The 57,671-nt window shown below is 45.4% G+C and carries 41 protein-coding genes, 1 tRNA gene and 1 pseudogene (1 of these 43 running past the window's edge); 24 read left to right on the forward strand and 19 right to left on the reverse strand.

The genetic code is table 11. The features are described 5' to 3' along the window. Positions 1-595: 595 nt before the first annotated feature. Entirely contained in the window at positions 596-2,038 is a 1,443-nt protein-coding gene (locus tag KTG12_RS11360) for an MFS transporter (protein ID WP_005635633.1), read from the reverse strand. 154 nt (positions 2,039-2,192) lie between these two features. Between KTG12_RS11360 and KTG12_RS11365 the strand changes: the two genes are divergently transcribed. Continuing rightward, positions 2,193-4,145, forward strand: a complete 1,953-nt coding sequence (locus tag KTG12_RS11365; RefSeq protein WP_046452261.1) for a GDSL-type esterase/lipase family protein — start codon at positions 2,193-2,195, stop codon at positions 4,143-4,145. A gap of 584 nt (positions 4,146-4,729) precedes the next feature. Here the strand turns inward: KTG12_RS11365 and KTG12_RS11370 are convergent. Further along, positions 4,730-5,926, reverse strand: a complete 1,197-nt coding sequence (locus KTG12_RS11370) for a DUF4272 domain-containing protein (RefSeq protein ID WP_119215838.1) — start codon at positions 5,924-5,926, stop codon at positions 4,730-4,732. A gap of 143 nt (positions 5,927-6,069) precedes the next feature. Between KTG12_RS11370 and KTG12_RS11375 the strand changes: the two genes are divergently transcribed. Together KTG12_RS11375 and KTG12_RS11380 are read left to right on the forward strand one after the other, a co-directional pair. After that, positions 6,070-6,639: a hypothetical protein gene (locus tag KTG12_RS11375; RefSeq protein ID WP_022321631.1), complete on the forward strand. Its 570-nt coding sequence runs from the start codon at positions 6,070-6,072 to the stop codon at positions 6,637-6,639. A gap of 12 nt (positions 6,640-6,651) precedes the next feature. Continuing rightward, positions 6,652-7,633 (forward strand): annotated as a pseudogene (locus tag KTG12_RS11380) (MFS transporter). A gap of 63 nt (positions 7,634-7,696) precedes the next feature. On the opposite strand, the gene KTG12_RS11385 reads toward KTG12_RS11380, so the two are convergent. The 3 genes from KTG12_RS11385 to KTG12_RS11395 all read right to left on the reverse strand — a co-directional run bounded on the left by KTG12_RS11385 (position 7,697) and on the right by KTG12_RS11395 (position 10,885). Continuing rightward, positions 7,697-7,770 (reverse strand) — tRNA-Ile (locus KTG12_RS11385). Between the two features lie 77 nt (positions 7,771-7,847). Continuing rightward, a protein-coding gene (prfB, locus tag KTG12_RS11390; RefSeq protein WP_121955699.1) for a peptide chain release factor 2 occupies positions 7,848-8,973 on the reverse strand; the annotation gives its coding sequence in 2 pieces (ribosomal slippage) (positions 7,848-8,909 and positions 8,911-8,973; 1,125 coding nt in all). Between the two features lie 76 nt (positions 8,974-9,049). Next, the gene (locus tag KTG12_RS11395) at positions 9,050-10,885 is read right to left on the reverse strand and encodes a long-chain fatty acid--CoA ligase (RefSeq protein ID WP_005651458.1); all 1,836 of its coding nucleotides are present in this window, start codon (positions 10,883-10,885) and stop codon (positions 9,050-9,052) included. A 187-nt stretch (positions 10,886-11,072) separates the two neighbouring features. Here KTG12_RS11395 and KTG12_RS11400 point away from each other — a divergent pair, with 187 nt between their 5' ends. The 3 genes from KTG12_RS11400 to KTG12_RS11410 are packed head-to-tail and all read left to right on the forward strand — an operon-like array spanning position 11,073 to position 13,255. Next, on the forward strand, positions 11,073-11,399 hold the full coding sequence (locus tag KTG12_RS11400; protein ID WP_005635619.1) for a PadR family transcriptional regulator: 327 nt from the start codon (positions 11,073-11,075) through the stop codon (positions 11,397-11,399). A gap of 12 nt (positions 11,400-11,411) precedes the next feature. Then, on the forward strand, positions 11,412-12,503 hold the full coding sequence (locus KTG12_RS11405; RefSeq protein WP_005635615.1) for a PspC domain-containing protein: 1,092 nt from the start codon (positions 11,412-11,414) through the stop codon (positions 12,501-12,503). A 20-nt stretch (positions 12,504-12,523) separates the two neighbouring features. After that, positions 12,524-13,255 carry a head GIN domain-containing protein gene (locus tag KTG12_RS11410; protein WP_022321628.1) on the forward strand — a complete coding sequence of 244 codons (732 nt, stop codon included), beginning with the start codon at positions 12,524-12,526 and terminating at the stop codon, positions 13,253-13,255. Positions 13,256-13,476: 221 nt separating this feature from the next. On the opposite strand, the gene KTG12_RS11415 is transcribed toward KTG12_RS11410, so the two are convergent. The 3 genes from KTG12_RS11415 to KTG12_RS11425 form a co-directional block, all read right to left on the reverse strand. Further along, the gene (locus tag KTG12_RS11415) at positions 13,477-13,872 is read right to left on the reverse strand and encodes an HIT family protein (protein WP_005635611.1); all 396 of its coding nucleotides are present in this window, start codon (positions 13,870-13,872) and stop codon (positions 13,477-13,479) included. 12 nt (positions 13,873-13,884) lie between these two features. After that, the gene (gene greA, locus KTG12_RS11420) at positions 13,885-14,355 is read right to left on the reverse strand and encodes a transcription elongation factor GreA (protein ID WP_005635609.1); all 471 of its coding nucleotides are present in this window, start codon (positions 14,353-14,355) and stop codon (positions 13,885-13,887) included. A 220-nt stretch (positions 14,356-14,575) separates the two neighbouring features. Next, positions 14,576-15,733, reverse strand: coding sequence for a TlpA disulfide reductase family protein (locus KTG12_RS11425; protein ID WP_173022578.1), 1,158 nt, complete (start codon positions 15,731-15,733; stop codon positions 14,576-14,578). 198 nt (positions 15,734-15,931) lie between these two features. On the opposite strand from KTG12_RS11425, the gene pnp reads away from it, so the two are divergent. Beyond that, positions 15,932-18,163: a polyribonucleotide nucleotidyltransferase gene (gene pnp / locus KTG12_RS11430; RefSeq protein ID WP_022321626.1), complete on the forward strand. Its 2,232-nt coding sequence runs from the start codon at positions 15,932-15,934 to the stop codon at positions 18,161-18,163. A 514-nt stretch (positions 18,164-18,677) separates the two neighbouring features. On the opposite strand, the gene KTG12_RS11435 is transcribed toward pnp, so the two are convergent. Continuing rightward, positions 18,678-20,318 carry a fumarate hydratase gene (locus KTG12_RS11435; RefSeq protein ID WP_046452256.1) on the reverse strand — a complete coding sequence of 547 codons (1,641 nt, stop codon included), beginning with the start codon at positions 20,316-20,318 and terminating at the stop codon, positions 18,678-18,680. 170 nt (positions 20,319-20,488) lie between these two features. Between KTG12_RS11435 and KTG12_RS11440 the strand changes: the two genes are divergently transcribed. The 8 genes from KTG12_RS11440 to cobC are packed head-to-tail and all read left to right on the forward strand — an operon-like array spanning position 20,489 to position 27,005. Continuing rightward, the gene (locus tag KTG12_RS11440) at positions 20,489-21,175 is read left to right on the forward strand and encodes a response regulator transcription factor (RefSeq protein WP_046452255.1); all 687 of its coding nucleotides are present in this window, start codon (positions 20,489-20,491) and stop codon (positions 21,173-21,175) included. A 12-nt stretch (positions 21,176-21,187) separates the two neighbouring features. Next, positions 21,188-22,474 carry a cell wall metabolism sensor histidine kinase WalK gene (locus tag KTG12_RS11445; protein WP_022322467.1) on the forward strand — a complete coding sequence of 429 codons (1,287 nt, stop codon included), beginning with the start codon at positions 21,188-21,190 and terminating at the stop codon, positions 22,472-22,474. A 56-nt stretch (positions 22,475-22,530) separates the two neighbouring features. After that, entirely contained in the window at positions 22,531-23,484 is a 954-nt protein-coding gene (gene cbiB / locus KTG12_RS11450; RefSeq protein ID WP_022322468.1) for an adenosylcobinamide-phosphate synthase CbiB, read from the forward strand. A 15-nt stretch (positions 23,485-23,499) separates the two neighbouring features. Further along, on the forward strand, positions 23,500-24,105 hold the full coding sequence (locus KTG12_RS11455; RefSeq protein ID WP_022322469.1) for a S4 domain-containing protein: 606 nt from the start codon (positions 23,500-23,502) through the stop codon (positions 24,103-24,105). Positions 24,106-24,109: 4 nt separating this feature from the next. After that, positions 24,110-24,625 (forward strand): bifunctional adenosylcobinamide kinase/adenosylcobinamide-phosphate guanylyltransferase, encoded by a 516-nt coding sequence (locus KTG12_RS11460; RefSeq protein WP_022322470.1) that lies wholly within the window; start codon positions 24,110-24,112, stop codon positions 24,623-24,625. Positions 24,626-24,640: 15 nt separating this feature from the next. Next, positions 24,641-25,678: a nicotinate-nucleotide--dimethylbenzimidazole phosphoribosyltransferase gene (cobT, locus tag KTG12_RS11465; protein WP_155144077.1), complete on the forward strand. Its 1,038-nt coding sequence runs from the start codon at positions 24,641-24,643 to the stop codon at positions 25,676-25,678. A 28-nt stretch (positions 25,679-25,706) separates the two neighbouring features. Then, entirely contained in the window at positions 25,707-26,459 is a 753-nt protein-coding gene (locus tag KTG12_RS11470; protein ID WP_005635588.1) for an adenosylcobinamide-GDP ribazoletransferase, read from the forward strand. A 12-nt stretch (positions 26,460-26,471) separates the two neighbouring features. Then, positions 26,472-27,005, forward strand: coding sequence for an alpha-ribazole phosphatase (gene cobC / locus KTG12_RS11475; RefSeq protein ID WP_122204560.1), 534 nt, complete (start codon positions 26,472-26,474; stop codon positions 27,003-27,005). Between the two features lie 203 nt (positions 27,006-27,208). Here the strand turns inward: cobC and KTG12_RS11480 are convergent, their stop codons facing one another. Continuing rightward, entirely contained in the window at positions 27,209-28,051 is an 843-nt protein-coding gene (locus KTG12_RS11480; protein WP_005635584.1) for a PepSY-like domain-containing protein, read from the reverse strand. A gap of 28 nt (positions 28,052-28,079) precedes the next feature. After that, the gene (locus KTG12_RS11485) at positions 28,080-28,517 is read right to left on the reverse strand and encodes a PepSY-like domain-containing protein (RefSeq protein WP_138273045.1); all 438 of its coding nucleotides are present in this window, start codon (positions 28,515-28,517) and stop codon (positions 28,080-28,082) included. Between the two features lie 127 nt (positions 28,518-28,644). Between KTG12_RS11485 and KTG12_RS11490 the strand changes: the two genes are divergently transcribed. From KTG12_RS11490 to KTG12_RS11505, 4 genes are all read left to right on the forward strand, one after another. Next, positions 28,645-30,303 (forward strand): trypsin-like peptidase domain-containing protein, encoded by a 1,659-nt coding sequence (locus KTG12_RS11490; RefSeq protein ID WP_138273046.1) that lies wholly within the window; start codon positions 28,645-28,647, stop codon positions 30,301-30,303. A gap of 243 nt (positions 30,304-30,546) precedes the next feature. Then, on the forward strand, positions 30,547-32,238 hold the full coding sequence (locus tag KTG12_RS11495) for a tetratricopeptide repeat protein (RefSeq protein WP_046452252.1): 1,692 nt from the start codon (positions 30,547-30,549) through the stop codon (positions 32,236-32,238). A 309-nt stretch (positions 32,239-32,547) separates the two neighbouring features. Next, the gene (locus KTG12_RS11500; protein WP_138273047.1) at positions 32,548-34,869 is read left to right on the forward strand and encodes a GH92 family glycosyl hydrolase; all 2,322 of its coding nucleotides are present in this window, start codon (positions 32,548-32,550) and stop codon (positions 34,867-34,869) included. A gap of 14 nt (positions 34,870-34,883) precedes the next feature. Then, entirely contained in the window at positions 34,884-36,536 is a 1,653-nt protein-coding gene (locus KTG12_RS11505) for a hypothetical protein (RefSeq protein WP_138273048.1), read from the forward strand. A 408-nt stretch (positions 36,537-36,944) separates the two neighbouring features. Here the strand turns inward: KTG12_RS11505 and KTG12_RS11510 are convergent, their stop codons facing one another. Genes KTG12_RS11510 through KTG12_RS11525 form a run of 4 tightly spaced genes read right to left on the reverse strand, consistent with a single transcriptional unit; the run spans position 36,945 to position 43,655 of the window. Next, positions 36,945-38,414, reverse strand: a complete 1,470-nt coding sequence (locus KTG12_RS11510; RefSeq protein ID WP_138273049.1) for a glycoside hydrolase family 28 protein — start codon at positions 38,412-38,414, stop codon at positions 36,945-36,947. 50 nt (positions 38,415-38,464) lie between these two features. Next, positions 38,465-41,347, reverse strand: coding sequence for a glycosyl hydrolase (locus tag KTG12_RS11515; protein WP_122204555.1), 2,883 nt, complete (start codon positions 41,345-41,347; stop codon positions 38,465-38,467). Positions 41,348-41,363: 16 nt separating this feature from the next. Then, positions 41,364-42,116 (reverse strand): glycosyl hydrolase family 28 protein, encoded by a 753-nt coding sequence (locus KTG12_RS11520; protein ID WP_022322476.1) that lies wholly within the window; start codon positions 42,114-42,116, stop codon positions 41,364-41,366. 57 nt (positions 42,117-42,173) lie between these two features. Beyond that, positions 42,174-43,655, reverse strand: a complete 1,482-nt coding sequence (locus KTG12_RS11525; protein ID WP_022322477.1) for a glycoside hydrolase family 28 protein — start codon at positions 43,653-43,655, stop codon at positions 42,174-42,176. Between the two features lie 162 nt (positions 43,656-43,817). On the opposite strand from KTG12_RS11525, the gene KTG12_RS11530 reads away from it, so the two are divergent. Both KTG12_RS11530 and KTG12_RS11535 read left to right on the forward strand, forming a co-directional pair. Continuing rightward, complete coding sequence (locus tag KTG12_RS11530) at positions 43,818-45,245, forward strand: PD40 domain-containing protein (protein ID WP_022322478.1); 1,428 nt, start codon at positions 43,818-43,820, stop codon at positions 45,243-45,245. Positions 45,246-45,258: 13 nt separating this feature from the next. Next, a complete protein-coding gene (locus tag KTG12_RS11535; RefSeq protein ID WP_022322479.1) occupies positions 45,259-46,944 on the forward strand; it encodes a DUF6057 family protein in 1,686 nt (561 codons plus the stop codon). Positions 46,945-47,015: 71 nt separating this feature from the next. Here KTG12_RS11535 and KTG12_RS11540 read toward each other — a convergent pair whose 3' ends face one another. Together KTG12_RS11540 and KTG12_RS11545 are read right to left on the reverse strand one after the other, a co-directional pair. Next, on the reverse strand, positions 47,016-48,857 hold the full coding sequence (locus KTG12_RS11540) for a RagB/SusD family nutrient uptake outer membrane protein (protein ID WP_022322480.1): 1,842 nt from the start codon (positions 48,855-48,857) through the stop codon (positions 47,016-47,018). 13 nt (positions 48,858-48,870) lie between these two features. Beyond that, positions 48,871-52,029, reverse strand: coding sequence for a TonB-dependent receptor (locus KTG12_RS11545; protein ID WP_005635561.1), 3,159 nt, complete (start codon positions 52,027-52,029; stop codon positions 48,871-48,873). 197 nt (positions 52,030-52,226) lie between these two features. Here KTG12_RS11545 and KTG12_RS11550 point away from each other — a divergent pair, with 197 nt between their 5' ends. Continuing rightward, positions 52,227-53,147, forward strand: coding sequence for an AraC family transcriptional regulator (locus tag KTG12_RS11550; protein WP_022322483.1), 921 nt, complete (start codon positions 52,227-52,229; stop codon positions 53,145-53,147). 13 nt (positions 53,148-53,160) lie between these two features. Here KTG12_RS11550 and KTG12_RS11555 read toward each other — a convergent pair whose 3' ends face one another. Both KTG12_RS11555 and typA read right to left on the reverse strand, forming a co-directional pair. Further along, complete coding sequence (locus tag KTG12_RS11555) at positions 53,161-54,771, reverse strand: dipeptidase (RefSeq protein WP_055284921.1); 1,611 nt, start codon at positions 54,769-54,771, stop codon at positions 53,161-53,163. 251 nt (positions 54,772-55,022) lie between these two features. Then, entirely contained in the window at positions 55,023-56,819 is a 1,797-nt protein-coding gene (typA, locus tag KTG12_RS11560; protein WP_005645586.1) for a translational GTPase TypA, read from the reverse strand. Between the two features lie 171 nt (positions 56,820-56,990). On the opposite strand from typA, the gene rpsO reads away from it, so the two are divergent. Both rpsO and KTG12_RS11570 read left to right on the forward strand, forming a co-directional pair. Further along, a complete protein-coding gene (gene rpsO, locus KTG12_RS11565; RefSeq protein WP_005635554.1) occupies positions 56,991-57,260 on the forward strand; it encodes a 30S ribosomal protein S15 in 270 nt (89 codons plus the stop codon). A 157-nt stretch (positions 57,261-57,417) separates the two neighbouring features. Next, a protein-coding gene (locus KTG12_RS11570) for a helix-turn-helix domain-containing protein (protein ID WP_005645580.1) crosses the window boundary here: on the forward strand, positions 57,418-57,671 show its start. The gene runs 331 nt beyond the window's last position; 254 of the gene's 585 nt are visible here — the first part of the coding sequence; it begins with the start codon at positions 57,418-57,420; its stop codon lies beyond the right edge, outside the window.

Below are 57,671 nucleotides of genomic sequence, written 5' to 3' on the forward strand. Positions count from 1 at the left end.
TATTCCTACTACGTCTCTTGTACTACTTGTTGATATGTAATGCTTTCAAAGAACTTGCGCTATCGTTTCGATTGCGGCTGCAAAGGTAAGAACTTTTTTTTAACTGACAAACTTTTCAAGGAAAATTTTGAAAGTTTTTTTCCAAAGCCCCCGGATGGTCGGATATTCGCTTAGCCTAGCTAACCTCATCCTCGCTATCACTGAAACTACCTCATCATCATGTTAACTGCCGACCTTCTCGCTCGAATGCGGGTGCAAAAGTAATTCTTCTAATACAAACTTCCAAATGATTTGAAAACTTTTTTATACGTTCCGCTCTGGATACAAATACTCTATCTTCAAGGTACGTAAGAAAAAATATTGGGATATTATCATGATAAAAAGGAAAAAGTTCCTTTCACCTTCGCCCGAAAAAGTGTGATTTAAGTGATCGCAAAGATTTTCTTTCCGGAGCAAAATCAATCAAACACTGGTCAACCAGTCATTCTTGAACGTATTCGGAAAAGCAGCCGCTCTCCTATAGTAAAAAAGGAGAATGCATCCATACAGGCACATCCTCCTTCTTCTCTTATAAACTATATACTCTCTATGTCAACTATTCAAGAACGATCACCTTATATTTCGGGACCAAAATCTTCATGATAGTCCAACCGATCAAATAAGCGACGGCACATACGCAGAAGATAATGAAATAGCCGGCAGGCTTGCCAGTGAAGCCCATAAATGTCATCTGAGTAGCATCTGCATAAACAAACAGATTCCCGGCCACCTTCTGCAAGATCATGGAACCGACACCACCGGCCATACCTCCGATACCCGTAACGGTTGCAATAGCCGATTTCGGAAACATGTCACCGACAGTAGAGAAAATATTGGCAGACCATGACTGGTGAGCTGCACCACCGATACCAATCATGATAACCGGAAACCACGGAGAAATCGTACCCAACGGCTGCGCCAACAGTACCAACAAAGGAAAGAAAGCAAAAATCAACATCGCTTTCATACGAGCGGCATATGGGTTCATTCCACTTCGGTTAATAAAAATCGTCGGCAGTTTACCTCCGTAAATAGACAACATCGTGATGGCATACAAAGTAAAGATCAACCCCATGCCCAACGGATCGGAGGTCTTGATACCGAACTGCGTATTCAGATAAGAAGGAGTCCAAAAAAGGAAAAACCACCAAACCCCGTCCGTCATGAATTTACCGACAACAAAGGCCCAAGTCTGTTTGAACGTGAAACATTGCAAGAAACCGATCTTCTTCTCGTGTTCTTCTTCAACGACGACAACGTCTTTTTCGTTTTTATCCTGTTCAATATACTCCAACTCGGCTTTATTCACATGTTTGCTCTTGTCCGGGGTCGTGTACATGAATACCCACAAACCCATCCAGACAAAACCGAGCGCACCGATCACGATAAAAGCCATTTCCCAGCCCCAAGCTTTTGCCAACAAGGGAATAGAGATAGGAGCGACCAAAGCCCCAATAGAAGCACCGGCATTGAAGATCGAAGTCGCATAAGCACGGTCTTTCTTTGGAAAGTATTCAGCCGTAACCTTGATAGCAGCGGGGAAGTTACCTGCTTCACCCAATGCCAGAATACAACGGGCAGCCAGAAAGAAATACATACTCACGGTTGCCAATATCACAACAACATCTCCTGTCGCTGCAATCAATTCGGCTGCACTATTCATTCCGACATAATGTTCGGTTGCAATACCACAACCGGCATGGAGACAGGCTCCGAACGACCAAACACCGATAGCCCAAAGATATCCTTTCTTCGTACCCATCCAGTCGATAAAACGGCCGGCAAACAGCATACAGATTGCATACACAATTGAGAAAACTGATGTTATCGTACCGTAATGGGATTCATCCCAATGGAACTCCGGTTTGATAAATTCATCCCAGGTCAAAGAAAGAACCTGGCGATCGAGGTAATTCACTGTTGTTGCAAAAAATAACATCGCACAGATTGTCCATCTGTAATTTGTCATTTTCTCACTTGCTTTTTGAAATGTGTTCATGATATTAATATTCGTTTTTCATAATACGGGGCAAATATAAGGCATTTTTTTTGTTCTACACAAGTTTGTGTGTGCGAATACACGAAGTATTTTTATTTCTTTCACATCCCACCTCCGATTCTTAGAGGTTTGATTTGCATAAAATAAGCATTTTATGTACGTTTGTTTCTCCAATGTAAACTTTATAAATACCATGATTATTATGAAAAAGATTATTTATTTGGTACTTCTGGCCCTGATAACCGGTCTGGTCGCCCAAGCCCATGAAAAAACAGGCGAATGGAACGGATGCGACCGCTACGATTTCACCTTCAAGGATCGCCAGGCAACCATTGTCGTACCTAAAAAAGCAGCCAAAGGAAATCCGTGGATCTGGCGTCCGGCGTTCTTCGATGCTTTTCCAAGTGTGGACAAAGCGTTACTGGAAAAAGGGTTCCACATTGTTTATTACGATGTAACTCATCTATATGGAAGTCCAAGGGCAGTTTCTCTGGGCACCGAATTCTATGAGAATATGACGGATCTTTATAATCTTTCCGAAAAAGTCACGCTGGAAGGATTCAGCCGCGGCGGTTTGTTCGTCTTCAACTGGGCGGCTCAAAATACAGAGAAAGTGGCTTGTATATATGTAGACGCTCCTGTTTGCGACGTGTTTAGCTGGCCGGGAAGAAAAAACACGGCTTTGTGGAATGATCTGTTGAAGGAATGGAACCTGACAGATGCAGGAATGGAACATTTCAAAGGGAACCCGATCGACAACCTCGCCCCGATTGCAGCCGCAGGTATACCGATCATCAGTGTATGCGGCGACAGCGATCAGACCGTCCCCTACAAGGAAAACATGGATGTCGTACGTTCACGCTACCTTGCGGCAGGAGGTCCGGTGGAAGTTATCCTAAAGAAAGGGTGCGACCATCATCCACATAGTTTGGACAATCCGGAACCGGTAGTAGACTTCATCCTTCGCCAGCAGCCGGAGTACGAAAAGTATATACATTACAATGTACGTGGCAGCTTGCAAAACTCGTTCCGTAAATTCGAGAAAGAACGCCGGGCGCGGGTTGCCTTCCTGGGAGGTTCCATCACGGAAATGGACGGATGGCGCAATATGATAGAGCGACAACTACAGCAACGTTTCCCTTATACACAGTTCGAATGGGTAGAAGCAGGCATCGGTTCGACCGGGACGACTCCGGGTTCCTTCCGCCTGCAACATGACATCCTTTCGAAAGGGAAAGTCGACCTTCTTTTTGTCGAAGCCGCCGTAAACGACGACACGAACGGATTCAGCGCCCTCGAACAGATACGCGGCATGGAAGGGGAAGTGCGCCATGCTTTGGAAAGCAACCCGGAAATGGATATCGTCATGTTGCATTTCATCTATGACCCGTTTATCCCGATGATCGCCCGCCGCCAGATGCCGGATGTTATCCTGAATCACGAACGGGTGGCGAATCACTATCTTATTCCTTCGATTAATCTCTGCCAGGAGATCGGCGAACGGATGCAAAACGGCGAATTTACCTGGGACGAGTTCGGCGGCACTCATCCGAAACCTTTCGGCCATAAGTTTTATGCTGCCGCTATCGGCCATCTTTTCGACGAGATGTGGAAAGGAGTTTCGCCGGAAGGGACAATTGCGGCACACGACATTCCGGCCAAGCCGCTGGATGCCTACAGTTATTATAACGGAGACTTCATCGCTCTCGAAAAAGCCCACTTGAACAAAGGTTGGAAATTAGTAGACAACTGGCATCCCGACAACAAGGCCGGCAAGCGGAACGGCTTTGTCGATGTTCCTATGTTAGAAGCTACACGTCCAGGAGACCGACTAACACTGGATTTCCGGGGGAAAGCGATCGGTATTTTCTGCGTCAGCGGACCTTCTGCCGGAATCTTGGAATATAGTGTCGACGGCGCCCCGTTCAAAGAACTGGATACTTTCACTGAATGGAGCCACAATCTTTATATTCCCTGGGTCTACATGCTGGAAACGGAACTGAAAGACACGGATCACAAACTGGTTCTCCGCATATCAAAAAAGAAGAACCCCGCCTCACAGGGAACGGAATGCCAGATACGAAATTTCGTGGTAAACGGCAGATAAAGATTCTCCATTCGGCAAAAAGAAGACCTTCTTCTTACATAAGTTTTCGAAAAGGACTATCATACTATCATAATTCGAATATATCTATTGAATATCAATAAGTATAGGAATGATAGTAGCAAATTTGACTATCATGCTACTATCATTCCACAATCATAGTTGTCTGCCACTTTGGGATTTTTCCAAAAGAAACGGACTAATTTAACTAAAAACAGGCAGATCTATTCACAAATACCCTCGTTTTAACAAGATTCCACCCCCATCTGTACGGTCGCAGGACCTGGATATGAAAGGTGGTGAGACCCGGATGTCAAGAGAGACAAGTAGGTAATTACTTTAAAATAAGTCATATGCTTTCGAAAAAAATGTGCTTGTTTTATGATAGCATGATTATAGGAAAAGCAACTTTCATACCATCTATCATTCTACGCTCATTGATTTTTAATGAATTGACAACAAATCATGATAGTATAAAGGTAGTTTTCACAAAAGAAATCTGCATAGAGACAAAGGGATATTTGCCATCAAGAGCAAAGACTGATATCTTCATCCAAGACATTTTCAAAATCGTGATAGATCTAGCATCATGTATTCGGTTGGATATCATCCCAGTCTGCACCGCCATTCGCTCCGATAATCCAATTAAAAGCATAATGCCGTTCCATGACAACGTCCCCATTCAGCGAAGCAGGAGCTTCTTTTCCATGAACTCGTGCTTCCACACAAGCCCAATCATACCGAAGTGTAATATCGGCAGCATCCAATATTTCGGACTGCGAACGAGAGAAACCTTTCGAAAGCAATCCACCGATACCTTTATGTTGCCAGAAAATAGCAGCCAAAACAGGGACATCAATAATCTCAGACGGATAAGGCAAATCATCCACAACACCTGCCGCCCAAAGCAAAACACCGGCACATTCATAGCGCCATCCGAACAGAATACATTCCTGTTCTTCCGGATCAGGATTATCGATATAAGCAGCTTCGGCCGGTGACAGGTAAGATTCCACCTCGTACAACTGTTCCATCTTATTAAAATAGAACAAGGCTTCTTCCCGTCCCGAACCTCCCGAAAGCATGACTTCCGAATAGACAGCAACAGCAAACAACGCGGCGGCACGTTGCACCATCTCCTTCCGGCTTCTCAAACGGGCTTCACTTTCCAATGCTTCACTACGCAAATATTCCATATAAGGGACATGTTTCTCTTCGAGCAACGCAATCGAACGCAAACGTCTTTCCACATCAGCCTGAGCTTCTTCCTGGTAGTTCCCGTCCAATAAATCGGCATTCCCGACCGGGATAAATTCGGTCAACTGACTTTCGCCTTTGGCAGAGAAGAGGAGCTTCCCTTCACCGGTAAAGATCTGCATGCTCGGATAGAGCAGAAAACCGTTCACGTCTCCGGCAATCTCGAATAAACGGTTCAGGATATAGTTCGTCCGGTCTTCATTGTCGTTCAGATCGAAAGTGATCCCAGTCACACAGTTGAACACACGTATCTGGAGCAAGACATTTTCTTTTAGTCCAACCAATGGCGTCTTCACCTGCGAGAAATAATTGGCCATACCAGATATATGGGAAGCAATAAAGTCCGGCTTGCTCATCCGGTGCTTGATCGAGAAGATGACATGTGTTCCATCCGGCAAAGTCAAGTCGATCGTTTCGTCTTCACAAACAAATTCTTTGGTCATCTCTTTAAAACGTTCCCGGATTGCTTCCACGATACGGTTAGAATCTCCGATGACCGTGTACAAAGTAACATTCGCTTTTTCCATTTTTTACTTTTTTATATCCGAGCCACCGGATGGTTATAGCATTTTACAAAAATAGCAAATTATAAACATCCGCAAAGAAAATACTGCAACCCTTTTTCCTCTCCATCTTTTCATCATATTAGAAACAAACACCAGATATTATTATGAACAAGTTACTTTCGACTATTCTATCCGCCGTCTTATTGATGGACGGATTGTGCCAATCTTCCTGCAGCGATAATGACGACATCAAGCTGACAGGCATAGACGGGCGGCCCAGTGTCCTTCTTTCAAACGGGCTAGTTACCGCTTCATTCATTTACTCTGGCAACCAGTTTGCCGGGATCCAATATCCGGATGGGCAAGCGACTCATTTCAGTTATGAGGAAGGGGAATTATCCGGCATATTCTACACGCCTCCCAAAGATATGGCTGACGGACATGCCTGGGTACATTTTAACAAAATCGGGGACAAAACCTACGAAGTCAGCCGTGGAGGTGAACCGTCAATGGACATAGATTACCGAGAAGAGGTGACACTCGATACAAACGGCTTGCCCGTCAGAGTAACCTTCACCGGAATTTTCCAACAAGGGACGAACCAAGAAAAACAGATCGAGGAGGGCGACCGGAAATCCGATATTGAAAAGCTACCGATAATAACCAAAGAAACGGATATTTTAAACAATCGTACTTGCCCGTTTGAATGTACTTTTGCATGTTTTATCAGATAAAAAAGAAAAAAGATGATTAACATACAAAGTAAGAATGGAAACTCCAAGTTTTTTCTCCTTACCCTGTTAGGGATGTTGACGGCATTCGGGCCTTTTGTCACAGACATGTATCTCCCCAGCCTGCCTTCGATGGGAGAATATTTCAAGACAACACCTTCATTGGTACAATTAGGTTTGACAGCCAGTATGATCGGACTGACGGCAGGACAAATCTTTTTCGGCCCGCTAAGTGATAAGTATGGGCGTCGCTCTCCATTGTTAGCAGCCATGTATCTTTTTATCATTTCCACGATAGGTTGCATCTTTGCTCCCACTATCGAGATATTTGCAATACTGCGCTTGCTACAAGGGATTGTAGGTGCCGGCGGTATCGTAATCTCCCGTTCCGTCGCGACAGATATGTTCACCGGTAAAGAGTTGGCAAAGACACTTGCGATAATCGGAGCAATCAACGGAGTCGCTCCTGTAGCCGCTCCGATCATCGGAGGAGGCTTAACAGAAGGGATTGACTGGAAAGGGATCTTCTGGGTATTACTGGCATTAGGAATTATCCTGCTATTGGGATGCCGGCTTATCCGTCAGATTCCGCCGACCGGAAAACAACACGCTCGCCAGTAGCATAGGCATGCTTGTCCTTTCCATTATCGTATGTATAGCCATGAACCTAAATTGCAATTTCTGGATTTACGAGGGATTGCTAATCACCTTACTATTCATGATGGGCTTCTCTTTCACCTCGACTACCGCCTTGGCTATGGAATGTGAACGTGAACATGCCGGCACAGCTTCGGCTTTATCGGGTGCAGTCGGCTTTGGGTTCGGAGGACTGGTATCTCCTTTAGTCGGATTGGACGATACGATGGTCACGACGGGTATTGTCTTCATGGCATGCGCAACTTGCTCTTTGGGTTGCATACTTTGGGCAAGGAAGATCAACGCGTTCCGGGAAGTATCTCCCATCATGCGGAAAAGGGCAACATTCGCACCGGCATAAGATGGAAATCGGCAAGTACTTAAAAACACAAAAGGTTTACACTCAATGTGTAAACCTTTTGTGTGGTCCCACTTGGGCTTGAACCAAGGACTCCCTGATTATGAGTCAGGTGCTCTAACCAACTGAGCTATAGGACCTGTTCAAAGCGTAGCTCTGAAATCGGGTGCAATATTACGATTTATAATCGAGATATGCAAATGTTAAAGTAGAAATCTTACTTTTCTGCAGATTCCTCAGCACCGAACTCCATCAGGTAAGCCTTGATGAAATCATCAATTTTACCATCCATCACACCGTTGACATCGGATGTCTGGAAATTGGTACGATGGTCTTTTACACGACGATCATCAAACACATAGCTACGGATCTGGGAACCCCATTCGATCTTTTTCTTTCCGGCTTCCACCTTTGCCTGCTCTTCCATACGATGTTGCAATTCCTTATCGTACAAGATTGAACGCAACTGACGCATCGCATTCTCCCGATTCTTAGGCTGGTCGCGGGTTTCCGTATTCTCGATCAGGATCTCTTCTTCTTCGCCCGTGTAAGGATCTTTAAATTGATAACGCAGACGCACTCCGGATTCCACCTTGTTCACGTTCTGCCCACCGGCACCTCCCGAACGGAACGTGTCCCAAGAGATGGCAGCCTGATCGATTTTCACCTCGATCGTGTCGTCGACCAGCGGGGTGACAAAAACAGAAGCAAATGAAGTCATTCGCTTGCCTTGCGCATTATAAGGAGACACACGTACCAGACGATGCACACCGTTTTCACCCTTCAAATATCCGTAAGCATAGTCGCCTTCGATGTTGAGAGTCGCCGTTTTAATACCGGCCTCATCCCCTTCCTGATAGTTGGCTACGGAAATCTTATATCCATTCGCCTCCGCCCAACGCGTATACATACGGAGCAACATGGAAGCCCAGTCCTGGCTTTCCGTACCGCCGGCACCGGAGTTGATCTTCAGCACACAACTCATCTGGTCGGCTTCCTGACGCAACATATTGCGGAACTCCAGGCTTTCCACCAACTGGATGGCATTGCCATAAGCCTCGTCAACTTCTTCTTCGCTGACGATTCCTTCTTTTACATAATCATAAGCCAACTGCAATTCTTCTGCTGCAGCATGAACCTCGTTATAAAGTTCGATCCACTTTTTCAGTTCTTTTACTTTCTTCATCTGGACTTCCGCCCGTTTGGCATCTTCCCAGAAACCAGGATCATGAGTGCGTAACTCTTCTTCTTCTAACTGGATGGTCTTACCATCTATGTCAAAGATACCCCCTCAGCGCTTGCTCGCGCTCCAACACATTGTGTAGTTGGTCTGATGTGATCATAAAAATTCTTGTTTTTAAATTTGTCCCGCAAAGATACTCAATTTTCCTGACTATCAAAATGTCACAGCTACCCCATCTAAACCGGATTACTACCCCACATATTCGAAGCTTCTTCGTACATCTTTTCGATCGGATCTGCGTATTTCTTCAGAATGACGGAACGACGGAGCTTAAGTGTATCCGTCAGTTCAGCCCCCATCGTAAAAGGTTCGGACAGCAAGGTGAAGCGCTTGATCTTCTCATAAGAAGCCAAGTTCTTCTGGTTTTCCTCAATATGTGTCTCGATCAGGCGAAGGATTTCCTTATTTCGGACAAGTTCTTTCCGGCTACCGACAGCCAGCCCCTTTTCTTCGGCATACTTTTCCAATAATGGATAAGCGGGAACAATCAACGCGCTGACAAACTTACGCTGGTCACCGATAACAGCAATCTGTTCGATATACTGATCGCCGCTCATAACCATTTCAATCGCTTGCGGAGCGATGTATTTGCCGTTCGATGTCTTATATAAGTCCTTGATACGTTCAGTAAAGAACAACGTGTTCCCTTCCATCCTTCCGGCATCTCCTGTACGAAAATAACCATCTTCTGTAAACGCCTTTTCATTTTCGGCTGGCTTATTATAATAACCGGACATCACAGTCTTGCCTTTTACCAGAATTTCGCTATTCTCCGGATCAATCCGTACCTGTACATCTGGCATGACTTCTCCGATCGAACCGAACTGAAATCCGATTTCAGGATAGAAGCAGACGGTCGCTGTCGTCTCGCTCAAACCGTAACCATACACAATAGGGATATTGACAGACTGCAAAAATTCATTGACCGTATCCGAGAGCGGCGCACCGGCCACCGGGAAAAAACGACCACGTTCGATCCCCAACACCCGTTTCAGCAAATTGAAAACAGTCTTATTATACATTTCGAACTTCAATTTCAACCCGAAAGGAGCCGGAATGCTCTTATTTTTATATTCCAGGTTATACTTGCGCCCGGTCTCGATAGCATCCAAAAAGATTTTCTTCATGGTGGAAGATGACGAGTTGATCTTTTCATGCACGCCGGCATATACCTTCTCCCAGAACCGAGGGACGTTGCACATCAATGTAGGGTGTACCTCCGGTAATGTCTTCTGAATCATTTTAGGATCCTGGTTGATCGCAATCGTCACTCCCTTATGCAGGCAATAGTAAGACCACGCTTTTTCAAAAATATGAGTCAGTGGCAAGAAACACATAGAAAGGTCTTTATCCGTCACCATCGGGAGGCGGATGTCATGGATACGCATGGCTTCCAAATAATTGGAATGATGGAGCATGACACCTTTGGATTCTCCTGTCGTCCCGGAAGTATATATTATGGTAGCCAAGTCTTCCGGCACCGCTTCGTTCGTACGGATCTTTACCGTTGTCTCGGCATGCGCATTATCGCCCAGCCGCAAAAAATCGTCAAAATAAATCGAAGTCTTGTCTTCCGGGTTCAACTTGACAGCCGGATCAAACACCACCAGGCGCTTCAGGTATTGAGATTCTTTCTGCACCTTAAATGCATTATTGTACTGCAACTGCTCGCCGACAAACAAAGTATGTATATGAGCATCATTGATTATATACTCGATCTGCCCCGGAGAATTCGTTGCATACATCGGAATAGAAACCACACGGTTCGCATATGCCCCAAAATCCGTATAAAAGCATTGCGGCATATTCTGTGAATAAACCCCGATATTATCCTGTACTTCTATCCCGAATTCGGCCATTGCCTTGGCCGTAAGCATAACTTTTTCAGAAAATTCCTTCCAAGATATTTTTAACCATTTCCCGGTTGCATTATCACGATATTTCAATGCGGTACGGGAGCCATATTTTTCTGCCTGTCGATGAACCAACTCGGCATAATGGTAGTAAATCATAATTCTTTGTTTTGAATTGATGTTGCAAAAGTACGGTTTTCTATTCTATTTGTCACGAGATTAGCCCCTTTTTTACACAAAAGTGCCGGATTTGTGCAATATTAATGTTAAATTAGGATAAACATAGTAGTATGTATTGCATAGTACACAGGCAATGCATATATTTGTAGCGTAAAACAAAATAAAAATGAATGCAGAGAACGTAAAATCACAAATGAGAAAGGGAACATTGGAATATTGTATTCTATTGCTTCTCAAAAAAGAGCCGGCGTACACCTCTGACATTATCCAGAAGTTACAGGAAGCTAAATTGATTGTAGTGGAAGGTACCCTATATCCTCTGTTAACAAGACTAAAGAACAGCGAATTGTTAAGCTACCAGTGGATAGAATCTACTCAAGGACCGCCTCGCAAGTATTACCAGCTCACCCCGAAGGGAGAAGAATTTCTTGGAGAGCTGGAAACATCCTGGCAGGAACTGAATGATACAATAAACCACATCAGAAACAATTAAAATCAGAAAACAATGAAGAAGACACTGACAGTTAATTTGGGAGGAACGGTTTTCCACATTGACGAAGATGCATATCAACTACTCGATAAATATCTAGCAAACCTCCGCATCCACTTCCGCAAGGAAGAAGGTTCGGAAGAGATTATGAACGATTTTGAAATGCGTATCTCCGAACTATTCAATGAGCGGGTTCGACTGGGCTACGAAGTGATCACAATCGAACATGTCGAAGAAGTAATCAAGCGTATGGGCAAGCCGGAAGAATTGTTTGAAGGTGAAGAAGAAAAAGAATATAAGGAAGAAGCCAGGACACAAGCTTTTCAGGAAGAAGAGATTCCCAGAGGCCCGAAAAAGCTGATGCGCGATCCGGACAACCGGGTATTGGGAGGTGTAGCCGGTGGTATCGCCGCTTATATGGGATGGGACGTGACGGCTGTACGCCTTGCTATGATCATCCTGCTTTTTATTCCTTATGCACCGATCATCATCTTATACCTTATACTATGGCTGGTAATGCCGTTGGCCCGGACCGCAGCCGACAAGCTGATGATGCGCGGACAAAGCGTCACCCTCGAAAACATAGGCAAAACAGTTACGGATGGCTTCGAGAAGGTCAGCAATAATGTAAATGATTATATGAGTTCCGACAAACCGAGAAGCTTTCTGCAAAAACTAGCGGACTTGTTTGTCGGTGTGGTAGGTTTCATCCTCAAATTCCTGGCCATACTGATCGGAATCATCCTGCTACCGCCATTATTGCTCGTTGCCTTTATATTGGTCGTCGTCACCTTTGCCCTTATTGCCGGAGGCACAGGCTTCCTATATCAATTGTCGCCGTTCGGGGCCAATCTGATAGCGGGAGCACCTATTTCATTGGCCATCATGGGATGCATCGGATTCATTCTACTGATTGGCATTCCTATTTTTGCCCTGGTATATGCAATCTGCATGCAACTATTCAAAGCCAAGCCATTGCCCAATACGGCTAAATGGACGTTGCTGATCTTATGGTTAGTATCCGTAGTGCTGTGCGTCATCTACTTCTACCAGACCGGAATAAACGGATGGAGCACATTACCCTGGTACAATTTCTTCAATATATAATCTATAAAAACAACAGAATCATGAAAAAATCATATTCATTCATACTGGTACTCATACTCATGGCAGGGCTTTTATGCTCCTGCCATATAAACAAGGTTTCCGGTGACGGCAATGTCGTAAGCAAGGAAATCCCGATAAAGGATTACGACGAGATACAAATCGAGGGAGAAAACGTCGACTTCAAATATATGCAATCGGATGACGTTCCCTATCTGAAAGTCGAGACAGACCAAAATATCATGGATCTTCTGGATATCAATACCGATAGCAAAGTGTTGGTTGTCCGCCCCAAAAATAGGCATACCGGAATCAACCCCACCCGCTTTATCGTGATAACCAACTCGACTGCACTGAAAGAGTTCAAAATGGCAGGCGGAGGCAATTGTGATTTAGGCAAAGGTCTCAACGGCAAAAAACTGGAAATTAGATTTGCAGGAGGAGGAACTATAAAAGCCGATTCCATTGCCATCACCCGTTTAGATTGCGAAATCGCGGGTAGCGGCACTGTCTCTCTAAGCGGTAAAACAGAAAAGATGAATATTAAAAGCGCCGGTAGCAGCAAGATCAAAGCGTTTGGTCTAGAGACAGAAGAACTTACTTGCAAAGCGGCCGGAAGCACCCATATCGAAATCACCGCAAACAAGGCAATATCCACCAAAATAGCCGGGAGCGGGACTATCCGATACAAAGGAAATCCGAACATAAAGGAAAAGAGCATTATCGGGAGCGGTTCCATAACCAAAGTTGATTAAAAACCCCAAATAAAATTGCGTATAACAATAATTGTGTGTTAAAAAAAGAAGGCCGTCCTTTCACAAGGGGGGCCTTTCTTCTAAGGTTAACAAATTTATGAGTAAAAACCACTAATGAATCTTTATAAAAAACCGCTTTCTTCCTCTCAATATTGTCATACAGAGGAAGAAGCGGTTACAAATATACATAAAGTTTTTTACCAAAAAAGACTTTACCTCATTTATTTAAAGGCATTTCTTATCCGTGCAGCGGTGTCTGCGAGCACGTCCTGAGTAACCTCCATTTTCTTTCCGCCAAAATACATATCAGACTCCTTCTGGATCGGAATTAAATGAATATGCGCATGAGGAACTTCCAGTCCCATAACTGCCAAACCTACCCGTTTGCAAGGTATAACAGCTTCTTGTGCACGAGCCACCCGTTTGGCAAATGCCATCATACGTCCAAGCATGGGATCTTCTATGTCGAAAATATAATCGATTTCTTTTTTCGGAATCACCAACGTATGACCGACAGCAACCGGATTAATGTCCAGAAAAGCAAAGAATTCTTCGTTTTCCGCCACTTTATGACAAGGGATCTCACCTGCCACAATTCTACTGAATATTGATGCCATAATGTTATATTATTAAATCGATATATCCATAATTTCAAAGCTCATCATGCCGGATGGGACTTTGATTTCCACAATGTCACCGACCTTTTTTCCCATCAGCCCCTGCGCAATCGGAGTACTGACCGCAATCTTGCCTTCTTTCAGGTTTGCTTCCGAATCTGAGACCAGAGTATACGTCATGACTGCATTGTTCTTTGTGTTCTTGATCTTAACCTTGTTCAGGATCTGGACTTCATCTGTTTGAACACGGGTTTCGTCTATCAGGCGGGCATTTGAAATCAAGCCCTTCAACTGGGAAAGCTTTGCTTCCATTATGCCCTGTGCTTCCTTTGCTGCGTCATACTCAGCATTTTCAGACAAATCACCTTTGTCACGGGCCTCTGCAATCTGGGCAGATATTTCCGGACGTTTCACTGTTTCCAGATAATTGATTTCAGCTAAAATCTTATCATAGCCATCTTTCGTCATATAGCTCACTGCCATACTAAATCCTCCTATTTATTTAAAATGTTATTATTGATTATTGCATAATAAAAAAAGAATCCCGACCAACTGCTTGGCCGGAACTCCTCTTTCTCTGTATTTTTAGACTTTGCAAAGATAAACGATCTTTTTTAAGAACGCAAATCCTTTTGAAGTGCTTTACAACATGTTAGGACCTATGAGTTATGATTTCATCAACGTATAAATTATAATTCACAAATCAAAGTACTGCTTTTACGTCTGCTTCCAGTTTCTTCACGTCTTCGACACGCTTAACCAAGTTTCCTTTGCGATCGAGGATGAAAAGAGCGGGCAATTGTTTTACATTGTACAAACCTGCCACCTGCGAATAAACAGACTGCGGATCGTGGACAGTAACCCACGGCAAATTAGAGGCCCCGTTTCTCCAAAAATGGAAATCACTATCCAACGACACCTGATAAATTTCAAGTTCTTGGTCATGGTATTTTGTGTACAATTCACCCAATGCCATATTCAAAGCCGGCGACCATTCCGTCTGATAAGCCGTAAAGTTTATCAACACCACCTTGCCGGGAGCAACCGTAGACAGTTTTACCACTTCACCCCGAACATCCGGCAATTCGATATCAAGGAATGAAATTTCTTTTGTTTCCACATTGCTGTAATCGACAGGACGTTGCGCACGCAAGACCTTCATGGATTGCAATGTCAGATTGTACAAATGCTTCGAACGCGGACTTTCCGGATAAGTATGATTGTAGCTGGTCGCAACCGCTCCATATGCCTTGACATCTTTCCTGTCATACAAATCAAAGAACAACAAACCATCGATCTGCTGGAACAAAGCGAAATAGGCGGCTGTGGACATCGGCGCCGAATAAATATATTTCCGGGCGACTTCTTTATAGGCATCGGCAGCAGCCAAAACCTTCATACGGTAGGTCGTATCTGAAATCATTTTATCTTCATATTCCTTCCTCAAGCGGCTGATAGCCTGGTTTGCATCCAGTTGAGCCAAGGTGATCGCCTTTATCGCCTTTGAGTTTTCAGATCCTTCTACAGAATAGGAAGTTGCGAAAGTACCAGCATCAGCAACGAAAGATATGGTTTCGGTTGAATCAACCGCAAAATTGATCAACTGGTTATTCAGACGCAAACGATAAAAGTCCGGATACTCAGGACGCTTTTCCGTAAACTTGAACTTCCCGCCAGGAGCCAGCTTGATGGAATCGAGTGTCACCACATTAGAGATTCCGACATTTTCTAAATACATAAGCTGACCGTCAGCCCCTGCCACGACTCCCTTCACAATGAAATCCGAGGAGTTGTTACAAGCTGAGAAAAAGAACATGCACAGTCCTAAAACAGTCAACAGTCGTGTGGATATTTGTTTCATCATATCTTTACTTCTTGTTTTAATCCGCTGCAAATATACATTAATTTACAATTGTGGCACCATTATTCGCTAAATCTTCCTGCTATTTTTATAAAAAAGAGCTTTTCTCATGTTTTTTATTTTCATTTTCACACGTTTACAGATAAACTTTCATTACATTTGCACCAATTTTACAGATAGAAAAATAAGAAAAAGATTATGCTTAATCCAATTAACAAGACGATCGAATTGGCTGATGGAAGAACCATCACCATCGAAACCGGGAAATTGGCAAAACAGGCGGACGGTGCAGTTACCGTACGTATGGGCAACACCGTGTTGCTGGCTACTGTTTGCGCCGCTAAAGATGCAAACCCGGGTGTTGACTTCATGCCGTTACAAGTAGAGTACAAAGAAAAATTCTCGGCATTTGGCCGTTTTCCTGGTGGTTTTACAAAAAGAGAAGGTAAAGCTTCCGACTACGAAATCCTGACTTCTCGTTTGGTCGACCGTGCCCTCCGTCCTCTTTTCCCGGACAATTACCATGCCGAAGTATATGTAAACGTTATATTATTCTCCGCAGACGGTGAAGACATGCCGGATGCACTGGCCGGATTGGCTGCTTCCGCCGCATTGGCTGTATCGGATATTCCTTTCAACGGACCGATCTCTGAATGCCGCGTCGCACGTATCGATGGTAAGTATGTAGTCAACCCTACGTTCTCTGAATTGGAAAAAGCAGATATTGATATTATGGTGGGTGCTACGCTTGACAACATCATGATGGTGGAAGGCGAAATGGACGAAGTTCAAGAATCAGAAATGCTGGAAGCGATCAAAGTAGCACACGAAGCAATCAAAATACAGTGCCAGGCACAGCTTGAACTGTCCGAAGCTTGCGGCAAACTGGTTAAACGCGAATACTGCCACGAAATCAACGACGACGAACTGCGCAAAGATGTACACGAAAAATGTTATGCAAAAGCATACGCTGTTGCAACCTCCGGTACCGACAAACATCAGCGTGCCGAAGCATTCGAAGCAGTTGTCGAAGAATATAAAGCTCAATTCTCTGAAGAAGAATTGACAGACGAGAAGGTTGAAATGATCGGCCGTTATTACCACGATGTAGAAAAAGAAGCGATGCGCCGTGCTATTCTGGACGAAGGAAAACGCCTGGATGGCCGTAAGACTACTGAAATCCGTCCGATCTGGATCGAAACAGACTGTCTGCCCGGCCCTCACGGTTCTGCTATTTTCACACGTGGTGAAACACAGTCACTTTCGACTGTCACCTTAGGTACAAAAGCCGATGAAAAAATGATCGACGATGTACTGAATCACGGAAAAGAACGTTTCCTGTTACATTATAACTTCCCACCATTCTCTACTGGCGAAGCAAAAGCTTCCCGCGGTGTGGGTCGTCGTGAAATCGGTCACGGAAACCTGGCTCACCGTGCATTGAAACGGATGATCCCAACAGACTATCCTTACGTAGTACGTGTGATCTCTGACATATTAGAGTCCAACGGTTCTTCTTCAATGGCAACCGTATGTGCAGGTACGCTGGCGTTGAGAGACGCAGGTGTTCCGATGAAGAAGCCTGTGTCCGGTATCGCAATGGGTCTGATCTCCGAAAACAAAGGTCAGAACTACGCTATCCTATCCGATATCCTGGGAGATGAAGACCACTTAGGCGACATGGACTTCAAGGTGACAGGTACAAAAGACGGTATCACTGCCACTCAGATGGATATCAAGGTAGACGGTCTGTCATACGAAATTCTTGAAAACGCATTGGCACAGGCAAAAGAAGGCCGCATGCACATCTTGGGCAAGATCATGGAAGCCCAGCCTGAAGTTCGTTCTGATCTGAAGCCTCACGCTCCGAGAATCGAAACAATGACAATCGGCAAAGAATTTATCGGTGCAGTAATTGGCCCGGGTGGTAAGATTATCCAGGGTATTCAGGAAAAGACAGGTGCTGTTATTGCTATTGAAGAAGAAGACGGAGTGGGTAAAATCGAAATCTCCGGAACGAATAAAGCGACAATCGATGCCGCTATCCGCGCTATCAAAGGTATCGTTGCCGTTCCTGAAATCGGCGAAATCTACGAAGGAAAGATTTCTTCTATCATGCCTTACGGTGCATTCGTTGAATTCATGCCAGGCAAAGACGGCTTGCTCCATATTTCTGAAATCGACTGGAAACGTTTGGAAACAGTTGAACAGGCCGGTCTGAAAGAAGGTGATACTATCAGCGTCAAGTTGGTAGACATCGACGCCAAGACAGGCAAATTCAAATTATCTCACAAAGTACTGCTACCGAAACCGGAAGGTTACGAAGAACGTCCGCCGAGATCCGAACGTGGTCCGAGACCGGAACGTGGAGATCGTGGTCCCCGTCAGGATCGTGGAGACCGTGGTCCTCGCCGCGAACGCCAGGATTAAGAATCGGTAAAACACATACGTGTATAATTTCTAAACAACTCCCGCCCCATATTTTGAGGGACGGGAGTTATTTTTTATACGCAACTTTCCTTTTATCCTTCACCTCTTATCTCTATGCCATATATTTCAAACATTCCCAGGGTGAAGGCACTATCTTTTTCCACCTTCACCCTGGGATTTCAGCTTCACCTCGCTTTTCATTGCCCCCCATCCATACAGTCAGAAAAACAAGGTGAATGAAAAAGCAATAACCATCCGCAACATTTAATCAAAATAGCCTATAACCTATCCGGAAAAAGGATATAGGCTACAAACAAAAAGGGTATAGCCTATTCCAAGCAAGCCTATATCCTTTTGGAAAGAACAAGCATCGCTTCCGGACAAACGCCAACCGGACAAGTTTGACCCACCTGTCCATTTCTGTATTACCAGCTACGGAAGCTGTAAACATCTCAATAAAAAAGAGGGAATGAAAAAATCATTCCCTCCCTTTTATATGAACGTAAAGCACGTCTTATTTACCACAAGTGCAACGCGGTTTGATCTGTTTGAAGAAATCGTTACCCTTGTTGTCTACCAGAATGAATGCAGGGAAGTCTTCTACTTCGATCTTCCAGATTGCTTCCATGCCCAATTCAGGATATTCCACACATTCGATGCTCTTGATGTTGTTCTGAGCCAAAATAGCAGCCGGACCACCGATACTGCCTAAATAGAAACCGCCATATTTCTGGCAAGCATCCGTCACCTGCTGGCTACGGTTACCTTTCGCCAACATAACCATGCTGCCACCGTGGCTCTGGAACAAACCGACATACGAGTCCATACGACCGGCAGTCGTCGGGCCCATGGAACCGCAAGCCATACCAGTCGGAGTCTTGGCCGGACCAGCATAATAGATAGGATGATCCTTGATATACTGAGGCAGGTCTTCACCGCGGTCCAAGCGTTCTTTCAGCTTGGCGTGAGCGATATCACGGCCTACGATGATCGTACCGTTCAGAGACAGACGGGTAGCTACCGGATATTTATCCAATTCTTTCAAGATTTCGGCCATCGGCTGGTTCAGGTTGATCTTGACAGCATCGCCTTCACCTGCCTCGCGCAGTTCAGCCGGAATCAGTTCGCCCGGATGGCTGTCCAACTTCTCAATCCAGATACCGTCTTTATTGATCTTACACTTCACGTTACGGTCAGCCGAACAACTGACACCCAAACCGACCGGACAGGAAGCACCGTGGCGCGGCAGGCGGATGATACGGATATCATGTGCCAGATACTTTCCTCCGAACTGTGCACCCAAACCGATATTGTGTACTTCAGCCAGCACTTCTTTTTCCAGTTCTATATCCCGGAAAGCGCGGCCATACTCGTTACCGGTCGTTGGCAATTCATCATAATAATGTGTAGAAGCCAACTTCACCGTCAGCAAGTTCTTTTCGGCCGAAGTACCGCCGATAACCACTGCAATATGATAAGGAGGACAAGCGGCCGTACCTAATGTCTTGATCTTTTCAATGATGAACGGAACCAAAGTGCCCGGGTTCAGGATTGCCTTCGTTTCCTGGTACAGATAAGTCTTGTTAGCAGAACCGCCACCCTTTGTCACGCACAGGAACTTATATTCCATACCTTCCGTAGCTTCGATGTCGATCTGAGCCGGCAGATTACATTTGGTGTTCACTTCGTCGTACATATTCAAGGGAGCATTCTGCGAATAGCGCAGGTTTTCTTCCGTATAGGTTTTATAGACACCCAACGAAAGCGCCTCTTCGTCGCAGTAGCCGGTCCACACCTGCTGTCCCTTTTCACCGTGGATGATAGCCGTACCGGTATCCTGGCAGAAAGGAAGTACACCCTTAGCAGCAACTTCTGCGTTACGCAGGAAAGTCAACGCTACATATTTATCGTTATCACTTGCTTCCGGATCGCTCAGGATCTTAGCTACCTGTTCGTTATGCGAGCGGCGAAGCATAAAGGAGACATCACGGAAAGCAGCATTAGCCATTGCCGTAAGACCTTCTTTCGCTACTTTCAGAACCGGGGTTCCTTCGAACTCAGAAACCGAAACATAATCTTTTGTAAGCAGATAATACTCTGTTGTATCCGGACCCAATGGAAACGGAGCCTGATACTTGAAAGGAGTTGTTGCCATAGCGTTTGTATTTTAATTTATAATATTGGTTTTAAAATCGTATCCTTGAACGGACTGGCAAACTTAATTAAAAATCATGAGATTCGACAGTTGTTTGCCTTTTTAAAATGATCATTTCAAGTTTATTTTAAATTCACTTCGTATCTTTGGAAACAGATAAGGTGATATTTATGAAGATATTAATAGTTGAAGACGAACCTTCGCTCAGGGAACTGATGCAAAAAACACTGGTAAAAGAGCGATATGTAGTGGAAACAGCGAGTACCTTCCACGAAGCGAGCCTAAAAATAGCGGACTACAGCTACGACTGCATCCTGCTCGACATCATGTTGCCGGACGGGAACGGCCTGAAGCTGTTGGAAATGCTCAAGGAGCAGCAGAAGCGGGAAAGCGTCATCATCATCTCAGCCCGCGACTCCATCGAGGACAAGGTCTTGGGGCTGGAACAGGGAGCGGACGACTACCTTCCGAAACCCTTCCACCTGGCCGAGTTAAACGCCCGGATCAAAAGCGTACTGAGACGACAGCGCGGCGACGGTTCGCGCTCCCTCCGATTGGGAAACCTACGGATCGAACCGGATAGTTTCCGGGTATTCGTTGGCGACAAGGAGCTGGAACTTCTCAAGAAAGAATATGACATTCTGTTCTATTTTGCCAACCGCCCGAACCATATCATCGACAAGGCCGTACTGGCCGAAGCCGTCTGGGGCGACCATATCGACCAGGCGGACAGTTTCCATTTCGTCTATGCACAGGTCAAAAATTTGCGGCAACAACTAAAGAAGGCGGGTGCAACAATTGAAATCCGCTCCATCTACGGCTTCGGATATAAACTAGTCATCAACGAAGAGGAGTAAGGCACGACAGACATGAAACTAATTTACCGCATATTGATCCGCCTGTCCCTGGCATTGCTGGCCGTCCTGACGGTATGGACGGTTTTCTTTTACTTCACCATGATCGACGAGATCAACGACGAAGTAGATGACGCATTGGAAGACTACTCCGAAACAATCATCATCCGCTCACTTGCCGGCAAAGAGCTTCCTTCGAAAAACGACGGGAGTAACAACAGCTATTCCATCCGTCCCATAACAAGGGAAGAAGCCAGACAATACCCAGCGATCGAATACTACGATGCCGACATATATATAAAGGAAAAGGAAGAGACTGAACCGGCACGTGTGCTGCGGACCATCTTCGCCGATAAAGATGACAATTATTTCCTACTGGAAGTCTCGACTCCCTCTTTTGAAAAAGAAGATTTACGTGAGGCCGTCGCCAACTGGATTCTCTTTCTTTATATTGTTTTACTGGTCACCCTGCTTACGGTCTGCATTTGGGTGTTCTATCGGAGCCTGCGCCCGTTGTACGCGCTACTGAACTGGCTGGACAGTTATTTGCCGGGCAAACAGCACGGACCTGTTCCCAACGACACCCGTATTCCGGAATTCCGCAGGTTGAACGAAGCAGCAGCCCAAGCCGTCGAACGCTCGGAACAACTATTCAAACAGCAGAAGCAATTTATCGGCAATGCATCGCACGAACTTCAAACACCACTTGCCGTTTGCAACAACCGTATCGAATGGCTGCTCGACAATACGGAACTGACGGAGGAACAAATGGAAGAACTGTTCAAGACCAAGCATACACTGAACTACATCGTCCGGCTGAATAAATCCCTGCTGTTTCTCTCCCGGATCGACAACGGACAATTCACCGACAGCCGTCCGGTCGAAATCAACAGCATCGTCAAACGGCTGTTAGATGATTACAAAGAGATATTCAGCCACTACAAAGCCCAGATCTCACTGGAGGAACAGGGCCTACTGAAGATAACGATGAACGAGACACTGGCGGAGTCACTCATCTCCAACCTGCTGAAAAACGCTTTTATCCATAACAAGGAAAAAGGACACGTCCGTGTCACGATCCAGGCAGACTCGCTGACTATCGCCAACACAGGGCAAACCGTACCTCTCGACAGCGAGCATATCTTCGAACGTTTCTACCAGGGGAGCAAGAAAAAGGAATCGACCGGACTCGGCCTCGCCATAGCCGAAGCGATTTGTCGTCAATACGGGTTGCACATCTCCTACCGGTATCAGGGTGAAGAGCATATCTTCCTCCTTCAATTTTACCTCGATAAATCATAAGGAATATAGGCGATGGATTCCATAACTGAAATTATATTTTTACCTTTGCCACTATTATGTATTATTGGTTCCATCAATCGTTTTATATGGCAAAAGCCTTCCCGTTCATCGGCGGATGGCTGGCAGACCGCTTGTTGGGTGATCCTGAAGGATGGCCACATCCGGTTGTTGGTTTCGGCAAAGTGATTTCTTTAGGAGAGAAGACGCTGAACAAAGGAAACGACCGGACTGTCAAAGGAGGCGTCATGGCACTCATACTGGTTGCCGGAACGTATTTGCTCTGCGAACGGATACTGGCGCTTGCCGGATACTTTCACCCGATAGTAGCATCTATTCTATCCGGGATAGGCGTCTTTTACTGCCTGGCGGGAAAAACGCTGGTCAAAGAAGTGAAAGCCGTTTTCGAAGCAGTAGACCGCAGCACGGAAGAAGGACGCAAACAGGTCGGGCGGATCGTAGGCCGCGACACTTCCCGTCTCTCCCCACAAGAGATACGGGCCGCCGCTCTCGAAACGCTCGCGGAAAACCTGAGCGACGGAGTGATAGCTCCCATGTTTTGGTTTGCCCTGCTCGGACTTCCCGGCATGATGGCTTACAAAATGGTGAATACGCTCGATTCGATGATCGGCTACAAAAACGAACGTTACTTAGAATTCGGGCAGATTGCCGCAAGGCTCGACGATCTTGCCAATTATATCCCTGCCCGGTTGACAGCATGGTTGATGCTGGCTGTTTCCGGCAACTTGAACAAAACGGATTTCGTTAAGCGCTTCGGTCCGGCTCATGCCAGCCCGAACTCAGGCTATCCGGAATCTGCCCTTGCCGCTATATTGAATTGCCGTTTCGGAGGAACCCACGATTATTTCGGGAAGCCGGTAGAAAAGCCTTATATCGGGATCAACGAACGGACTTTCACAACAGAAGACATGTTGATTGCCATCAAAACAAACAGTAATGCCGAACTTCTCATGGGGCTTATTGTTTGTTTAATATCAATAATTATCCACTAAATAAAGACGTACAAAATGGAAGTAAGATTAAATAAGCTCATCAGTGATTCCGGCCTTTGTTCACGCAGGGAAGCGGACAAATTCATCGAAGAAGGACGTGTCACCGTAAACGGCAGCCTGCCTCATATCGGGCAGAAAGTAACCGAAGCCGATATCGTCATGCTGGATGATATACAAGTTAGAATCGGAAAGCATACGGGCAAACAAACATCTTCCGCACGGATCAATATCCAAGAGTTGGAACTTGCCGGACAAGAAAAAAAGGCGAAGAAGACAAAGCCCTCGTCTACGGCGACTTCCGAAAAGAAGGCAACTTCTCCAGCAGCCGGTTCAAAAGGCCTACGCCCCGGCAAATATGTAAAATACAATAAATACGCAGCCGCCCGCCATGCTGCACGCAATGGAGAAAGCACGAAAAAAGAAACAAAGGTGACTGGCATCGACAAAGAGATGCTGAAAGAAGCTTTGCGCCCCAAATTCGGCAAATCATTAGGACGGTCGGCCGTTGCACAACGCTTGGCTTCTTCTCCAAAATCGGCAGCGTTGCGCAAGACAAGCAAGAACAACCCGCTCAACAAGGCAAAACGCGCTGCCGCCCGCAATAAACCGAAAGGAGAATAAGACAATGGGAAAAAAGCATATCGTTTTAGTGACAGGCGGCCAACGTTCCGGAAAAAGCGGATATGCGCAAAAACTTGCTTTGTCACTGACAGCTAATCCGGTTTACCTGGCGACATCACGTGTCTGGGACGAGGAGTTCCGCGAGCGTGTACTTCGCCATCAGGCCGACCGGGGACCGGAATGGACGAATATCGAAGAAGAAAAATACCTGAGCCGCCACGATCTGAACGGCCATGTGGTCGTTATCGATTGTGTTACTCTTTGGGGAACGAACTTTTTCTTCGACAATGAAGGTGACACGAACCGTTCCTTGGCCGAGTTAAAAGAAGAATTTAATAAATTTACAGAGCAGGATGCCTACCTGATCTTCGTCACAAACGAAATCGGATTAGGCGGCGTTTCTCCCGATGCGGTCCAACGCCGGTTCACGGACCTGCAAGGGTGGTTAAACCAATACATCGCATCCCGTGCCGACGAAGTTGTCTTCATGGTGAGCGGTATTCCCATGAAGGTAAAATAATAAAAACACTATACCATGATCTCTTTCAACATTCAAAAACCTGACACCGCTATCACCACAGCCCTGCAGGACAAAATCGATAATCTGACGAAACCCAAAGGGTCACTGGGTACACTTGAAGAAATTGCACTCCAAATCGGTCTGATCCAGCAAACATTATCCCCGGTGCTCCATCATCCGGTCAACGTTATATACGCATCCGACCACGGAATCGCCGATGAAGGCGTCAGCAAATCCCCCAAAGAAGTAACACGCCAGGTGATACATAACTTCCTGAACGGGGGAGCAGGCATCTGTTTCCTTTCACGCCAGCATGGCTTCGAAATCAAGATCGTCGACGGAGGTGTGGATTTCGATTTCCCTGCCATCCCAGAGTTGATCAACCGGAAAATCAGGAAAGGGACCCGTAACTTCCTGTATGAAGCGGCCATGACACAAGACGAAATGGAATTGGCAATCCAATATGGAGCCGACATTGTCACAGATTGCTACGACAAAGGGAGCAACGTGATCAGTTTTGGTGAGATGGGAATCGGAAACACCGCTGCATCAAGTATGTGGATGACTTGCTTGACGGGAATCCCGCTGATCGATTGCGTAGGCGCCGGAAGCGGCTTGAATAACGAAGGGGTCAAACATAAATATAATGTCTTAAGAAAGGCACTCGAGAACTACAAGGGAGACAACAGCACGTTGGATGTAATCCGCTATTTCGGCGGCTACGAGATGGTGATGGCTGTGGGAGGCATGCTCCGCGCGGCAGAATTGAAGATGGTTATTCTGGTAGATGGCTTTATCATGACAAACTGCGTACTGGCTGCTTCACACTTGTATCCGGAAATGCTTCCCTACTGCATATTCGGACACTGCGGAGACGAGGCCGGACACAAACGTGTACTGGATATCCTACAAGCCAAGCCGTTGCTAAATCTCGGCTTACGCCTGGGTGAAGGTTCCGGCTCCGTATGCGCCTATCCGATTGTGGACTCGGCAATCCGCATGATCAACGAGATGCACAGCTTCCAGCAAGCCTCCATCACCAAATATTTCTAACTCCTTTTTAATTATTAATTTCCAATCCATGCTCCGTATCCTTGCCGCCTTTATATTTTTCACCCGGCTACCATTCTGGCGACTGGCTGAAGTTCCTTCGGAATATTTCAAGAATGTAGTCAGCCGCTGGGCGTTAGTCGGCTGGCTCACAGCCGGGCTTTCCGTAATCGTACTTTACACAGCTTCACTGATACTGCCGGCAAGTGTTGCCGTACTATTGGCAATCGTCACCCGGCTGCTGATAACCGGTTGCCTACATGAAGACGGACTTGCCGACTTTTTCGACGGCTTCGGGGGAGGGACTTCGCGCGAACGTATCCTTTCAATTATGAAAGACTCACATATAGGAAGCTACGGGGTGATCGGGTTGATTCTTTATTTTGCACTTCTATATACATTGTTGAGCAGCCTGCCACTGACTCTTGCCGGAAGTGCGATACTGGCAGGCGATCCTTTTTCCAAAGGAGTTGCCGGAATGATCATCAATAGGCTTCCCTACGCACGCAAGGAAGAAGAGGCCAAAAACAAAACGGTCTACAGCCGGATGACTACAAGTGAATATACATGTTGCCTTTTCTCCGCTCTGATTCCGATGTTCTGGCTGCCGGAACCCGTTTATCTCCTGGCAGGTCTACTGCCTGTTCTTGTCTTTTATTTTCTCACCTCTCTAATGAAAAAGAAAATACAAGGCTATACAGGTGACTGCTGCGGAGCAACATTTTTGCTTTGCGAACTGAGTTTCTATTTAGGGATAGCCGTTATTTATACGACAATCATATAAAACATATATTACATGGAAATTTATCTGGTCAGACATACATCCGTCGACATTCCCGCCGGCTATGCATACGGACAAACCGATGTTCCCCTTCGTCCTTCATTCGAAGATGAAGCCGAAGCCGTAAAAAAAAACTTATCCGGCCATACATTCGACAAAGTGTGGAGCAGCCCGCTTACACGCTGTACCCGCCTCGCCACCTATTGCGGCTACCCAGACGCAGAAAAGGAAGACCGCATTAAGGAAATCAGCTTCGGGGAATGGGAAATGAAATCTTGGGATGAACTATCCTCCGATCCTCGATCGGAAGCCTGGTTCAACGACTGGATCAACGTTCCGGCTCCTTCGGGCGAATCCTTGCAAGATCAATATAACCGTGTCAGTCATTTCCTAAATGAAATAAGAGAAAGTGGCCTGCAGAAAGTATGCATTTTCGCACATGGCGGAGTCTTGACCTGTGCCCGTGTCTATGCCGGAGAATATGACTTGAAAGAAGCATTCAAAAATGTCCCTTCATACGGAACGGTCATCAGGCTGGAATTGGATTAAGCAACATGCGTCCGTTTCTCCGAAGCACTAATTACCTTGGATGCTACTGCACATCTCCTACACGACTGCAAATACTAAGTTTTGGACATGGGAACGGGCTATCACCTGTTTGGTGGCTGGAAAACAAAGCCGGATTATCTCCGATATACCGGATACCATGTCCAATTTTCTCTCACGAACCTGAAAGCGATAACGGTAGGTTTCTACAATATCTTTCCGGTAGCGTCTATGCGAAGTTTCACTTCCTGCTTGCCGGATTCTAGTTCAACGAGATACCATTCGCCAGTCAGAGTCTCGATGAAATCAGCATCGTCGATCCTATAGGTTGCATATTGCGAAGCCTTGATAGCAGCCATTACCGCGTCCGGCAGCGCTGTAATACGAAGTTCCGTTTTAGTCTGCATCCAAGCGCCTCCATCGTCGAACAGGAGTTCGCGGCAAACTGTTCCATCCAATATTTCAACTTCCGTAACACCTTTTTCCCGGTCGATATCCAAGATACGGGCAGAAGGATAATGTTCTTTGACATAAGCATCTACGGAAGAGGAAGGCTGTGACGGGATGAAATCTTCATATCCATCGTTCCCACCCGCATCGAGAACGGTTTTCACCAAGATACCGTCCGGAGAATAATAAAGATCCACCTCACTATTGCCCTGTTCCGTCTCGATCACATAGACGGTCTCGACATCCCGGCGTTCGATCATATCCACATCGTCCACTTTCCAAGTCGAATATTCGCCTTGCTGGAAAGCAGTCTTCACCGCATCGGGAAGCTGTGCAAAAGGGATATCCGTTTCCGTCATATACCAAGTTCCGCTATTGTCGAACCAAGCTTCCTTCTCTACCTTATCTTGTTTGAAATCCACAATCAAATAATCGTTACGCGTCTCCCACTCCACATCTTTTGCCGCAGGATATTTTTCGTCAAAAGCAGCTTTGGTTTCGGCGCTCACATAACCGGGAACCGGTTCGTTATCATCATTGTCACAACTTTGGAACAGGCACAGAGATAGTGCCGCAAGTAAAAATACATTTTTTATCATACCATTTCTATTTAAAATCGGTTCTTAATTAATTGTCTATATCTATCAAGTTAAACTTATTGTCAAACTCCAGCTTCATACCGTTGGCAAGTTTCGCCTCATACCCCCGGTCTTCCTTTTCGATCTTAACGACCTTATGATCGGGATAAGTAGCCTTTACATAGCGTAGGATGGCTTCGGGAATGACAGCTTCGGGAACAGTGGAATACTTGCAATCCACTTCTTTCCAAGTTCCGTCCTTAAAGAACTCCACTTTGCTGCTGTTGGCAAAAATCACTTCATACTTCTTGTCGAAAAAATCCTTTTCCATCTTTGCCAGCGCCACCTTTTCCTGTGGGAAATATTTCTTTACATATGCCTGTGCCTTAGCGGGCAGCTGGTCGAAACGAACCGGACGGTCATCGTCCGCGCAAACGCCCGTACTTATGGTAAGCAGGCAAACTAACAGTGCTAAAATTTTCTTCATTTCATTCATCTTTTATAGTTCTACTTTTTATCTGTCTAATCTTTTGACAGGACAAATATCAGGAGCAATTTTAAAATGAATCTGAAATAGCTGATTATTTTCCTAAAATCGTATATTTGTCGCTATTATGGCAAAGCATCTTATTATTATAATATATTTCGGATTATGCCTGTTTCTCGGTGTTTCCGTCAAGGCACAGATCAGTCACGGAGGACAGCCACTCCCTCTCACGGCCACAAAAAGCCTGACAGAGGATATGTTTATTACAATGCCCCCATTCGACCTGGCGGAACAGCTCCGGCTCGACTCGCTAGAAGCGACCGGCCTACGGAATGGATTCCGCTTTGCCTATAAGTTCGTGACAGACTATACGCCGGAGAATTCCGGAGTCCATTTCACCCTGTCCGACGGGACAAAGGTCTGGCGACTCGGGATACGTTCCGAAGGTGCGCTCTCCCTCAATATAATGTTCAGTAAATACCATCTGCCCGAAGGCGCACGCGTATTCCTGTACAATAGCGACCAATCGGAAGTCTTGGGCTCGTTCAACCACCTGAACAATTCGGAACGTGGTATTCTGCCCGTGGCCCCGATCCTGGGAGACGAGTTGATCATCGAATACCAAGAACCGGCGAAAACCGCTTTCCCTGGAAAACTCGCGGTCGGCGAGGTGAACCACGGCTATCGAAACCTCAGACTCTCGGAACCGCAGCCCGACTTTGCGGCTTTCAGATGTATGCCGGTCATCGCCTGCTACCAGGATTCGACAACCCGTTACGACGCTATCGAACGCAGCGTAGTCCTGATGATTATCAACGGGACGACCGGTTGCACGGGAACGCTTGTCAACAACATGGCTAACGACGGAAAACCTTACCTCCTTACAGCCTCGCATTGCTTGAATAACCAGTTCCAGATCAAAAACCCAGATTATGAAGAGGTGGCAGGCAATATTGTCTGTTACTTCAATTACAACAGCCCCCAATGCAGTCCGGTTGAACCTGGACGTACTGACCAGACAATCGCTTCGGCCCATTTCCGGGCTGTGAATGAATCAACGGATATGGCATTACTGGAATTGCAGGACACACCACCCGCCGATTACCGAGCCTATTATGCCGGCTGGAACGCTCTGGATGCGGGGACAGCTCCTTATACGTGTATCCACCATCCGGGCGGATCGCTCAAGAGGCTTAACCTCGCCGAAGGAAACGTAGAGCTGACGACCTATAAAATACAGGTTACCGACTTCAATGAAAATTCACATTGGAAGGTAGCCCGTTGGGCGACAGGATGTACAGCCGGAGGCTCGTCCGGTTCTCCCCTTTTTGATAGCGACAACCGGATCATCGGAGGCTTGACAGGCGGTGCTTCCAGCTGTCTCAATCCGGTCGAAGACTTCTTTTTCTCCATACAAAAAAGCTGGTCCGAACCGGCCGATAGTAGCAAGCAGCTCAAATACTGGCTCGATCCTATCGGAGTAACAGCTCGCAGTTGCAACGGAATGGATCCGAACGAAGGAAGCGGAACGGCCAACGAGCACATAGAAGCGGCAACGGATGTCAGCCTGTCTGTCGACAGATACCGGCATACGATCCACATCGACTTTGCAGTTCCCGTCAGCCGGGCCTCCCTCACCTTTGTTTCGCTCACAGGAAAGGCTATACGCAATTATTCCATCACCGGGCAACAAACGACCTTGCCGATTGGTTCGATCCCGGCCGGCATATATATCGTGAAAATTGTTTACAATAACAAACTTTATACTCAAAAAGCCCTGTTTTGATTAAAATTTGACAATAAGGGTTAGACAAAATCCGAAAGGATTCACCGAATTCATTTCCTATCTGTTTTGACATCAGACTGAAAAAAATGGAGACAAGATTCATTAATAAGTATTAATTGGAAAGATTTTATCTCTTGTTTGCTCTTCATAACAAAAAAATGCTTTAGTTTTGCACTTTGATGGCTAAGGGATATTTGAAAGTGAATATATAAACATAGTAACATTTTAAACTTACATCAAATTATGAACAAAAAGTATTTAATGCCTTTCCTCGTATTGGCAGCAATTCTGACTTTTTCTTCTTGTTCAAACAAGTTGAAACCGTTAGCTGAAGAGTACATCAAAGCTGAACCGCAGCCGCTTGAGGCCATCGGAGGCAAAGTTCCTGTGACTATTAATGCCACATTCCCTGCAAAATGGTTCAACAAAAAAGCTGTTGTAACCGTAACTCCGGTTCTTCGTTATGCCGGTGGTGAAGCATGGGGAACATCTTACACTTACCAAGGTGAAAAAGTAAAGGGCAACAACCAAGTTATCCCACAGAAAGAAGGTGCTAACGTAACCATGAAATCTGCTTTCACTTACAAACCGGAAATGAAGAAATCTGAATTGTATCTGACTTTCGACGCAAAGATCAAGAACAAGACAGTTAAATTGCCGGATGTAAAAATCGGAGAAGGTGTGATCGCTACATCCGAACTGGCTGACGCAGCTACTGCTAATGCAGCTATTGCAGCAGACAAATTCCAACGTATCATCAAAGAAGCTCACGACGCAAACATCATGTTCCTTATCCAACAGGCTAACCTGCGTGCTCAAGAGTTGAACTCTGACGCAATCAAAGAATGGAAAGAACTTGTTAAGAATGCAGACGAAGCTCCTAACCAGAACGTAGCAATCGAAATCTCTGCTTACGCTTCTCCTGATGGTGGTGTTAAACTGAACACTGGCTTAGCTGAAAGACGTGAAGGCAACACAAGCAAATACCTGTCTAAAGAATTGAAGAAGATGAAGGTTGACGCTCCGGTTGACGCTCGTTACACTGCTCAGGACTGGGAAGGCTTCAAAGAATTGGTAGCTGCATCTAACTTGCAAGATAAAGACCTCGTACTGAGAGTTATCTCTATGTACCAGGATCCCGAAACAAGAGAAAAAGAAATCAAGAATATCTCTGCTGTTTACTCTGATCTGGCAGAAACAATCTTGCCGCAACTTCGTCGTTCTCGTTTGACTGCCAACATCGAAATCATCGGCAAGTCTGATGACGAAATCAGCGCATTAGCCAAGAGCAATCCTTCTGAACTGAACATCGAAGAAATTCTGTACGCTGCTACTCTGACTAACAACGACGCAGAAAAGATGGCTATCTATACAAAGGCTTCTGAACTGTATCCTAACTGCTACCGCACTTGGAACAACATCGGTATGATGGCATTCCGTACCGGCGACCTGGCTAAGGCAGAACAGATGTTCAACAAATCAAACTCTGTAAAAGCTAATCCGGAAGCTAACATGAACTTAGGTTTGATCGCTCTGACTAAGGGTGACCAGGCTAAGGCTCAACAGTTGTTCGGTAGCGCAGCAGGCGTTGCTGAATTAGGCGAAGCTCTGGGTGTTCTGTATCTGGAACAGGGCGAATGGGCTAAGGCCGCTAACTCTTTCGGTTCAGTTAAGTCTAACAACGCTGCTTTGGCTCAGATCCTGACTAAGGATTACAGCAAAGCTTCTCAAACTCTGAACGCAGTTGCTAAACCCGACGCTACAACTTCTTACCTGAAAGCTATCGTAGCTGCTCGTACAAACGACGCTAACGCAGTTATCAGCAACCTGAAAGCTGCTATCGCTGCTGATAAGGCTATGGCTAAAGAAGCTGCTATCGACCTGGAATTTGCAAAATATGCAACTAACAGCGAATTCGCTGCATTGGTTAAGTAATAACAAACTTATTCCATATATCCGAAAGGCCGCCTCTGTAAAAAAAGGCGGCCTTTTTGTTCTTACCAGGAAACGCATTTTCGTAAGAATTAAAACAGTGATTGCCATGAGGAAACTGATCTATTTCCCAATCGTCAGTCTGATGGCCGTAACAGGCAAATCGCGTCCGCAAGGGAAACAGGCCGGTTAGGACCAGTGTTGCTTTTCACCATTTAGCCAAATATCTAAATAAATCCGACAAAAAATACATTTGCATATTTGCGACTTTACTTACTTTTGGACATCCTAGAAAATAAGAAAAACACACATATGCAAAAACTAATGAAATCACTGATCGTCGCCTTTGCCTACATGAGCATGCCGATTATGGCACAAAAGACCGATCTGGTAAACCCGATCATCGGAACAAACGGGATGGGACATACATTTCCCGGCGCCTGCGCTCCGTTTGGTATCGTACAAGTAAGTCCTGATACCGATACCATTCCTCATAACATCGACGGTGTCTATCAGCCTCGCGTGTATGAATACTGTGCCGGCTACCAACATAAAGACAGTTCCATCGTCGGCTTCAGCCATACCCACTTCAGCGGAACGGGGCATTCCGACCTCGGTGATATTCTGCTGATGCCCTTCACCGGAAAATTGCAGATCAACCCTGGTACGGCTGATAATCCGGACAGCGGCTATCGTTCCCGATTCAGCCACGACACCGAAATATCCCGTCCAGGCTACTACGAAGTGTTGCTGACCGACGATCAGATCAAAGTGCAACTGACAGCAACCGAACGGACCGGTATTCATAAATACACCTATCCGGCCGATCAGAAGAAACAGCTGATACTCGACCTCAACCACGGTATCTACAATTACGATGGCAAGGTGTTATGGGCAAACCTCCGGGTCGAAAACGACACTTTGGTTACGGGCTACCGCATTACCAACGGATGGAGTCGCGTAAACTATACCTATTTTGCCATCTCGTTCTCCCAGCCGGTCACCCGTTACGGATATACAGACCGGGAAAAAGTCAACTATCCGGGTGGTTTCCGGCGTTTCAATACAGCAGAGAACTTCCCGGAGATCGGAGGACGTAAAGTTGTTTCCTATTTCGAGTTCAAAGAAGGAAGCGCTCCGCTCGAAATCAAAGTGGCTCTTTCGGCTGTCGGAACAGACGGAGCCGTAAAGAACCTGCAAGCAGAGGCTACCGGTAAATCGTTTGACACGATCCGCCAGGAAACGAATGGGAAATGGGAGAACGCACTGTCCGTCATCGATGCAGAGGGCAGTAACGACCAGCTATCCATGCTTTACACATCTTTGTACCATACGATGATCAACCCGTCCGTTTATATGGATGTAGACGGGAAATACCGAGGGATCGACCACAACATCCACCAGGCCGAGGGCTTTACAAACTATACCGTATTTTCAGTCTGGGATACGTACCGGGCTTTACATCCGCTGTTCAACATCATCAAACGGGATGTCAGTACGGATCTTGTAAAGTCGATGCTCGCCCATTACAGCCAAAGCGTGCATCATCTGCTGCCGGTCTGGTCACATATGGGTAACGAAAACTGGTGCATGATCGGCTATCACTCGGTTTCCGTCCTGGCCGATGCCATCACCAAAGGCTTGCCAATCGACAAGCAAGAAGCAGTCAAAGCGATGGTCAGCAGTTCAAACGTGCCTTATTATGATCATACGGATGAGTATAAACAATTAGGATATGTTCCTTTCGACCAATCCCCCACTTCCGCCTCCATCACGTTAGAGAATGCCTATGAAGACTGGACGGTCTATCACACCGCCCTTTTGCTGGGAGACAAACAGATTGCCGATACTTACAAGAAACGTGCCCTCTACTACCGGAACGTGTTCAAACCCGGTCTCGGTTTTGCCTGTCCGCGTTACAAAGACGGTAGCTGGAAAGAGGAGATCGATCTGCTCAGCACACACGGACAAGGTTTTATCGAGGGAAATGCCTGGAACTACTCTTTCTATGTTCCGCAGGCTCCGTCCGATCTGATTCGCCTGATGGGTGGAAACCGCAGTTTTATCAACAAGCTGGACTCCTTGTTTACCATGCATCTGCCGGATGAATTCTTCGCCCAGACCGAAGATGTGACACGAGAAGGCCTGCTCGGCACTTATGTCCACGGTAACGAACCGAGCCACCATATCCCTTATTTATATAGCTGGACTACCGAACCGTGGAAAACGCAATACTGGATTCGTGAAATCATGAACCGTATGTACCGCAACAATATCGACGGTTTATGCGGCAACGACGACTGCGGCCAGATGTCCGCCTGGTACATCTTCTCAGCCATGGGCTTTTATCCGGTATGCCCAGGAACCGATCAGTATGTGATCGGAGCTCCTTACCTGCCCTATATGCAGGTAAACCTGGAAAACGGAAAAACATTTACAGTCAGAGCAGACAAGGTCAGCGACAAGAACCGCTACATCAAATCTGTCACCCTAAACGGTCAACCTTACAAAAAGGCCTACATCACCCATCAGGACATCATGAACGGAGGGGAACTCGTCTTTCAAATGACTTCAAGTCCCAATAAGAGAAGGCAGTTCACAGCAGAGGAAAAGCCGTACTCATTAGTCGAATAAACACACAACACACCATGAAATCACTTATAATTAACTATCTCTCGATTCTTTTATGTGCACAGGCTTTCTTTGCCTGTGCACCCGATGTAAAAAAGACTCCCGAACGGACATTCCGGATCATTCATAACAACGATGGTTCCGACCTGTTAGGAAACCGCTGGTTCAAATATCGTCCGCTTACGCTTGCCGACTTGGACTCCTGTGTCGATATGGTGGCGAACTCACAGGTCACGACCTATATGATGTGTTCCGGCAGCGATTTCTTCTATGTTCGTTCCAAATACGGCCATGTGATGGGAGACGACCTGGACGGGACGTTGGATTGCGGTTGCGACACAGCTCAATACAACTCTTTCCGAAAATACTACCGGAACCATCTGAACCTGGAAAAAGAGGGGACGGACTTGGTCGCTTATACCTTAAAAAGGGCAAAGGAGAAGGGGATGGAAGCCTTCATCACTTACCGGATGAACGACTTGCATTTCAATGATACGACTACCCATTGTCCGATCTGGTACACCGATTTCTGGATTCAGCATCCGGAATACTGGCTGAACGACACGACACAAGGTTATAACAGCGGCGGGGCTTTTGACTTTGCCATAAAGGAAGTGCGCGACCGCAAATTGGCGATTATTTCCGAGCAATTGGAAAATTACGCCGACATAATCGACGGATACGATCTCGACTTCATGCGCTTTATCGTTTACTTCAAGTCTGGCACAGGGCCGCAGAACGCACCGCTGATGACACAGTTGGTGAAAGACATCCGTCAGAAAGTAGATGAAATTTCAGCCAAACAAGGCAGAAAGATCCTACTCTCCGCACGTGTGGCACCGACGGTCGAGCAAAACATGATGAAAGGACTGGATATACGCGAATGGCTACGCCTCGGATTGCTGGACTTTATCAGTACAGGTGTCCATTGGAGAGGCGATCCCGCCATGCCGGTAGCCAAGTTCAGGGAAGAAATGGGGAAAGACCTCAACATTCCGTTCTACAGTTCGATCGACGACGGAGGCTACCGCCCGCGGGAATTCTGGTCACACGGCATGCACAGGGGGATGTGTTCCCATATCCTCTCACAGGGGGCAGACGGGATCTACCTGTTCAATTATTATTTCGGCACGCTCAATACCGAACATGACGGGAAACTGTATCTGGAAGACGGCGGCCAGGTTTGCCGGGTCATGATGCCGGAACTGCTTCAGGAATTAGGATCGTTGGAAACTTTAAAAGGCAGGAATAAGATATATGCACTGTCTGACGGGGTTGTCCAGTATAATATAAAGCCGGACTCTCCACTCCCGCTAAAAATAGGCAAGGGAGAAGAGAAAGAAGTCAATCTTTATATCGGCGATTCGGTAGAGGAAGGATATCCGGAAGAAGCAATCCTATTCATCCGCACCAGTCGGCCGGCATCCTGCCGGTTGACGGTAAACGGAAAAGCCGTTGAGAAAGAAATGCCGGCCTACACCCACCTATACGATAGGGAACGAGGGCTGGAAAAAGAAGAAAAGGAATATGCCTTTATCCTACCCGACGAAGTTCTCAAACAGGGATACAACCGCATCGGGTTCCAGTCCGAAGATGACGGTGCATTCACTGTCAAACGGGTAGAGATAGCCCTCAAATATGGAGATGTGGAAACGCACGGGTATTTCTAAAGCCGTCTTTATCACGAAAAGAAAACAAAAACATACAGGTATTTACGGCCATTACTACCACACCTTTACTTTTCGCCCTTGGTCAAAAGCCCTTTCGACACTCGTCAAAAACCTTTTCGACTAAGGGCGAAAACGTATTCGACCAAAGGCAAAAGGTTTATGACCAGGCTGTCTGACAACAGAAGCATGGCGATCGTCACTTAAATAAGCCCAGTCTTTCCTAATCGTATTCAGTAATTGCCAGATAAACTATCCTTTGATTGGTTCAGTCTTTCTTAAACAGTTTTTTCCTTCTTATCCTGCTCTGAGGAAGGAAGGGGGAGTATTGTCTGTTCCGCTACATAAAAAAGGAGGGATATGCACATTTTGCATTCCCTCCCCTTTTATGTGTCTCCCGTATCTCCCGTTCTATTTTCTTATCTTCGTAGACTTGTAAACGTGTATCTTTTCCTTCTTTCCGGCAGACGGTTCAACCACTTTGATCTTTGTAAATGCCCCGTTGTGCACATCGTCCAAGACGATAGCCGGACGATAGTCTTTCTTCAAAGCAGTCAGCTTCACATTCTTGAAAGTGACCCCATCGACATGGCGGACATAAAATCCCCAGGCAGGTAACTCCTTATGCTGAGAGAATTCAGGATAAGCTTTCGGCATTTCCGGAACTTTATCCAGTTCGTCCAATCCAACTTTAGCATACAACGGGTTACCACCACCCGGATAGACGATCTCGACATTCTCGATAGAGACATTCGTAATCTTGTTATCTTGCAAGCCGACAATGCCGGAAGGCGAGACATTACGCGGATTATCTTCCGTCGGCCCTTCGTAGTCATATCCTGCATCCGGTTTCGTTGCCGGGACTTCGGCATAAACATTCGAGATATGCACGTTGTCCATCCGGCTGCGACGTCCCTCACGACGTTCTCCCACGACCAAATAGATAGGATTTCCGGTATTGATGGAACGAAGGCTGTCCACCACTATATTCTCAACCAGTCCGCCATCAACCGCCTGGATCGTTATAGCCGAACGGAACGTGTCGAATATAGTATTGTTGATAATCTTTATGTTCTTGAAGCCACCAGTCGAAGCCGTACCGAACTTGATACCGCTTGCACTTGAACAAGCCGTATTATTACGCACCTCGATATTCTGGCAAACAGCATCGGCACTATGGGATTTCAGGCAGATCGCATCGTCTGTCGCATCCACATAACAGTTTTGGATCAATGCGCCGTTACAGTCGACAATATCCATCCCGTCGTTATTCCAGTAAGCACGGCTATGCACCGTGATACCATCGATCAACAGGTTCTCGCACTGATCGTAGGTCTGTGTCCAGAAAGCCGGATTCATCATCGTCACACCTTTTATCTCCACATTCTTGCACTCGCGGAAATAGACCAGCTTCGGACGGTTGGCCACACGTCCCAACTGCAGTTTGTCCTTGATCACCCCTGAATAAACCTGGTTGATGAAGTTATTGGCAAGCTCACGTCCACGACCGTCGATCACCCCTTTGCCGGTGATACCGATATTATCCTGCTTATTCGCCAAGATCAAACCATACCAAGCATTCAGCTCCATATCATAATCATAAGGATTAGTGGAACCGACCAACACGGCCCCCTCTCCCAAATGGATCGTCACATTTGACTTCAGATGAATACTGCCGGTCAAATAACGTCCGACAGTAAACACCAGACGTCCACCCCCGCTCTCGGAAATAAAGTCGATCGCCTTTTGTATGGAACGGGTATTCATGGTCGTCCCATCCGACTTGATCCCGAACATAGTCATCTGGTAATCTTTTGCCCACACCGGCATCAGCATTCCTGCCAACAAGCACAGGATCATTATTTTTCTAATCACATTCATAATTCTTCAATTTCTTAATTTCAGCTTCTTAATTTTTTAATTCTTAATTCTTAATTTTTAATTCTATAAGCGGTTACCGGTCCTACCAATCCCGCCGGCTGCACAACATCCTGCCTCCGGGTCCACGCCTGAGCGATCTTATTATCCTTCAGCGTCTTCATATAGTTTCCCATAACAGTTACTACATGTACCTCTACCGAATTCTCCCCCTGTTTCAACCGGGCTGAGACCGGATGGATACGGCGGCCATACCATTTGACACCACAACTCTGCCCGTTCACGAATACTTCCGACACGCCATGTACCAATCCGAGGTTGAGCACCATCCCGACAGGCGAAGAGACGTTGACTTTCTTTCTATAAACAATCGTTCCGCAGAAATTCACATAGTCCGTATCCTTTAAATCCTTCAGTTTGTCGAAATGAGTATTCTGCACCGTATTCTCACGGCTATGACGGAACTCCACATCCCAATCAGACGAAAGATCTTTTAAATCCTCACCGGAAACCGGAAGCGGCTTGTAATCATTTCCTCTCTTTTGCTTATCGAACACAATCAGGAGAGAGTCAGCCGGACCGAAGTCGAACAGGAAACTGTTGGCTGCATCCAGCGGCAACCGGTATCGTTCACCCGTTTCCAGATCCCACACCCAACCCTGTCGGCCTTTTACAACCTCGTTGCTGAAGGAAATACGGGTCTGATGCGAATTATAGCGGTGTGCATAACTGAAAAAGAACATCTCTTCTTTGTTATCACCCTGATAACGGTTCTGCATCAGATAAGGATCAGGTTTTTCAATCGTCATATACGGTGTCAATCCATAGTCTTTCTGCACACCCTGATACCAACCGACAAAGTCTTTTTCCGGTTTATGAAGCAGTATGAAACGCCCGTCCATCTGCTTCATCTTTTCCACCCATTCCTGCACTTCCTTATCATGCTTGTCATGATCTTTCAGGCCGACCGATTTATGCGGATAAGCCTCTATACAGAAAATACGCCCGCCAGAGGCCACAAAATCATATAATTTATGCGCGGTAGCCGGTTCCATACTCTCCACTTCGATCAGGAAAAGAGTTTTATATTTGCGGGGACCATAGCACAAGTAACCGTCTTTCATCTCGGCATCCCGGATGATCGATTCGGAAACATAGTCGCAACCGCTGCCGTTCTTATGGATCGCCTCCCATACCAATGTCTTATATTTCACATTGGTAGTAGCTGGGAACGGTTCGTTCTGCATTCCCAAGGTACTCCACATATCGGCTATCGGATGCAGGATTGCGATATCCGCATACATGGTTCCATGTTGCAGAGCGGAAGCCATACGGCCTTTATAAGCGGTATAATATTTGAAATACGGCCACCAGTTGTTATTCTCGTTATAATAAGCCCCGTAACGAATCCATCCGGGGAACGGAGCTTCTTTAGGAGAATAGTTGAAACCGTGGAAGATAGAATGCGTCACACCGGAGATAGCCGTCTGGTCACCTCCAATCTTCAACAACTCCAATGTCATATTGAACACGGTATAAGTATTGGTCATCTCCTCACAACTCACCAAGCGCTTTCCACGTAAGTGGGCAGCAGAAGACACATATTTATTAACCATCGTATAGGCACGCCCCCGACGATAATCCTCTTCCGACATTTCCTCACCCAAGCGGTGGCGCAACCAAGTCATCGTCCAGGATTCGCATTCGGGTATATCATAATCCAGACTGCTTTCAAGCGGGAAGAAACCACGTCCGTAGGCCTGTGCACGCGATTTCACATTCAGCCCCTTACACCAGTCCAGGTAAGTCTGTGTAAAACGCTCGCGCAGCAGTTCGGCTTTCGTATATTCGAAGTCATAGCGTACACGCTGGATCGTATCGTCCAGTTCGGGTGTAAACTGAACCTTTGGTTCATAGGTCAACACATTCCCCATGCTACCCATTTTAAATAGGATGAAGGGCAGATAGGGTTGCACGTCATATCCCCGGCGTTTCTTGAATTCTTCCGCCATATCATACGACCAGTTCGATCCTTCCAGTTCCATACTGTCGGTAAACAAGGAACGGATATTGCCGGACAACGGACCCAAACGGTTCTGAATCTTATCCGACATATTATTCAAATACTTCTGCACGGCCGGCTTGTTGAAATGGTTCAACACCGGTCCCGTAGCACCGGGAGCACCATTGATCACTTCGAGGAAACCGCGTATCTTGACCAAGGCAAACAAGACATATTTCCCATCAGGCACTTTGAACTTGAACGTTCCGTCTACCTCTTTATCCATCAGATCGATAGCCTGATCAAGACTGCCAAACGGCTCAGGAACCAGCTGCAGGGAAACCAGCTCCATCTTCTTTCCAAGAAAAGGAGAACTGATAGCAGGATCGGCCGCACAGAACAGACCGTCGCGAGAGACTTCATAGTCGATCGGACCACTCAGCTTCTCGGAATAGTTCACTACAACATCCGCTCTCTCGTCTCCTGTCAGGAACTCCGCTCCGAACGGCCAGCCGGAACCGACGATCAGATCGCAGGTCATATCAAGCGACTTCGCCTCGTCAAAAGCCACCTTCAACATGTCAATCCATTCGTCGCTCAGCCAAGGTAACGACTTCTTTCCCAAATCGTCCGTGTCATTGCCGGGAAATTTAACCGGATTGATCTCCACTCCTCCGATACCCGCCTCCTTCAATATATGCAGTTCACGTTTCAATTCATCCGCTTCTACTTTATCTCCGTTCCACCACCAACGGACAAACGGGCGGTAAATGGATTGTGGATCACGAAACAATTTATATAGCTCACCGGAACGCAAAACCGTCCCCTTCACCTCATCGGCTGCACTAACCGTACCCCATAGCGACATACGGCTACCGACGGCACAACCGGCTGTCCATAAAACACTCTGTTTGATAAAAGATCTCCTCTGCATAGTTTTCTCCTCCTTCTTATTGATCGCTTGAGACAGCTTTGCCGTCTGGTGTTATACAATTTGTAAATATTAGATTACGGGATGTCCCAGCACTCTCCAACGGATTCCCCGCCATATTAAAGTAGCAATCTGTCATCTTCACTCCGTCACAGCCAGAAATCGAGATTGCTTTCCGGTCCGATGCACCGGCATTCACAACGACTCTGTCTACTGTCACATTATGGCAGTCCTTATATATTTCGGCTACGTTCGCTGCATCCTGCAGGGTGACTTGTTCGATTTTCACATCCTCGCAGCCTTCCATGCAGATCAAAGCTGGTGCATAATCGGATACATTTCCTTCGATATGCCCTTTTTGCAATTGCTCTTCCACGCTTGCCCGCACAGCGATGCTACGGCCATCGATAATGCCTTTTCCACCGATACCGATATTCTTTTGCTTGTCTGCGTAAATAATCGCATTACATCCCCCAACCCCTTTAAAATCATAAACGGAGGGAACTGCAACCAAGACGGCTCCCTCTTCGATACGGATCGTCACATTCGACTTAAGTTCGATTGAACCAGTCAGATAACGGCCCACATAAAAAATAAGCCGGCCGCCTCCCTGTTCACTGATATAATCGACAGCTCGCTGGATAGAACGGGTATTGAGTGTCACTCCGTCCGATTTGATTCCAAACATCGCGACTTGGTAATCTTTAGCTGAAAGTCCCGCCACAAAGACCAAAAGGCCTATCACACTTGCAAATAATTTATTTTTATTCATATCGTCTCACTTTTTTGTTTTTAATCCTATACATCCTTCCAGTCCGATATCGTACTCTCATTTTATCACTTTTGACTTATAAGGGAATATCTGTTTCTTTCCCTCGCCCTCCGGCTCGATAAACCGGACATCCTTGAATGTCACCTCCCCGGCATCATCCATCACGATAGCCGGACGGTAATCTTTTTTCAAAGCCTTAAACGTCACATTATCAAAAGTGATTCCCTCGGCATGACGGATGTAGAAGCCCCAAGCCGGCAATTCCTTAAACTGCGAAAACTCCGGATAGGAAGTCGCCATTTCAGGAATACTGTCCAGCTCGGCCGGTGCCAATCCACGGTAAGCGTAGTAGGGATTACCACCTCCGGGAGAAACAATCTCGATATTCTGGAGTGTCACGTTCTGAATCTTATATTCCGGCAATCCAACAATGCTGGCGGGTGAGATATTGCGGGGAAGATCTTCGATCGGTCCTTCATAATTATATCCGGCATCCGGTTTGTCCATCGGGATCTCGGCATAGACATTCTTGATCGTAATATTCTTCATAATCGGTTTCTTCCCTGCACTCCAACGGTCACCGATACGGAGGTAGATCACATTTCCCGTATGAATGGAACGAACGCCATCTACTTCGATGTTTTCGATCAGAGCACCATCGACTGCTGCAAATGTTATGGCCGAACGATACGTATCATATATCTTGATGTTTTTCACTTTGAAGTTACGGAAACCACCTCTCGATACCGTCCCGAATTTCAAGCCACTGGCACTCGAACGTCCCACACAGTTCTCGACAACCACGTTCTGACACATGCTGTTCGCATCATGCGATTTAAAGCAAAGCGCATCATCCGCCGCATCGATAAAAGAGTTTTTCAGCACAACGCCGTCACAGTCTACCACATCGATACCGTCATTATTCCAATAGGATTTGCTATCCACGTGGATTCCGTCGACATAAAGATTCTTACACTGGTCGTATGTCTGGTTCCAGCTTGCCGGGTCCCGCAGGGTGATATCCTTGATTGTCACATTCTCGCATTCACGGAAATAGATGTTCTGCGGACGGTTCGTCTCGTTCGGACGGCCCAGTTTCAGTGGATCTTCGTAGATACCCCGCTGGATATAGTCCACCATATTGTTGGCTGTTTGAAAACCACGCCCGTTAATCGTCCCTTTCCCCGTTATACCAATATTCTGCTGCTTGACTGCGAAAATCATAGACATCCAACGAATATACGGATCTTTTTCGTAATCCCAAGGATTGGTCGATCCCAATAAAGTCGCTCCTTCTTCAAGATGGAGTGTCACGTTCGACTTCAGGTAAATCGTCCCAGTCTGATAATTACCCGCAGTAAAGACCAAGCGCCCCCCACCTTGTGCATTCACAAAGTCGATTCCTTTCTGAATGGAACTCGTGTTCAATGTCTTACCATCCGCTTTCACACCGAAATCCGTGGCATAATAATCTTTGGCCGACAAGTGCAGTCCACACATCAAACCTAGGCAAAGAGAGAAAAATCTGTATCTGTTCATCATAATACGGTATTTACAAAAATAAGATTAATCCATGTTCCCATGTGTCTTTCACAATGGACAAAAATATTCACCCTCGCACAAATTTTATCTATGCTTTTGATATTTATAATTAAAAATTTGATACATCTTTGCAGAGTGCTATCATAAACAGAATGAGCCATGAAACAATTATTATTATCTTTATTGACCTTCTTTCTCTACATCGGATGCACAGAAAATAGAATCGCATCTAAACTCGGAAATACCTATCCGGATATATTTCCGGATTATAAAGGAATAAGTATCCCCATCAATATTGCACCTTTAAACTTTACTGTCAGAAATTCCTCTCATATAAAAGCTGTTTTTTCCAACAATAACCAACCATTATTCAGCATCGAAGGGAAAAACAAAATCGATATACCCTTAAAGAAATGGCAACATATGTTATCCGACAATACTGGCAAGCAAATAGATATATCCATATCCGTATGGAATGAATCTTATCCGGAAGGTATACAATACAAATCTTTTCCTGTTTATATTACAACAGACTCTATCGACCCTTATATTGCCTACCGATTAATCGAACCGGGTTATGAATCTTGGCATGAAATGGATATCCGCCAAAGAGCTTTAAACTGTTTTAAAGAGGATATTATCATATCCAGCAATATGAATGAAAAAGGATGTGTCAATTGCCACTCATTCTGCAATTATTCCCCTACAGAGTTCATGTTTCATGCACGGACTTCTCCGGGAGGGACAATCATTATTAAAAATAACCAGCCTACCAAAGTGCAATTATCGCAACTCGGATCATCCAAAGAAGGAACTTATCCCCACTGGCATCCATCTGGCAAATATATCATTTTTTCAACCAATACCACCCGTCAGTCTTTTTATAGCCGAAACCCGAACCTAATAGAAGTCTACGATCTGGAATCAGACCTGGTCTTATATGATTTGGTCCATAACACAGTCATAACGGATCCCCGTTTCAACGGTCCGGCATCTTTCGAAACATTTCCAGCGTGGGCTCCTGACGGGAAACGCCTATATTACTGCACAGCTCCTGCCAGACAATTGCCCAAGAGGTTGAAAGAGATTAAATACTCTATTTGCAGTGTCTCCTTTAACCCAGACAACGGTTCTTTCGGAGAGACAATCGACACGATCTATACGGCACACAATAAAAGCGCTTCATTCCCCCGTATCTCACCAGATAACCAATATCTGCTTTTCACCGAATCGGATTATGCAACTTTCCCGATCTGGCATAAGGAAGCGGATCTGAAAATGATATCTTTACAAGGTTCTGCCCCCGTGGATACCGATATCTTAAACAGCACAGACGTGGAAAGCTATCACTCCTGGTCTTCAAACGGAAGATGGATCATATTCAGCAGCCGACGCCTTGACGGGCTTTACACCCGTTTCTTCATCGCCCACCTAAATGAGAACGGAAAGTTCAGTAAACCGTTCCTACTCCCGCAGAAAGATCCTGACGAGAACAACCTCCGAATGAAATCATTCAACATTCCGGAATTTATCAAGGATAAAATCACAATCACCAGATCTCAGCTGGATCATACCGTAACCGATTAAAACGTACATAAAAATGAAAAAAGGAAACATCATACTTCTGGTCCTGTCAAGTATTTATACACTCGTTATCGAATATATGTTCTATCCCGAATATATTCGTTATCAGGAGGCAGGCGGATTATTCCTGATGACAAACGACTACCTGCAAGGTTATCTACTTGCTCCAACCGGATGGAACAGTCTGATAACGAACTTTTTGTCTCAGTTCTACCATCCGCTCTCACTGGGACTTTTCGTGGAAACAGGTTTACTTTTGATTACCGCAGTCATCCTCCTCCTCTACTTAAGGCAATGGAAAGCAGCACTGCACGGATGGATAATCACCGTACCGATCATCATGTTCTGCATCTATCAATATGCCTGGAACTTATCCGCACTATTACAATACAATCTATTCCTTTTAACACTCGTTTTTTATCTTTTCATCCAGAACAAAGTAATACGCTATACCAGCGCTTTGATCGCTATTCCTTTCTTATATCTTCTTTTACCGGAAAACTGCTTACTTTTATTGTATCTGTATGGAATTGTTTTCGAACGAATTTTCTTCAAACAAAAAGGCTTCCCTATGTTACCGGTTATAAATCTGGTACTTGTTGCCGTATGGCCTCTGTTATGGCAAAACTTTGTTTTTTACACCCCGGTCAATCAGTTGTACACATTCATTAATCCTGAATATGGAATGCGATATATTTACGTATACTATGCCTTGTTCCTAATTCCGCTCTGCTCTGCTTTCCTCTCCGGCAGAAAAGAAAACCGCTATATCTCTATCGCATTCCCCCTTCTCTTAATCGCATTCAGTTGTTACAGCATTTATTCTTCTCCCAACCGGGAAAGGGAGAAACGCCTGGCTGTACAACGGTATGCGGAAGAACAACAATGGGATCGGGTACTACAAACGATCCATACCAGTAACAGCAGCGAAGCCTACTATCATCCTTACCTGATGCTTGCCCTTAATGAAAAAGGTATCCTGCCGGAGCAACTCTTCCACTATCCAGTACAGTCAGCAGACCGCATTTATTTTCCGGCAAACGAATTGGGCGGAGCCAATTTTAACAGCCTTTTCGCCTATGCTCTCGGACTGAAACACGAAGCTCTCCACCAACTTGCACAAGCCAATGCCATGTCTCCACAAGGTCTTTCTTTCTCCCGGCTCAGAAGATTGATTGATTGGCAAACAGAATCCGGAAATCTTCCCCTGGCCCAGAAATATATGGACATCTTACAAACCTCCACCTGTCACAATCAATGGATAAAAGAACGAACCGAACGGATCTCCAAGTCCCTAACAACTTCCAAAGAAGCATACAAGGAAGATTTCATTATCGACGCATCTTCCCCCCTCATTCTTCTGACACAAGCGATAAAAGCCGATACAACCAACCGTAAAGCACTCGACTATTTGTTATGCGGCGTCCTTTTGGATAAAGACTTGAAAGGCTTCTATAATTTATTCCGGCAATACTTTCCACAAGGTGAAGCGATACCGATTCATTATCAGGAAGCTCTGTTAGTGGTCGACCTCATGTTTCCTCATTTGGATGCCACCCGCAACTACCCAGTCACCCCAACCTGCAGGCTGGCTTTCGAAGACTTCGGCGTACTGATGTCACAGCGTCCGAATACGGATCATGTACTCCGGCAAAAATACGGAAACACCTATTGGTATTATGGATTTATCCGTACCGCCTAAACTCGACACAAAATAAAAGCCCGGAAGCATTTCTGCATCCAGGCTTTCTATTTTTATACAGATAGATTTAATCAATAACCTTCATTCTGCGGGAAGTTAGCCCCAGAGTTAGCTTCGATTACCTGTAATGGTATTGGATATTGCCATTGATAATCCTGAATATTGGGACCTGCATCCTTCAATTCGTTTGTAGCTGCCGGGAAACGATATCCATATTTGCGGGTACGCTGTACCAACACCGGATTTTCTTTTGTCGACAGACGAGAGAGTGTTACTGCACGATGTTCTTCGCCATACAATTCACGGGCACGCTCATCCAGAATATAGTCAATCGTCACATCAGCAGCCGTACACAATGGAGCTTTGGCACGGGCACGAACAACATTGATAGCATCTGCCGCACTTGCTTTATCTCCTTTATTCAAATATGCTTCTGCCAACAACAGATAAGTTTCAGCCAGACGAATTACATACCAATCCGGATCATATCGGCGATAGTCGCCATCCACATGCTTATCCGTACCGAACTTCCAGATACGCGGGAAAAGAGTGACCGTATCATTAGCCGTGATTTTATAAAGATCGGCATCCGGATCACCGGACGCTTTTTTAGATTCATATAAAGCCTTCGCCTCATCAATGGCCTGCCTCCATGGCTTACCTCCCGACTGATATAGATTACGTTGAATCATCTCTTCAGAGCCACGGACATCACTTCCACAATTATTCCATAGATCACCTAAGAACCATTCGGTCGGATGGCAAGTTCCACCGCCACCATACCCCGTCGAGTCGGTTGCTACATTCGACTTATTCTTATTCGCATCATAATCCGCTTTACTATTTGTAAAAGTTACAGCCCCCCAACCAAATATCTGAATAACGTCACCATTTGACAAAGTCCTTTTCTTGTCCACATTATAGAAATTAGAGACAAAAGCCTGTTCGATATGGCATTTTGCTGGAGCAGATCCCCAACTTACAACACCACCGCCACCAGTATTACTGATGCGTCCTTCATAATCATATTGAGCTACCCAGATTGCTTCTTTATTTCCTTCCTGATAATTAAAATTACCCATACGGAACAGATCCCAATAAGAGCTATGAGGATTGCCATAACGGTCCGTTGCCTCACCAGCCCGTGTTCCGAAACGTTCGGTCATCAGATGGTAATCTCCGTCTGTTCCATCAATTACACGTTTTGCCGCCGCAATCGCCTTATCATAGTCACCGATACAGATAGACATTTCAGCTAACATATGGTCTGCAGCCGCTTTTACGATACGGCCATTTTTCGTCGTTGTCAACGGTAAATTCTGAGCTGCCCATTCAAAATCCGCCGCACACTGTTTCCAAACATCCATACGGGGAGAACGTTCATAATCTACTTTTGCAGAGCGAGCCGGTTCCAATATAATAGGAGTGTCACCGTACATACCGGCTAAACAACGATGAGCCCACGCACGGAAAAAGATCGCTTCCGCCCTAATCTCATTTCTTTGAGTCTCGCTATCCCATTTGATATCCCGAGTATCGATAGCATCGATAATTATATTCGATTGTTGGATTATTTGACACAAATTATCGTACCAGTGACGTGAATACCCCGGTTCGTCAGGAGTAAATGTCTTCCAGTTACTTGTAATATAATTTTGGTCTGTTGCAGCAAAGGTGTCCAGTCCCATGCCTGTCATAAAATAGTTATGATTACCCCATACACCAAAAAACAAATACTGGATGCGCCCATGCAGAAAACCGATTGCCATGTCCAATTCCTCAGGTGTATTATACGAAGTCGAAGACGTATATTCATATGACTTTTCTTCTAGAAAATCATTGTCACAGCTAACCAATCCACATAGGGACAAAGAGCCAACAACCGTTCCTAACAATATATTTTTAATTTTCATATCCGTTCAATTTTTAGAATGTTATATTAGCACCAATTGTAAGTGTCCGATAAGCAGGCTTGCTTCCATAACGGCTACTACCAGGACCGGCAGCAATCGTACCACCTGTTTCAGGATCCAGACCAGACCAGCCGGTAATTGTGAATAAGTCCGTACCACTCAGATAAAGACGCAAATTCTGAATATTGGCTTTCTTTACCCACGGCTGATCGAAAGTATAGGAAAGACTCAAATCTTTCAGTTTCAGATACTGACGTTGTGACCAAAAATAATAGGAATAAGTATTTACATAGCCCAAGCGTGGATGCTCGTTTGTTGGATTATTTTCGCTCCATGGAGCAACTTTCAACTGAGCACCTGATGTCGTTGCCGTATTATGGTAATTACCAAACGGATCACTACCGATAAAATGAGAACTGTTACCTGCATCCCAACGGAAGTTAAAATACAAAGAGAAGTTCTTCCAACTTAACGTATTGCTAAAATTGATCGTGAACAATGGGTCCATATCTCCAATACAGTGACGGTCATCCGTACTGATCTTACCATCACCGTTATAATCCAGGAACTTGATGTCACCAGGTACAGCATCCGGCTGAATCTTATTACCATTCGCGTCTACATAGCTATCAATCTCAGCCTGAGATTGGAAGATACCTAACATTTTCAAATCCCATGCAGCATTGATCGACTCGCCTATAACCAACGCACGAGCAGTTTCGTAACCATTTGTTGTCGCATTACCCGTATCGTTCGCTTCCTTGCCATTAGCATCCTTGCCAAAAAGGTGAACAATCTTGTTCTTGTTACGATAAAAAGTCAATCCGCTTTCCCAACGGAAATTATCTTTACCGTCTCCATTTATATTAACCGTATTCAAAGATAGTTCGACACCGCGGTTCATCACCTCACCCGCATTAAACTTTGCTTCCGAGAAACCAGTCATATAAGGCAATGAACGGTTCAACAACATATCATTTGTCTTTGATTTATAAACATCGATAGAACCAGAAATGCGTCCGTCCAAGAATCCGAAATCAAGACCGAAGTTTCCTGTTTTAGTTGTCGCCCAAGTCAATTCCTCATTTGCCAACGAATTCTGATAGATATACAAAGAAGATGCATCATACCAAGTATAACCGGAAGCGACTGTAGCCAATGTAGCATAGGCTTCGATACTCTGATTACCGGTCAAACCATAGGATCCTCTCAGCTTTAAGAAACTCAATCCCGGAATTACATTCTGCATAAAATCTTCCTGGGACAATGTCCAAGCTGCAGACACACCTGGGAAGTTAGCCCATTTACTACCTTTTGCAAATCCAGAGAAACCATCACGACGGAAGTTCGCCGTCAGATAATACTTGTTTGCATAGTTATAATTGACACGAGCCATATAACCGACATTCTGCCATTCCTTCAATGTCTTGTTAATCTGCTGAGTCGTTGCCAAATTTTGTCCGTACGAGCCTAATACAGTCGGCAGTTTGAAACCACTATAAGCAGTCTTCAACTGATTCTGATGAGTGGCGTCACGCGTATAACCGAGCATTGCATCCAAATGATTCTTTCCGAAATCTTTCGTATAAGTGAACACATTGTCCATTGTCCACGCATAAGTCTGGTTAATCTCCGATTTACCATTTGCCTCCGCCGTATACTTATACGGATCAGCCAATTCCTCAACTTTTCTCGTATCCAAGAAATACTGGGGATTTACAAACATATCAACATTGTTCGTATTTTTTACAGCATTCATGGTAAACTTATAGCTCAGACCTTTTACAAATGGGAAATCGATCTGTACAAATCCTGTTCCATTTAGGTTATCATATTTCTTCTCACGATCTGTCCACAAATAGGAAGTAGTTTCGGAAGAACTCCAAAACGGGCTGGCGACATTTCCATTTGCATATCTTTCATACCAATCAGTATAGCCATCATAACGTACATACTTATGGCTATAGGGCGACAGCCATGTTGCAGACTGAATATTTGCGATCTGACCAGGATTAGAGGCATTATAATAAGATGCGCGCATACCGACCGTCAACCAGTCTGTAACTTTTGCGTCCATTTTAGCCATGAAAGTCAGCTTTTTATAGTCATCGCCAACAATCAGACCATCCTGTTTCATATAACCGGCCGACAAATAATAATTCACTTTATCGGAAGCATTTCCTGAAATACTCAGATTATAATTCTGAATCTGCGCATTTTGAGAGACCTCATCAATCCAATCAACCCAACCACCAGCATTGTAAACTTCCAGTTCCTCAGCATTCAATAGCTGTGCGGGGTCCAAACCTACGCTCGGATCAATCGAACCGGCAGCAATCATCGCTTCACGACGACGATTCAAAAATTCATTTTGATCCGTTACCATCTGCGGCTTTCTTGTCCAACTCTGAATTCCGTAATAAGCATCCAAATTAACCGTAGGTTTGGAAGAACGACCACGCTTTGTTGTAATAATAATTACACCATTTGCAGAACGTGAACCGTAGATGGCAGCAGAACTGGCATCTTTCAGAACATCAATGGATTCAACATCCGTCATGGCAATTTCGTTGATACTACCATTAAAGATAGAACCATCGACAACCAACAACGGCTTGTTCAAGCTTGCCTCCGAAGGACCTGTAATAATAGAATTCATACCACGAATCGTCATTGAAGCCGTATTATCACCACCGGCATCTGTTGTCGGGGAATAATTAAAACCCGGAATCTTGCTTGACAACGCAACTAAAGCATTCACGTTTGCCAACTGCGTCAACGGAGAATCATCCAATTTAACACTAGAAATAGAGCCTGCCAAATCTTTTTTACGGGATGTACCATAACCAACCACCACAACCTCATCCAATGCCATATTATCTTCCTGCAATTTCACAGTTAAATTTTTGGTATTTCCTACTTTTATTTCTTGTGTCTGGAAACCGACATAAGAAAATACCAATACGGCATTACTGCTACCCGGAACATCTGGAATCGTAAACCTTCCATCACCATCGGTTAATGTACCGATAGTTGTTCCCTTTACCATCACATTTACGCCTGGAAGTTCAAGCCCTCCTGCATCAACCACTTTTCCTGAAATAGAAATCTGGGCAAATGCTTGCAATCCTATACATAGGAAACATAGCAAAAATAGAATTCGATTTCTCATAATCTCCAAACTTATTAGGTTAAACGATATTTATTTTCACAAATGTCTGCCTTTATTATCTTTATAATCATGAAAAAATGATATTTTTCCCTTGCTTTTTGACAGATGTAATAAATTTAATATCTTTGTAAACAGAGATAAATGTAATCTCTCAAGCGAGAAACATTTTATTCTGAAATACTCAAAATAATCACCAAATGGATTTTGATCGCAGTAAACATAATGTCATAAAGTACTTACCGACAAACAATGATGAGAACATCTGGGGAATGTCTATTAACGGCATAGGATTTCAGTCTATTGATCCAAAAGGCAGTTATCCCCTTAAAGGTCACCCAATCGGATATACATTTAATCCCGACCGGGGCAGAATTATTGACGAGTTCGCCCTGGTATATATTGTAAAAGGAGAAGGAACTTTTGCTTCCATCAACTGCTTTGAAAAGAAAATATCAAAAGGAGACGCATTCTTTATTTTCCCCGGACAATGGCATAGCTACCAACCTATCGCCAATATAGGTTGGGATGAATATTACGTAACCTTTCAAGGTGATTATTTTGAAAAATTATTAAACGGAATTATTAATCGCGCAAATCCCATATTTCATATCGGCATGAATGACCAAATCGTCAAGCATTTCGGGGAAATGCTTGACTGTGCCAGGGCACAGAAATCCGGGTTCCAAGCTGTTTTGGCGGGAATTACGATGCATACGATCGGCTTGATCTATTCGATCAACAAAAATCAGGACTGTGGACCGGTTTCTATGCAGAAGATACAGGAAGCATGCGTATTGATGCGGGAAAACATTTACGACAAGTTTACACCGGAAGATATCGCCGAATCCATCAACATGAGCTATTCCAATTTCAGGAAATCATTCAAGCAATACACTGGGATCGCTCCCCATCAATACATGCTGCAACTGAAGCTCAGCAAGATCAAAGATTTACTGAGCAGTACGGAAATGTCGATCCAAGACATCGCAATGAAGCTCAATTTTGAATCGGCCGACTATTTCTCTTACTTTTTCAGGAGCAAAACAGGCATAAACCCACTCTCCTACCGAAAAGAAATCGAAAAGCAGCGGGAAAAAGCCAAGAAAAACTCACACTAAAAGAAGCCCTCAATCAGAAACCCCGTCCAAACTTATGCCATAGCTGTCCTTCCATTTCCTCCCAACAACGCAAAGTCGAATAGATAAAATCAAAGGAATAACGGGTAAGATAAGCTTGGGCTTCATCTTTCTTGCCTTCCCGAATAAGGACCGATACCTTGTTTTCTATCAGAGGCATTTCGTCGGCAGCCTTCTGCTCGAAAGAGAGGACGGCTGGCTCGATTAATTTACGACCATGCCCCCAACTCACTTGCGCCAAACGGTTTGTACGTCGATAGGTCCAAAGGGCGGCATCAGGACGATATCGTTTATGCCCGCATACCTTAAAGCTTTCAGGGACATCCGTCATTCCGGCAAATAACGGGACACGGGGACTTTCACCCGGATTATCTTCCGACCACCAACAAACGCCTCCAACCTCGTCCGGTAACCAATCTCGGCACTGGATCACAAACGAATAAGCACACCAGACAACCGATATCGTCCGCTGTTTCTCTATCTTCTTTTCACCTCGCTGTGCATTCAGGAATTCAAACATATCATTCGTCATCCAGTTTTGTGCCAACGGGCTTTTATATATCGTATCACGCTCGGTTCCATCTTTATCCTTGATTTTCTTCGTAACCATCATGTCTTTTGTCATATCCCATTCTGTTCCCTCATATGTTTCACGCAGCAAACGGTTCATATCCGCCAAAGAAACATTCTGTTCGGGCTTGACAGACAAAGGTAACTCCTCCATGTCCATCGTCAGGTTCAAAGAAGGAGCCAGCGTTTTCAAAACAAAAAAATCCCGGATGGTAAAAGGCTTCTTCCCCGTTTCATGGATTACTTTCCAGAACTTGAAAGGCTCTTTCCCGTCCCAATACCCTAACTTCCGTGCTTTCTCCTTCAGTCCTTCACTATACATATAATTATCCTTATCCCCGAAATCGACATCGGAAATACGAGGTGTATTGGCCGAAACCGTCACATGGTCGTCCGGTATGCGCCGGGCAACCCATAAAGCCCCCATATCTTCCGAACCTGCACCCGTAATCTCGAAAAACCAGAGTTCCCTCTTATCGGCAACCGTCAGGCATTCCCCTCCATCACGATAGCCATATTGTTCTGCCAAACGTCCCATCAGCAAGACCGCCTCGCGTGCCGTACTGCAACGTTGCAAAGCAATCCCCTGCAAATCCTCAATATGGAACAAGCCTTTGGGATTACGCAGCTCCTTACGTCCCACGATAGTCGTTTCTCCCATCGCCAGCTGTTTCTCGTTCATACAAGGATAACCAGTATTCAGATAAGCAAATGTATAAGGAACCTGTGGGATAGAACCTTTCAGTTTCACACCCAAACGGTCGTTTTTGCTTTCCGTATGACGGAGATCCCAATAAAGATCGAGTTTTGCGGTGTCCGGCCAGTTTTGGGCAGGCACAACCTCCATCCAAGTACGAGAAGTCCCGTCACACGTCTGCGATGTCATGACCGAACCATCAGTCGTCGCCAATTTGCCAGCAGCAATACTCGTACAGCTTTCGTTCGGATTCGTTAATTCTACTACACGCTCCTGAGCAAAGAGAGACACCACAGCACAACAAAGGCATATGAACGCTGTATATACTTTTTTCTTCATTTTCCTTTAAAGTTTTTTACTTAATAGGACAAAAATAATCAGTATACGCAAATGCCTCCCCTTATTTTTTGATATTATTCATTATTAATTTGACAATCGACAACCGTACCACGTTTGAATACGATTTACAAACTGCCCTCCCGATATAAATAGGATTAGTAGTGCATGTATTTGGAATTAAAACAAAAAAAGCCGATAACGCAAGTCCAAGTATGATTTGCATTATCGGCGCGATTATGTTGTGATAGCTTTTATCTTCCCTGGCGCTTACGTTCAAGTTCGTCAAGGATGATTTTACGCATACGCATGCTGTTCGGGGTGATTTCTACATATTCATCGCCTTTGATATATTCCAAAGCATCTTCCAGGCTGAACACCGTAGGAGGAGCCAAAGACACTTTATCATCCGAACCGGAAGCACGCATATTCGTCAGCTTCTTCGACTTCGTCACGTTAACCACCAAGTCATTGTCTTTCGTATGCTCGCCAACAACCTGTCCGGCATACACCTCATCGCCTGGAGCAATAAAGAAACGTCCACGGGATTGCAAGTTATTCAAAGCATAAGCATAGGCAGTACCTGTTTCCATCGCGATGATAGAACCATTCGTACGGCGTTCGATCTCACCTTTCCACGGTTGGTATTCGAGGAAACGGTGCGCCATGATCGCTTCACCAGCTGATGCAGTCAAAACAGCATTATTCAAACCGATAATACCACGAGAAGGAATCGTGAATTCCAGATGCATACGGTCGTTCTTGCTTTCCATCATCGTCATTTCACCCTTACGTTTGGTTACCATATCGATGATACGGCTGGAACATTCTTCCGGCAGATTGACTGTCAACTGTTCAACCGGTTCACACTTCTGGCCATCGATTTCCTTGATAATGACCTGCGGCTGACCAACCTGCAACTCGTAACCTTCACGACGCATGGTTTCGATCAGGACAGACAAGTGGAGAACGCCGCGTCCATACACCAACCAAGAATCGGCAGAATCTGTCGGAACCACTCGCAAGGCAAGGTTCTTGTCCAACTCTTTCATCAAACGTTCATAGATATGGCGAGATGTCACAAACTTGCCATCTTTCCCGAAGAACGGAGAGTTATTGATCGTAAACAACATAGACATCGTCGGTTCGTCGATAGCGATCGTCGGCAGCGGTTCCGGATCATTGGCATCGGCAATCGTCTCACCGATTTCAAAACCTTCCACACCGATAATCGCACAGATATCGCCGGACTGGACAGCATCTACTTTCGTACGCCCCAGTCCTTCGAACACATCGATTTCCTTGATCTTCGATTTCACCATCGAGCCATCACGCTTGCAAAGCATGATCTCCTGCCCTTCGCGCAGTTCGCCACGATGCACGCGCCCCACAGCGATACGGCCTACATACTTGGAATAGTCCAACGAAGTAATCAACATCTGGGAAGAGCCTTCCAATACCTCGGGTTCCGGAATATACTGGATGATAGCATCCAGCAAAGCGGTAATATCTTCCTTCGGCTCTTTCCAATCTTCCGACATCCAACCCTGCTTGGCAGAACCGTAGATCGTCGGGAAGTCGAGCTGTTCCTCCGTTGCATCAAGACTGAACATCAGGTCGAACACCATTTCCTGCACCTCTTCCGGACGACAATTCGGCTTGTCTACCTTATTAATGACCACAATCGGTTTCAAGCCTAACTGGATAGCCTTCTGAAGCACGAAACGAGTCTGAGGCATCGGTCCTTCAAAAGCATCGACCAGCAACAAGCAACCGTCAGCCATGTTCAATACGCGTTCCACTTCACCTCCGAAGTCGGCGTGTCCCGGAGTATCGATAATGTTGATTTTATAACCTTTATAATTAATAGATACATTTTTGGCAAGGATCGTAATCCCTCGTTCGCGTTCCAGGTCATTATTGTCCAGGAACTGATCCGGCTCTGCCTGTCCTTCACGGAAAAGCTTACCAGCTAATAACATCTTATCCACGAGCGTTGTCTTACCGTGGTCTACGTGCGCGATAATCGCGATGTTTCTAATCTTTTGCATTGAAAACTAATTTATTGGCCGCAAAATTACAATAAATTTGCGAGAAGTATATGACATTGACACTTCAAAATAAAAAAAGATACATAAAAAGATTTGTCAATCAAAAATGAATCCCTACCTTTGTCCCCGCTTAGATAACATAGTATTAATTTATTAAAGTACACAAGAATCATGTTTTTAGATTCAGCAAAGAAAAAAGAGATTTTCGAAAAGTATGGTAAATCTGCAACGAACACAGGTTCTGCAGAAAGCCAGATCGCACTGTTCACAGTTCGTATCGCACATTTGACTGAACACTTGAAGGCTAATCACAAAGACCATAGCTCTGAAAGAGCTCTGAAAATGTTGGTAGGTAAACGTCGTCGTTTACTGGATTACCTGATCAAGGTTGATATCGAAAGATATCGTGCTATCATCAAAGAGCTTGGTATCAGAAAGTAAGAAACAATTTCTTCGCAAGAAGTTCAAAAGGATGGTCTCTACGGAGATCATCCTTTTTTCTTTCACTAAACGCATTTGTTTAATGAAAATTTAATGTAATTTTGCGCCGTTCTGTTACAAATTAAAAGATTCAATAAACAATAAACATATAATGCTCATGGGAAACAACAAAATCATAGGAGCTAAAATCAAAAGCATCCGCGAATCCAAACAACTTTCCACCCAGGAAGTATCCGAACGCTCAGGTCTGAGCATCGAACAAATAGAACGTATCGAGGGCAATATAGACTTTCCGTCTCTCGCCCCGCTAATCAAGATAGCCCGCGTATTAGGCGTACGTCTGGGGACATTCCTGGATGACCAGGCAGAACTGGGTCCTGTCATCTGCCGCAAAAAAGACAGCAATGACAC

The organism is Parabacteroides sp. MSK.9.14 (assembly GCF_019041495.1).
GTDB lineage: Bacteria > Bacteroidota > Bacteroidia > Bacteroidales > Tannerellaceae > Parabacteroides > Parabacteroides merdae.

Coding starts and splice junctions, on each gene's coding strand:
- KTG12_RS11360 (WP_005635633.1), bottom strand. CDS start 2,038: ATGAACACATTTCAAAAAGCAAGTGAGAAAATGACAAATTACAGATGG.
- KTG12_RS11365 (WP_046452261.1), top strand. CDS start 2,193: ATGTACGTTTGTTTCTCCAATGTAAACTTTATAAATACCATGATTATT.
- KTG12_RS11370 (WP_119215838.1), bottom strand. CDS start 5,926: ATGGAAAAAGCGAATGTTACTTTGTACACGGTCATCGGAGATTCTAAC.
- KTG12_RS11375 (WP_022321631.1), top strand. CDS start 6,070: ATGAACAAGTTACTTTCGACTATTCTATCCGCCGTCTTATTGATGGAC.
- KTG12_RS11395 (WP_005651458.1), bottom strand. CDS start 10,885: ATGATTTACTACCATTATGCCGAGTTGGTTCATCGACAGGCAGAAAAA.
- KTG12_RS11400 (WP_005635619.1), top strand. CDS start 11,073: ATGAATGCAGAGAACGTAAAATCACAAATGAGAAAGGGAACATTGGAA.
- KTG12_RS11405 (WP_005635615.1), top strand. CDS start 11,412: ATGAAGAAGACACTGACAGTTAATTTGGGAGGAACGGTTTTCCACATT.
- KTG12_RS11410 (WP_022321628.1), top strand. CDS start 12,524: ATGAAAAAATCATATTCATTCATACTGGTACTCATACTCATGGCAGGG.
- KTG12_RS11415 (WP_005635611.1), bottom strand. CDS start 13,872: ATGGCATCAATATTCAGTAGAATTGTGGCAGGTGAGATCCCTTGTCAT.
- greA (WP_005635609.1), bottom strand. CDS start 14,355: ATGGCAGTGAGCTATATGACGAAAGATGGCTATGATAAGATTTTAGCT.
- KTG12_RS11425 (WP_173022578.1), bottom strand. CDS start 15,733: ATGAAACAAATATCCACACGACTGTTGACTGTTTTAGGACTGTGCATG.
- pnp (WP_022321626.1), top strand. CDS start 15,932: ATGCTTAATCCAATTAACAAGACGATCGAATTGGCTGATGGAAGAACC.
- KTG12_RS11435 (WP_046452256.1), bottom strand. CDS start 20,318: ATGGCAACAACTCCTTTCAAGTATCAGGCTCCGTTTCCATTGGGTCCG.
- KTG12_RS11440 (WP_046452255.1), top strand. CDS start 20,489: ATGAAGATATTAATAGTTGAAGACGAACCTTCGCTCAGGGAACTGATG.
- KTG12_RS11445 (WP_022322467.1), top strand. CDS start 21,188: ATGAAACTAATTTACCGCATATTGATCCGCCTGTCCCTGGCATTGCTG.
- cbiB (WP_022322468.1), top strand. CDS start 22,531: ATGTATTATTGGTTCCATCAATCGTTTTATATGGCAAAAGCCTTCCCG.
- KTG12_RS11455 (WP_022322469.1), top strand. CDS start 23,500: ATGGAAGTAAGATTAAATAAGCTCATCAGTGATTCCGGCCTTTGTTCA.
- KTG12_RS11460 (WP_022322470.1), top strand. CDS start 24,110: ATGGGAAAAAAGCATATCGTTTTAGTGACAGGCGGCCAACGTTCCGGA.
- cobT (WP_155144077.1), top strand. CDS start 24,641: ATGATCTCTTTCAACATTCAAAAACCTGACACCGCTATCACCACAGCC.
- KTG12_RS11470 (WP_005635588.1), top strand. CDS start 25,707: ATGCTCCGTATCCTTGCCGCCTTTATATTTTTCACCCGGCTACCATTC.
- cobC (WP_122204560.1), top strand. CDS start 26,472: ATGGAAATTTATCTGGTCAGACATACATCCGTCGACATTCCCGCCGGC.
- KTG12_RS11480 (WP_005635584.1), bottom strand. CDS start 28,051: ATGATAAAAAATGTATTTTTACTTGCGGCACTATCTCTGTGCCTGTTC.
- KTG12_RS11485 (WP_138273045.1), bottom strand. CDS start 28,517: ATGAAGAAAATTTTAGCACTGTTAGTTTGCCTGCTTACCATAAGTACG.
- KTG12_RS11490 (WP_138273046.1), top strand. CDS start 28,645: ATGGCAAAGCATCTTATTATTATAATATATTTCGGATTATGCCTGTTT.
- KTG12_RS11495 (WP_046452252.1), top strand. CDS start 30,547: ATGAACAAAAAGTATTTAATGCCTTTCCTCGTATTGGCAGCAATTCTG.
- KTG12_RS11500 (WP_138273047.1), top strand. CDS start 32,548: ATGCAAAAACTAATGAAATCACTGATCGTCGCCTTTGCCTACATGAGC.
- KTG12_RS11505 (WP_138273048.1), top strand. CDS start 34,884: ATGAAATCACTTATAATTAACTATCTCTCGATTCTTTTATGTGCACAG.
- KTG12_RS11510 (WP_138273049.1), bottom strand. CDS start 38,414: ATGAATGTGATTAGAAAAATAATGATCCTGTGCTTGTTGGCAGGAATG.
- KTG12_RS11515 (WP_122204555.1), bottom strand. CDS start 41,347: ATGCAGAGGAGATCTTTTATCAAACAGAGTGTTTTATGGACAGCCGGT.
- KTG12_RS11520 (WP_022322476.1), bottom strand. CDS start 42,116: ATGAATAAAAATAAATTATTTGCAAGTGTGATAGGCCTTTTGGTCTTT.
- KTG12_RS11525 (WP_022322477.1), bottom strand. CDS start 43,655: ATGAACAGATACAGATTTTTCTCTCTTTGCCTAGGTTTGATGTGTGGA.
- KTG12_RS11530 (WP_022322478.1), top strand. CDS start 43,818: ATGAAACAATTATTATTATCTTTATTGACCTTCTTTCTCTACATCGGA.
- KTG12_RS11535 (WP_022322479.1), top strand. CDS start 45,259: ATGAAAAAAGGAAACATCATACTTCTGGTCCTGTCAAGTATTTATACA.
- KTG12_RS11540 (WP_022322480.1), bottom strand. CDS start 48,857: ATGAAAATTAAAAATATATTGTTAGGAACGGTTGTTGGCTCTTTGTCC.
- KTG12_RS11545 (WP_005635561.1), bottom strand. CDS start 52,029: ATGAGAAATCGAATTCTATTTTTGCTATGTTTCCTATGTATAGGATTG.
- KTG12_RS11550 (WP_022322483.1), top strand. CDS start 52,227: ATGGATTTTGATCGCAGTAAACATAATGTCATAAAGTACTTACCGACA.
- KTG12_RS11555 (WP_055284921.1), bottom strand. CDS start 54,771: ATGAAGAAAAAAGTATATACAGCGTTCATATGCCTTTGTTGTGCTGTG.
- typA (WP_005645586.1), bottom strand. CDS start 56,819: ATGCAAAAGATTAGAAACATCGCGATTATCGCGCACGTAGACCACGGT.
- rpsO (WP_005635554.1), top strand. CDS start 56,991: ATGTTTTTAGATTCAGCAAAGAAAAAAGAGATTTTCGAAAAGTATGGT.